Source organism: Corynebacterium sp. MSK032, assembly GCF_030232065.1.
GTDB lineage: Bacteria > Actinomycetota > Actinomycetes > Mycobacteriales > Mycobacteriaceae > Corynebacterium > Corynebacterium jeikeium_D.
Genome location: NZ_JASPJR010000010.1, coordinates 57,672 through 114,322, shown reverse-complemented (window position 1 = coordinate 114,322; position 56,651 = coordinate 57,672). Strand labels below are relative to the sequence as shown.

The 56,651-nt window shown below is 60.3% G+C and carries 51 protein-coding genes (2 of these 51 cut by a window edge); 30 read left to right on the top strand and 21 right to left on the bottom strand.

What is annotated here, in order from left to right; translation table 11 throughout:
• Positions 1–239 carry the beginning of an App1 family protein phosphatidate phosphatase gene (locus QP995_RS07360; protein ID WP_070604523.1) on the bottom strand. It extends 775 nt beyond the left edge of the window, so 239 of the gene's 1,014 nt are visible here — the first part of the coding sequence; its start codon is at positions 237–239; its stop codon lies off the left edge, out of view.
• 93 nt (positions 240–332) lie between these two features.
• Between QP995_RS07360 and QP995_RS07355 the strand changes: the two genes are divergently transcribed.
• On the top strand, positions 333–659 hold the full coding sequence (locus tag QP995_RS07355) for a transglycosylase family protein (protein WP_005511827.1): 327 nt from the start codon (positions 333–335) through the stop codon (positions 657–659).
• Here the strand turns inward: QP995_RS07355 and QP995_RS07350 are convergent.
• Positions 656–1,885 carry an HNH endonuclease signature motif containing protein gene (locus QP995_RS07350; RefSeq protein ID WP_070652680.1) on the bottom strand — a complete coding sequence of 410 codons (1,230 nt, stop codon included), beginning with the start codon at positions 1,883–1,885 and terminating at the stop codon, positions 656–658. The two genes, QP995_RS07355 and QP995_RS07350, sit on opposite strands and share 4 nt — an antisense overlap.
• Positions 1,886–2,182: 297 nt before the next feature.
• On the opposite strand from QP995_RS07350, the gene QP995_RS10875 reads away from it, so the two are divergent.
• Positions 2,183–2,326: a GNAT family N-acetyltransferase gene (locus QP995_RS10875; protein WP_350309317.1), complete on the top strand. Its 144-nt coding sequence runs from the start codon at positions 2,183–2,185 to the stop codon at positions 2,324–2,326.
• On the top strand, positions 2,305–2,544 hold the full coding sequence (locus QP995_RS07345; RefSeq protein ID WP_306295160.1) for a GNAT family N-acetyltransferase: 240 nt from the start codon (positions 2,305–2,307) through the stop codon (positions 2,542–2,544). Before QP995_RS10875 ends, QP995_RS07345 begins: the two co-directional genes overlap by 22 nt.
• Here the strand turns inward: QP995_RS07345 and QP995_RS07340 are convergent.
• Entirely contained in the window at positions 2,501–3,418 is a 918-nt protein-coding gene (locus tag QP995_RS07340) for an FAD-dependent oxidoreductase (protein ID WP_070429081.1), read from the bottom strand. The two genes, QP995_RS07345 and QP995_RS07340, sit on opposite strands and share 44 nt — an antisense overlap.
• Before the next feature lie 54 nt (positions 3,419–3,472).
• Between QP995_RS07340 and QP995_RS07335 the strand changes: the two genes are divergently transcribed.
• On the top strand, positions 3,473–4,471 hold the full coding sequence (locus tag QP995_RS07335; protein ID WP_070602192.1) for an LLM class oxidoreductase: 999 nt from the start codon (positions 3,473–3,475) through the stop codon (positions 4,469–4,471).
• Here the strand turns inward: QP995_RS07335 and QP995_RS07330 are convergent.
• Positions 4,455–5,492 carry an aldo/keto reductase gene (locus tag QP995_RS07330; protein WP_070604516.1) on the bottom strand — a complete coding sequence of 346 codons (1,038 nt, stop codon included), beginning with the start codon at positions 5,490–5,492 and terminating at the stop codon, positions 4,455–4,457. The two genes, QP995_RS07335 and QP995_RS07330, sit on opposite strands and share 17 nt — an antisense overlap.
• Positions 5,493–5,637: 145 nt before the next feature.
• On the opposite strand from QP995_RS07330, the gene QP995_RS07325 reads away from it, so the two are divergent.
• The 3 genes from QP995_RS07325 to QP995_RS07315 all read left to right on the top strand — a co-directional run bounded on the left by QP995_RS07325 (position 5,638) and on the right by QP995_RS07315 (position 7,975).
• Positions 5,638–6,966, top strand: a complete 1,329-nt coding sequence (locus QP995_RS07325; RefSeq protein WP_284853067.1) for a PepSY-associated TM helix domain-containing protein — start codon at positions 5,638–5,640, stop codon at positions 6,964–6,966.
• A 79-nt stretch (positions 6,967–7,045) separates the two neighbouring features.
• On the top strand, positions 7,046–7,531 hold the full coding sequence (locus QP995_RS07320) for a hypothetical protein (protein WP_284853066.1): 486 nt from the start codon (positions 7,046–7,048) through the stop codon (positions 7,529–7,531).
• 108 nt (positions 7,532–7,639) lie between these two features.
• Positions 7,640–7,975, top strand: a complete 336-nt coding sequence (locus QP995_RS07315; RefSeq protein ID WP_049172565.1) for a YciI family protein — start codon at positions 7,640–7,642, stop codon at positions 7,973–7,975.
• Position 7,976: 1 nt separating this feature from the next.
• Here the strand turns inward: QP995_RS07315 and QP995_RS07310 are convergent, their stop codons facing one another.
• Together QP995_RS07310 and QP995_RS07305 are read right to left on the bottom strand one after the other, a co-directional pair.
• Positions 7,977–8,828, bottom strand: coding sequence for an SDR family NAD(P)-dependent oxidoreductase (locus tag QP995_RS07310; RefSeq protein ID WP_070767668.1), 852 nt, complete (start codon positions 8,826–8,828; stop codon positions 7,977–7,979).
• On the bottom strand, positions 8,825–10,042 hold the full coding sequence (locus QP995_RS07305) for a saccharopine dehydrogenase family protein (protein ID WP_070595870.1): 1,218 nt from the start codon (positions 10,040–10,042) through the stop codon (positions 8,825–8,827). The genes QP995_RS07310 and QP995_RS07305 overlap by 4 nt, the downstream gene beginning before the upstream one ends.
• 106 nt (positions 10,043–10,148) lie before the next feature.
• Here QP995_RS07305 and QP995_RS07300 point away from each other — a divergent pair, with 106 nt between their 5' ends.
• Together QP995_RS07300 and QP995_RS07295 are read left to right on the top strand one after the other, a co-directional pair.
• The gene (locus tag QP995_RS07300; RefSeq protein WP_070595869.1) at positions 10,149–11,357 is read left to right on the top strand and encodes an MFS transporter; all 1,209 of its coding nucleotides are present in this window, start codon (positions 10,149–10,151) and stop codon (positions 11,355–11,357) included.
• 200 nt (positions 11,358–11,557) lie between these two features.
• Positions 11,558–12,772, top strand: coding sequence for a Fic family protein (locus tag QP995_RS07295; RefSeq protein WP_070767698.1), 1,215 nt, complete (start codon positions 11,558–11,560; stop codon positions 12,770–12,772).
• Positions 12,773–12,786: 14 nt separating this feature from the next.
• On the opposite strand, the gene QP995_RS07290 is transcribed toward QP995_RS07295, so the two are convergent.
• Positions 12,787–13,173 (bottom strand): Rieske (2Fe-2S) protein, encoded by a 387-nt coding sequence (locus tag QP995_RS07290; protein WP_049172555.1) that lies wholly within the window; start codon positions 13,171–13,173, stop codon positions 12,787–12,789.
• A 30-nt stretch (positions 13,174–13,203) separates the two neighbouring features.
• On the bottom strand, positions 13,204–13,926 hold the full coding sequence (locus QP995_RS07285; RefSeq protein ID WP_049193390.1) for a YggS family pyridoxal phosphate-dependent enzyme: 723 nt from the start codon (positions 13,924–13,926) through the stop codon (positions 13,204–13,206).
• 84 nt (positions 13,927–14,010) lie between these two features.
• Between QP995_RS07285 and QP995_RS07280 the strand changes: the two genes are divergently transcribed.
• Positions 14,011–15,177 (top strand): glycosyltransferase 87 family protein, encoded by a 1,167-nt coding sequence (locus QP995_RS07280; RefSeq protein WP_224433604.1) that lies wholly within the window; start codon positions 14,011–14,013, stop codon positions 15,175–15,177.
• Positions 15,178–15,189: 12 nt separating this feature from the next.
• On the opposite strand, the gene QP995_RS07275 is transcribed toward QP995_RS07280, so the two are convergent.
• Positions 15,190–17,595 carry an ATP-dependent RNA helicase gene (locus QP995_RS07275; protein WP_284847177.1) on the bottom strand — a complete coding sequence of 802 codons (2,406 nt, stop codon included), beginning with the start codon at positions 17,593–17,595 and terminating at the stop codon, positions 15,190–15,192.
• A gap of 43 nt (positions 17,596–17,638) precedes the next feature.
• Between QP995_RS07275 and QP995_RS07270 the strand changes: the two genes are divergently transcribed.
• The 4 genes from QP995_RS07270 (at position 17,639) to QP995_RS07255 (ending at position 20,768) form a co-directional block, all read left to right on the top strand.
• Entirely contained in the window at positions 17,639–18,532 is an 894-nt protein-coding gene (locus QP995_RS07270; protein WP_258225543.1) for a cation diffusion facilitator family transporter, read from the top strand.
• A 109-nt stretch (positions 18,533–18,641) separates the two neighbouring features.
• Positions 18,642–19,589, top strand: coding sequence for an alpha/beta hydrolase family protein (locus tag QP995_RS07265; RefSeq protein WP_049189819.1), 948 nt, complete (start codon positions 18,642–18,644; stop codon positions 19,587–19,589).
• 12 nt (positions 19,590–19,601) lie between these two features.
• On the top strand, positions 19,602–20,102 hold the full coding sequence (locus QP995_RS07260) for a methylated-DNA--[protein]-cysteine S-methyltransferase (RefSeq protein ID WP_070767672.1): 501 nt from the start codon (positions 19,602–19,604) through the stop codon (positions 20,100–20,102).
• Between the two features lie 3 nt (positions 20,103–20,105).
• Positions 20,106–20,768 (top strand): nitroreductase family protein, encoded by a 663-nt coding sequence (locus tag QP995_RS07255; protein WP_284853065.1) that lies wholly within the window; start codon positions 20,106–20,108, stop codon positions 20,766–20,768.
• A gap of 11 nt (positions 20,769–20,779) precedes the next feature.
• Here QP995_RS07255 and QP995_RS07250 read toward each other — a convergent pair whose 3' ends face one another.
• Positions 20,780–22,840: an NADPH-dependent 2,4-dienoyl-CoA reductase gene (locus QP995_RS07250; protein ID WP_070866349.1), complete on the bottom strand. Its 2,061-nt coding sequence runs from the start codon at positions 22,838–22,840 to the stop codon at positions 20,780–20,782.
• A gap of 183 nt (positions 22,841–23,023) precedes the next feature.
• Here QP995_RS07250 and QP995_RS07245 point away from each other — a divergent pair, with 183 nt between their 5' ends.
• Positions 23,024–23,785, top strand: a complete 762-nt coding sequence (locus tag QP995_RS07245; protein ID WP_070566485.1) for an SDR family oxidoreductase — start codon at positions 23,024–23,026, stop codon at positions 23,783–23,785.
• 24 nt (positions 23,786–23,809) lie between these two features.
• Positions 23,810–24,541: an SDR family oxidoreductase gene (locus tag QP995_RS07240; protein WP_016421787.1), complete on the top strand. Its 732-nt coding sequence runs from the start codon at positions 23,810–23,812 to the stop codon at positions 24,539–24,541.
• Between the two features lie 82 nt (positions 24,542–24,623).
• Here the strand turns inward: QP995_RS07240 and QP995_RS07235 are convergent, their stop codons facing one another.
• Both QP995_RS07235 and QP995_RS07230 read right to left on the bottom strand, forming a co-directional pair.
• Entirely contained in the window at positions 24,624–26,321 is a 1,698-nt protein-coding gene (locus QP995_RS07235; RefSeq protein ID WP_101687974.1) for an AMP-binding protein, read from the bottom strand.
• A gap of 540 nt (positions 26,322–26,861) precedes the next feature.
• Positions 26,862–27,707 (bottom strand): HNH endonuclease family protein, encoded by an 846-nt coding sequence (locus QP995_RS07230; RefSeq protein WP_257877184.1) that lies wholly within the window; start codon positions 27,705–27,707, stop codon positions 26,862–26,864.
• A gap of 326 nt (positions 27,708–28,033) precedes the next feature.
• Here QP995_RS07230 and gltB point away from each other — a divergent pair, with 326 nt between their 5' ends.
• On the top strand, positions 28,034–32,656 hold the full coding sequence (gltB, locus tag QP995_RS07225) for a glutamate synthase large subunit (RefSeq protein ID WP_284853069.1): 4,623 nt from the start codon (positions 28,034–28,036) through the stop codon (positions 32,654–32,656).
• Positions 32,649–34,190 carry a glutamate synthase subunit beta gene (locus QP995_RS07220; protein ID WP_070547013.1) on the top strand — a complete coding sequence of 514 codons (1,542 nt, stop codon included), beginning with the start codon at positions 32,649–32,651 and terminating at the stop codon, positions 34,188–34,190. The genes gltB and QP995_RS07220 overlap by 8 nt, the downstream gene beginning before the upstream one ends.
• Before the next feature lie 8 nt (positions 34,191–34,198).
• On the opposite strand, the gene QP995_RS07215 is transcribed toward QP995_RS07220, so the two are convergent.
• Complete coding sequence (locus QP995_RS07215; RefSeq protein WP_070547015.1) at positions 34,199–36,766, bottom strand: multicopper oxidase domain-containing protein; 2,568 nt, start codon at positions 36,764–36,766, stop codon at positions 34,199–34,201.
• Positions 36,767–36,898: 132 nt separating this feature from the next.
• Positions 36,899–37,051, bottom strand: coding sequence for a hypothetical protein (locus tag QP995_RS07210; protein ID WP_155877870.1), 153 nt, complete (start codon positions 37,049–37,051; stop codon positions 36,899–36,901).
• A 366-nt stretch (positions 37,052–37,417) separates the two neighbouring features.
• Here QP995_RS07210 and QP995_RS07205 point away from each other — a divergent pair, with 366 nt between their 5' ends.
• Genes QP995_RS07205 through QP995_RS07180 form a run of 6 tightly spaced genes read left to right on the top strand, consistent with a single transcriptional unit; the run spans position 37,418 to position 45,165 of the window.
• Positions 37,418–39,304, top strand: coding sequence for a polysaccharide biosynthesis protein (locus QP995_RS07205; RefSeq protein WP_070547016.1), 1,887 nt, complete (start codon positions 37,418–37,420; stop codon positions 39,302–39,304).
• A gap of 9 nt (positions 39,305–39,313) precedes the next feature.
• Positions 39,314–40,558, top strand: a complete 1,245-nt coding sequence (locus QP995_RS07200; RefSeq protein WP_284853064.1) for a lipopolysaccharide biosynthesis protein — start codon at positions 39,314–39,316, stop codon at positions 40,556–40,558.
• Positions 40,559–40,561: 3 nt separating this feature from the next.
• Positions 40,562–41,752 (top strand): glycosyltransferase family 4 protein, encoded by a 1,191-nt coding sequence (locus tag QP995_RS07195; protein WP_070547019.1) that lies wholly within the window; start codon positions 40,562–40,564, stop codon positions 41,750–41,752.
• Complete coding sequence (locus QP995_RS07190; RefSeq protein ID WP_070547022.1) at positions 41,752–42,930, top strand: DegT/DnrJ/EryC1/StrS family aminotransferase; 1,179 nt, start codon at positions 41,752–41,754, stop codon at positions 42,928–42,930. The genes QP995_RS07195 and QP995_RS07190 overlap by 1 nt, the downstream gene beginning before the upstream one ends.
• The gene (locus QP995_RS07185) at positions 42,927–44,489 is read left to right on the top strand and encodes an O-antigen ligase family protein (protein WP_284853063.1); all 1,563 of its coding nucleotides are present in this window, start codon (positions 42,927–42,929) and stop codon (positions 44,487–44,489) included. Before QP995_RS07190 ends, QP995_RS07185 begins: the two co-directional genes overlap by 4 nt.
• Positions 44,490–44,499: 10 nt before the next feature.
• Positions 44,500–45,165, top strand: coding sequence for a sugar transferase (locus QP995_RS07180; protein WP_284853062.1), 666 nt, complete (start codon positions 44,500–44,502; stop codon positions 45,163–45,165).
• On the opposite strand, the gene QP995_RS07175 is transcribed toward QP995_RS07180, so the two are convergent.
• Positions 45,149–45,844, bottom strand: coding sequence for an acetyltransferase (locus QP995_RS07175; RefSeq protein ID WP_259803618.1), 696 nt, complete (start codon positions 45,842–45,844; stop codon positions 45,149–45,151). The two genes, QP995_RS07180 and QP995_RS07175, sit on opposite strands and share 17 nt — an antisense overlap.
• Before the next feature lie 58 nt (positions 45,845–45,902).
• Positions 45,903–46,430, bottom strand: coding sequence for an HPP family protein (locus tag QP995_RS07170; protein WP_049189801.1), 528 nt, complete (start codon positions 46,428–46,430; stop codon positions 45,903–45,905).
• Positions 46,431–46,593: 163 nt separating this feature from the next.
• Here QP995_RS07170 and QP995_RS07165 point away from each other — a divergent pair, with 163 nt between their 5' ends.
• Positions 46,594–46,887, top strand: a complete 294-nt coding sequence (locus QP995_RS07165; protein ID WP_005510922.1) for an RNA-binding S4 domain-containing protein — start codon at positions 46,594–46,596, stop codon at positions 46,885–46,887.
• A gap of 3 nt (positions 46,888–46,890) precedes the next feature.
• A complete protein-coding gene (locus QP995_RS07160) occupies positions 46,891–47,772 on the top strand; it encodes a VOC family protein (RefSeq protein WP_147719268.1) in 882 nt (293 codons plus the stop codon).
• Positions 47,773–47,821: 49 nt separating this feature from the next.
• On the opposite strand, the gene QP995_RS07155 is transcribed toward QP995_RS07160, so the two are convergent.
• The 3 genes from QP995_RS07155 to QP995_RS07145 all read right to left on the bottom strand — a co-directional run bounded on the left by QP995_RS07155 (position 47,822) and on the right by QP995_RS07145 (position 50,072).
• Positions 47,822–48,169: a PIN domain-containing protein gene (locus tag QP995_RS07155; protein ID WP_176719133.1), complete on the bottom strand. Its 348-nt coding sequence runs from the start codon at positions 48,167–48,169 to the stop codon at positions 47,822–47,824.
• A 119-nt stretch (positions 48,170–48,288) separates the two neighbouring features.
• Positions 48,289–49,473 (bottom strand): isocitrate/isopropylmalate dehydrogenase family protein, encoded by a 1,185-nt coding sequence (locus QP995_RS07150; RefSeq protein WP_259803612.1) that lies wholly within the window; start codon positions 49,471–49,473, stop codon positions 48,289–48,291.
• 44 nt (positions 49,474–49,517) lie between these two features.
• Positions 49,518–50,072 (bottom strand): neocarzinostatin apoprotein domain-containing protein, encoded by a 555-nt coding sequence (locus tag QP995_RS07145; RefSeq protein ID WP_016421806.1) that lies wholly within the window; start codon positions 50,070–50,072, stop codon positions 49,518–49,520.
• A 203-nt stretch (positions 50,073–50,275) separates the two neighbouring features.
• On the opposite strand from QP995_RS07145, the gene QP995_RS07140 reads away from it, so the two are divergent.
• Genes QP995_RS07140 through QP995_RS07125 form a run of 4 tightly spaced genes read left to right on the top strand, consistent with a single transcriptional unit; the run spans position 50,276 to position 53,943 of the window.
• Complete coding sequence (locus QP995_RS07140; RefSeq protein ID WP_016421807.1) at positions 50,276–51,349, top strand: heme/hemin ABC transporter substrate-binding protein; 1,074 nt, start codon at positions 50,276–50,278, stop codon at positions 51,347–51,349.
• An 11-nt stretch (positions 51,350–51,360) separates the two neighbouring features.
• Positions 51,361–52,440 carry a FecCD family ABC transporter permease gene (locus QP995_RS07135; RefSeq protein ID WP_147722180.1) on the top strand — a complete coding sequence of 360 codons (1,080 nt, stop codon included), beginning with the start codon at positions 51,361–51,363 and terminating at the stop codon, positions 52,438–52,440.
• Positions 52,440–53,264 (top strand): heme ABC transporter ATP-binding protein, encoded by an 825-nt coding sequence (locus QP995_RS07130; protein WP_049189796.1) that lies wholly within the window; start codon positions 52,440–52,442, stop codon positions 53,262–53,264. The genes QP995_RS07135 and QP995_RS07130 overlap by 1 nt, the downstream gene beginning before the upstream one ends.
• Positions 53,257–53,943, top strand: a complete 687-nt coding sequence (locus tag QP995_RS07125; RefSeq protein WP_070604742.1) for a biliverdin-producing heme oxygenase — start codon at positions 53,257–53,259, stop codon at positions 53,941–53,943. Before QP995_RS07130 ends, QP995_RS07125 begins: the two co-directional genes overlap by 8 nt.
• A 55-nt stretch (positions 53,944–53,998) precedes the next feature.
• On the opposite strand, the gene QP995_RS07120 is transcribed toward QP995_RS07125, so the two are convergent.
• Together QP995_RS07120 and QP995_RS07115 are read right to left on the bottom strand one after the other, a co-directional pair.
• A complete protein-coding gene (locus tag QP995_RS07120) occupies positions 53,999–54,472 on the bottom strand; it encodes a hypothetical protein (protein ID WP_242458691.1) in 474 nt (157 codons plus the stop codon).
• Positions 54,473–55,117: 645 nt separating this feature from the next.
• Positions 55,118–56,651: the 3' portion of a phospho-sugar mutase gene (locus QP995_RS07115; RefSeq protein WP_284853061.1), read on the bottom strand. 230 nt of this gene lie beyond the right edge of the window; the window shows 1,534 of its 1,764 coding nt (coding positions 231–1,764); its start codon lies beyond the right edge, outside the window — the gene reads right to left on this strand; it ends in the stop codon at positions 55,118–55,120.

Sequence of the window (56,651 nt, the reverse complement as noted above, 5' to 3'; positions counted from 1 at the left end):
GGAAAGTCCGCGAGTTCGACGGTAAAGAACTGCCAAAAACCGCGTTTTTTGTTTCGTTCTTCGTCTCGTTTTTTGGCCGGATCCTTCAGGAGGACACGGCCGAATACGCGAACGCGCTCTGCACTTCCGTACCCGGTGAAACCGATGATTTCCGGTTCCCAACCAGCGTTTTTGGAACGCTTGGCGGCCAGCGCGTTGATCCTTCTCTCGGTCTTGCGGACGACATCTGCCACGGACATACTTTCCAGGATACGGGTTGACAGGACGGGGGAGGGTGCGCGTAGGTTGGTCGCCCAAGAGAAAAGTCAACCCTTTAGGAGTGTTCTCTTTTTATGCGTTTTTCCGGTAAGTTCATCGCATCCGCCGCTGTGGCAGCAGGCATGATTGCTGCCCCGACCGCCGCCGCTAACGCTGCATCAGTCAGCGCCTGGGATCAGGTTGCGGCTTGTGAGTCCGGCGGAAATTGGCAGACCAATACCGGTAACGGCTACTACGGCGGACTGCAGTTCTCGCAGCAGACCTGGAGCGGCCACGGCGGTGACCAGTACGCACCGACGGCTGACCAGGCCACCAAGGAGCAGCAGATTGAGATTGGCGAGCGCGTGCTTGCCTCCCAGGGTGCTGGCGCATGGCCGAACTGCGGTGGTCCGCTGGGTTAATCCTCCCCATCATCAAAGACCAGATCTGGCACAGCCGCGAATGACAGCCACCACTTCATGTAGTGGTCATGGCGTGCTTTCGTCTTCTGGGTAGCGCGTTTGTCAAAAGTCTGTCGGCCGAACCCGGCTAATGGTCCGGCCGGGACGGTCGCCGCGGTAACGCCGTCGGCAGAGGACCACACCTCTGAGCCGTCCTCATAAGCGGTGATATCCCAGAGCTTGTGGGTTTTCAGGTTGTGGTGCTTCCTGCATAGGCAGTGCAGATTCTGCGTGTCGGTGGGGCCACCGGCTTCGGGGTCTTCCTGGTTGTACGGCGCGATATGGTCAATATCGCACTTATATGCTGGGACTTCGCAGCCGGGGAAGCGACATGTTCCATCGCGACCGTGGACGCGGGCGACCTGCGCTGGAGTTGGACGGTAACCATTGGTGGCGCTGTCTGCTGAGAGGCGGACATTCGTCACCTTTTGCATCCACTCCTCCGTGACCAGCGCGCCTAGCCAGCCGGCACCGTCCAGCCAGGCGTCATCACTGTGGGGCTCGCGGAAAACATTGAGCACAACTTCCGCATTGGTGCGCTGGTGGATGAGTTCCACAAATGCATCCGCCTGCGTCATTTCCTCATTCGCGCGGAAGACCGTTTCAATTGCGCACATGGCAAAATAGGCGCGGTCCGGCCGCAGGGTGAGAATGATTTGGGAGTAGCTGTCGGGACGTTCCACCAGAGTCACCGATTCCGTATCGGTGATGGTGGGAATTGTGCCGTCGGCACGAGCGCGGTCATCCAAATCCGCAGCAATATCACCAATTTTGGTGGTGAGCGTGCGAGGACCAATCATTGCTTGACGACGCTTCCGTGGCGTAACCAATGCCAGAATCTTCTTCTCTGCATCGGGTATTTGATCAGGCTCGATGCCGACTACGCCATGTGCAATGATGCCGAGTTGCCGCATGGATAATGCGCAGCTTTCCCGGGCATATTCCGCCAACTGTGGCATTTTCTCCAGCAACAGGCCAATGTCACAGATACGTAGTGCCTCACTGCGAGTGATTCCCAACCGAACGCTGATGCGAGCGGCATGGTTTTCAACGTCATCATCACCTGCAGGGCAGCAGGCTTTAATTAACTCAAGTTGGGCGCGGTTGGTAGCCCGCGCGAGTGCTGAGAGCTCATCTTCAGGATTTTCGTGAGCCCAATATGGTTCGGGTACTTGTTCGGACTTCATTGGATCCCCCTGGTGCTCCAATGGTTGTCGGTTTTCTTTCGAACTTACTTGCTATCTTACAGGCGCTTTTCTGGCTTGTAAAGAGAAATGAAAGAGAATTTTGAGGAGTTTTCGAAGATGGTTAGCCGACTATAAAGGCACCGTTTAGCTGGGCATTTGCAGGGCGTACGCTAGGTCCTGGTCCAAAAACATAAATAAAACACCCGTTCGAAAACGAAAGCTTGGTAATCTCGCTTTCATAAAAGCAGAGCGCAGATAAACAGCGCAGAAACAGCGCAGACAGCGGGGAGTAAAACCATGATCATCCGGCACGCAACGCGGGACGATGCCGCGGCAATCGCGGAGATCTACAACGAAGCCGTAATCAACACCGTCGCCATCTGGAACGATGACACCGTCAGTGCGGAGAATCGCATCGCATGGATGGAGGCGCACTGTTAAGCGCGACCATCGATGCTGCTCGTGAGGCGAGAAAGCACGTCTTGGTTGCGGCGATAGAAGGCAGCAACGAGGGGTCGATTGCGCTGCACAAAAAGTATGGCTTCCAGCGCGTTGGACTATTGCCGCAGGTGGGGGCGAAGAACGGGCGCTGGTTGGACATGCTGTTGATGCAGGTCATGCTGACAGACGGGCAGCCACCCGCTCGGCCGCGCGCTTAGCAAAGGGGCCAACACCCATGATCGTGGCGGCACCGGGGCCAACCCAGTCGCCGTAGCCGACGAACTCGATGAGGTCAGAGTCGATGCTGCGGAAAGGGTCGAGCGCTGGGCGGAAACCGGTGCACCAGATGAGGTGGTCCGCGTGGACGTCGTCAAGCGAAGAAAACATGGGTGTCCAGGTGAGTGCGCCGGAGTCGCGGGCTTTGCGGACGGGCGGTAGGGCAACGATGTCGCCAATGCTGTCGGTGGCGCCCTGGCGGTAGCGTTTGAACAGGACGCGGCCGTCGACGTCGTCGGGCATCCAGCGTGGTTCGTGGCGGGTGAACCAGGTGGTGTCGATGCCGGAAAGCACCAGTTCAGAGGCTATTTGGGCGCCGGAGTTCGCCGCGCCGACAACGGCAACGCGGGAGCCTTCGAATGGCTCGGGACCTGGGTAGTTGGCCGAATGCCACTGTTTCGCGGAGGTCGTGCCGGGGTAATACGGGACGAAGGGCCGGTTGCCGGTGGCGGCGATGAGCTGGCGGGATTCGAAGTCACCGGCATCGCTGGTGAGGTGGAAGGTGCCGTCGTGGGAGACGTCCGTGACGGCGACCGGGCGCTGAACGCGCAGTTCGTAGCGCTTTTCGTAGGAGCTGAGGTAGTCAATCACGTGGGAAGCGGGCGGGAAACCGTCATAATCGGGCATCTGGATGCCCGGAAGGTTGGAAAAGTCCGGGGTGGAAAAGAGCGTCAGTGAGGGCCAGACATTGCGCCAGGAGCCGCCGGGAGCGGGCTGATTGTCCAGAATGAGCGGATCAATGCCGCGTTTGTGCAAGTAATAGGCGGTAGCGAGGGCAGCTTGGCCGCCACCGACGATGATGACATCCTCAAGCATGTTTCCAGCTTAACGACGAGTGCCGCACCTCGAGCTGTACTACCGTGGAGCATCATGAGCTCGCTGTTTGATCTTTCGGACAAGCCTATCGACGAACTACCCGGTTACCAGCGCACATTCGCGCCGGGCCGACTCACGGTAGGGCTGAGTCTGCCCATCGAGCAGGACGCCGAAGCCGAGCCCAAGGACGCGCTGAGCAACCAGATTCGGCTGATTCAGAAAGTCGAACGCGCAGGCATCGCGGCGGTGTGGGCACGCGACATCCCGCTGCGCGTGGAAACATTCGGCGACGTCGGCCAGGTCTACGACCCCTGGATGTACCTCAGTTACATCGCCGCACACACCACCGATATCGCGCTCGGCACCGGTGCAGTCGTCGTGCCCTTCCAGCATCCGCTGGTGATGGCCAAGCGCGCTGCCACACTGGACAGGCTTTCCGATGGCCGTTTCCTCTTTGGCGTTGCCACCGGTGACCGACCCGAGGAGTTCCCCGCCTTTAACCAGGACAAAGGCAAGCGCGGTGAGCGTTTCCGCGAGCATATCGAGGTCTATGAAAAAGCCCTCAGCACCAGCTACCGGCCTATCCGGTGGTCCGAGGGCAAGATGGGCGGATCCGATGTGGTGCCCAAGCCGCTGGCACGCCGAGTTCCGCTGTTGGCCACCGGCTCCTGTCAGCAGAGCCTGGAGTGGAAGGCCGCGCATACCGACGGTTGGTTCATGTACCACAAGGGTTTGGAGATGCAGAAGAAAAACATCGCCAACTGGCAGGAGGCGGTAGCGCAGGAGTGCGGTGAGGACGTGTTCAAACCATTCCTGGAATCACTGTGGATTGACCTGCATGAAGACCCCGACGCCCCCGCGCAGGGTGGCCACTTCGGGTACCGCCTTGGCCGCAACAAGCTAATTGAACTGCTGCAATCCCAGCGACAGCTCGGAATCAACCACGTCAGCATCAACTTCCGCACCTCGAAGCGGGATGCGGAAGAGCAGATTGATGAGCTGATTGAGTATGTGCTGCCGGCGCTCGATGAGCTCCCTACACAGACTCCGTAGCGCCCTGCCACTGATTAATCCCGCGGTCGACGGCCCACTTGTCGATCTCCGCGAGTTCTTCATCGCTAAACGGTGCAGCGTCCAGGGCGCCGAGGCTGTTCTTCAGCTGCTTCACCGAGGATGCACCGATCAGGGCTGAGGTCACTTCGTCACGGCGGAGCACCCACGAGATGGCCATCTGTGCCAGGGACTGGCCTCGTCGTGAAGCAATGGCGTTGAGCTCGCGGATGGCGGTGAGCGTGTCGTCGTTGAGGAACCCCGAGTTCATCTTGTGTGCCCCGAGACGCGAGGACTCCGGCACGCCATCCAAGTAGCGGTCGGTGAGAAGCCCCTGCGCAAGCGCGGAAAAGGCGATGACGCCCATGCCTTCGTCGGCGCAGGTTGCCAGCAGCTCGTCCTCGATCCAGCGGTTGAACATGGAGTAGCTCGGCTGGTGAATGGTCAGCGGTGTGCCCAGCTCACGGGCGATTTTCTGCGCGCGGCGAGTGAGCTCGGGGGAGTAGGAGCTCACGCCGACGTAGAGCGCGCGACCCGACCGGACGAGGAAATCGAGGGCGGCGACGGTTTCCTCGATAGGCGTATCCGGGTCGGGGCGGTGGTGGTAGAAAATGTCCACATAATCCAGGCCCATGCGCTTCAGCGAGGCATCGCAGCTGGCCACGAGGTACTTCCGCGAGCCGCCGAAGCCGTAGGGACCATCCTGCATGTACCAACCGGCTTTGGAGGAAATGATCATTTCATCGCGGTAAGGAGCGAAATCCTTGGCCATGATGCGACCGAAATTCGCCTCCGCAGAGCCCTGCGGTGGGCCGTAATTGTTGGCGAGGTCGAAGTGCGTGACGCCGTGGTCGAACGCGGTGCGCAGGATTTCACGCTGCGTCTCGAGCGGTCGGTCATCACCAAAGTTATGCCAAAGTCCCAGCGTAATGGCTGGAAGCTTCAGCCCCGTGCTGCCGGAGCGGTTGTACGGCATTGTCTCATAGCGGTTGTCATCGGCGTGGTACACGTCTGGATAAGCCATGTCTACGAGGGTACGCGTGCTTAACGACGGGTAGTTGTGCACAAGGTGGCCGACAACGAGGTGCGTGGCCGAATGGCTACCCCTGGAAGTAATAAAAGTGAGCTTGCTGGGGAACAACTGGGGCAGTTCGTCCGACTAATAAGGCATGACTTCAATAGCCACAGGCGATGCCGCTGGAACGCCAGCCGCAAACCCCGTCGCACAGACTCAGAAAAATGGTGGGCCACGAGCATTACTGCACCGAATCCATGTCGTTGCAGGCATCCTCGTTGCGCCACTACTTGTTATTGCAGCTATCACAGGCGTGGCGTATGCCCTCGCCCCGAGCATAGAAAAGGTGGTTTACCACGAAGAGCTAACCGCAACATCAAGCCTTCCCGCACAACCGCTGAAAAAGCAGGTTGAGGTCGCGCAGCGCGTGCACCCTGACCTGCCGGTGACCGCAGTGCAGGTCCCGGAAAAGCCGGGGCAGACAACGCGAGTCATGTTCAATGACGAGCAGCTGAAGTCGGAGTCCTACCGACATGCGGTGTTCGTTGACCCAGGCGACTTGAGCATCAAGGGTGACCTGGTGCAATACGGTTCCTCGGCGGCGCTGCCACTGCGGGCCTGGATTTCGGAAGGGCACCGCAGGCTCTGGATTGATAGCAACTTTGGTCGCCTCTACTCCGAGACGGCAGCATCCTGGATGGGCGCACTGGCTATTGGTGGCCTCTGGCTCTGGTGGGATCGTTCGCGTCGCAAGCGGACACAGGGAACGAGTAAGAGGGCGCATCATATGCGTCGTCACGCGAATGTTGGCGTGGCGGTTAGCGTTGGACTTCTGTTCCTGACTGTCACCGGCCTGACGTGGTCGTGGGTGGCTGGAACGGGCATCGCAAAGCTGCGCGAGACGATGGACTGGTACGCGCCGAAGCCAGCCATAACTGCGACTGCGCCAGCGAATTATGACTGGTCAGAGGCAGATAGTGTTATGAACCTCGCACGTGCCGAGGGGCTGGCCGGGAAAGTCGAACTGACACCACCGGAAGCTGGCACCGTGTGGATGGCCAAGGAAGCCCGCGAGGAATGGCGGATGGGCATTGAGACCGTCACCGTTGACGGCTCGACCGGAGCGATGGTCGATCGGATTCACTTTGCGGACTGGCCGCTGCCGGCGAAGCTGACCGAATGGCTGATTAACGCGCACATGGGCATCCTGTTCGGGTGGGTGAATCAGCTGGTCCTGGCACTGATTGGTGTCGCTCTGTTGGCGATGATTGTGCGCGGGTACGCCATGTGGTTTGGGCGCGGTCGAGGTGGTCGCCCGGGCAGGCTCCCGGCGCCGACGCGATGGCGCGACATTCGCCCGGGTGTTGCAGCAGCTGTTGTGGCGCTGCTGATTGCCTACTCGGTGGTTGCACCACTGTTTGGTGTGACTCTCGTTGGCTTCGTGATCGTTGATTGGGTCTGGCGGAAGCTGCGGAGAGGTTAGTGTAGGTTCTGTCGCCTTCGGGTTCCCTGTACCTAACGGCGTGGTAAGACCCATGAAAAACACTCAGGAGGGTAAACGCATGACAAGGTATTGGGATCACAGCGGCAGTATCTACAAAGACGACGGCCAGGAAGACTGGTGCGTTTACAATCCGTCTTTGCGTGATTGGGAGCGCACCCCGCGCGCTAAGGAAGCCTACGACCAGGCAGGACAAGACTCGTTCGACCCCATCACCGAGCAGCAGGCACTCGCTGAGATCGCAGAGCAGCAGGAACAGCATGACGAAAGGGTGAAGAGCAAAATCAAGGAACTGCGCGCGAGAATGAAATCGGTCGGTGCGCAGACCAGGCAAGCCACCGAACAGCCGTACCCAACCTTTACTGAGCAATCCGCCGCATACCGTGAGGGCGCGCAGGCCTACAACGAGGGCAAATCTTGGCGCGATAACCCGCATGCCCCCGAGTCAGGTCTAGCCGCCCCGTGGCGCATGGGCTTCAATACCCGCAAGCAGCAGGTAGCGGAGATCAGGGCACAGCGAGCCGCCGCTGCGCGGCAGGAAAACTAGGCCCTGGCCGCAAAAACGCTCAGCCAAAGCTCTAAAATTCCCACAAATTCCCGGTTCCAGCCCCGCGCAATCTGTTACACTTAGCAAAACGAAACTCAGGAGCTTGGTGTGCAGTACTTTTTCACGGTCCATGGCCGCAGAGATATCAACGCGTATGACTCTGATGAGGAAATGCACGCTGCCTTTGAACGGATTGGACGCTTCAATCAGAAGCTTCAGGACGAAGGCCACTGGGTTATGTCCGGCGGGCTGGTTCCACCGGAGGATGCCATGACGGTGCTGCCGGATGGTTCGCACAGCGATTTGCCGTACTACAACGCGATGACGTTCCCGTCAGCTTTTTGGATTGTCCAAGTCGCAGACGAGCAAGAGGCCATCAATCTAGCCCACGAAGCCGCGGAGGCGTGCGCGCAGGCAGTCGAAATGCGCGCCATCGCCGATTAACTCACCGCAGCCCGTGCACCCGGCGCATGATGGTCAACATCGCTTGCGTCGGGATTCGCCGCATGAAGGGCACTGCAACGCTTGCCGACGACCCCCGCGCCACCAGAGCCAAAGGTCGCTCGGCGGTCACCTCGCGCATAACCACCTCAGCAATCTCCGAAGCGGGAATGCCATCTTCCTCATTGGCGTTCAACTTCGTCAGCATGCGGTGGACATCAGCAGCGTAAACGGAGCCCTCATCGCCATACGTCGTCCGACGTGTAGAAATCCCCGTGTTGATGGCACCCGGTTCGACAACCGTCACCCCAATACCGAACTGCGCGACTTCACCGCGCAACGAAAGCCCAAAGCCGCGGATAGCGGCCTTCGTCGCCACATAGGAAGAACGGTAGGACAGCGGCAACCCGCCGAGCATCGAGCCAACCAGCACAATTCGGCCACGACCGGCCTCGCGCATGCCAGGCAGCAGCTGCTGTAACAGCTCCACCTGCCCCAGAACATTGACTTGGAAGAGACGCTCAAGCGCCTCGCGGGGTAGCTCCTCGAAAGCGCCCGACTGGCTCTCACCGGCGTTGGCGACGACGACGTCGTAAGGCCCGTGGGCGACCACAGCAGCGATGTCGTCGGCGCTGGACATGTCGAGTGCCACCATCTGCACGCCCTCGGGGTGCGGCGCCTCGGCGCCCCTGCGGGACGTGCCAACGACCTCGAAACCGTCCTTGACTAGTGCCTCCGCGCATGCCCAACCGATGCCGGAGGAAGCGCCGGTCACTAACGCACGGCCGCCACCTACACTCGGCAGTTTCGGTCCGCGGGTGAGATTCGCAAAAGCACCGGTCAGGCCATCAGTCATCGAGCCTGCACCGCCTCAATGGTCATGCCGCCCGCGCGGAGACGGCGGGACAGGGCGTCGCCAAGCGCGACAGTAGGAGTGAGCACGCCGGTAGCGTCCGGCAGATCGTCGTGGACGAGTGCGAGGGCGGCGCTGGAAATCATAATCGCGGTGCCTGCGTACCCCGGGTCTTCCTCGAGAGACACCTTGGAACGCCAGTGAATGCCGGAGGTATCGACAGTGTAGGCCTCGATGGTGAAGCGACCCTCGGCCTGTTCTTCAGCGCTCGGGCCCTCACCCGGCTTCGGCAGCTTCTTATCAATGAGCTTGGCCGTCGGCCCGAACGCCATCGCCGCCAGCGCCAACCTGCAGACAGCCGCAAAAATATTTGCGCGGACGAAAGCCCTCGGGCCACGGCCGACATTGAGTAGCTCGCGGTAGCGGAAGGAATCACCGTAATCCGCCAGCATCGCCGAGCGCTGAACAATTCGGGTGTTGAACGGCGACATGAAGAAGGGCGCTCGCCAGTGGCGGCGGAAGCGCGCCGGGCGCAGGTCGACGCCGAACTTACCCTGGTCGGGACCCGGCTCAGCCAGGGCGTACTGATCGGCGATGATGCGACGCAGCTTGGGGTCCTTCTTGGCCTGTGCAAGCTGGACGCGGACCGAATCGATAGTGCCGCCGGAGACACCGCCCTTGACGTGCTTGAACAGCAGGGTTGTTTCACCGAGCTTGGTGTGGGCCGCCTCGTGGAGCTCGCGGACAGCGACGTCGGAAGGAATCGAGTCGAAGCCGCAGGAGTGAACAATCTTCGCTCCGGTCTGCTGTGCCACCTCGTGGTTATTCGCGATGGAGTCGTGGACGAACAGCACCTCGCCACACAGGTCGACGTAGTGAGTACCGGCCTTGGCGCACTCGGCCACCAGAGTGCGGCCGTACTTCGCGTACGGTCCCACAACGGTCAGCACCACCTTTGTGCTGGCCGCAAGCTGAGCCACCGCTTGCTGGTCGGCGGCATCCGCAACAATGACCGGCCAGTCCGATACGCCTGCGTTCTCCGCGACGTCGGCAAGCTTCTGGGCGTTCCTGCCTGCGAGCGCCACCTTCGTCTGACCGGCGTGTTTAGCCAGATAGTCCACAATCAAGCGGCCCACGAAACCCGTGGCACCGTAGACGACGATGTCGTACTCGCGGTCGTGATTGCGACTCTGTGGCTGTGCGGAAGAAGTAGTCATGCCTACGAAACTAATAAAACGAAAGCGATACCGCGGGCGAATTAAAAAGGTTTTCTGAATCCGGGTACTCAGCGAGAGGTTTGGAGGGAGGGTTAACGTAGGACAAGTGACTAGCGCTAACGAAAACCCCGAACAGATCGAAGGACTACGGCCAGAAGATCCCGGATTCCGTCGCGCGCTTATTGCTGTGCTTTTCGCTGGCCTGGCATCGTTCCAAGCGCTCTACGCAACGCAGGCGCTACTGCCCACGCTTTCCGACGAGCTATCGGTCGACCCCGCCACCGCCGCGCTGACGGTATCCGCCACCACCGGTGGCTTGGCCTGTGCGATTATCCCGGTGTCCATTTTGTCGGAGCGCTTTGGGCGCAGGCGCGTCATCGTCATCAGCGCATTTGTGGCAACGCTACTGGGGCTCGTGGTGTCAATTGCGCCGGGCATCGGTTCGATGATTGCGCTGCGCCTGTTGCAGGGCATTGTCATTGCCGGTGTGCCCGCAGTGGCTATGGCGTATGTCAGTGAGGAAGTCCACGCCGACCATGTCAGTCGCGTGATGGGGCTGTATATCTCGGGCACGACGGTCGGTGGCCTGCTCGGCCGTATTATTCCGTCCATTGTGCTGGAGTTCGCCTCCTGGCGGGTGGCGATTGCGGTCTCGGCGACGGTGGCGTTTGTTTTCGCCATTCTGACCTGGTACTTCCTGCCGCAACAGCGTAGGTTCCAGCCGAAGCAGCTGTCGTTTGCAGGGGAGGGGCAGGCCATAGCGCGGCACTTGCGCGACCCGCGCATTCTCGCGCTGTGCGCCCTGGCGTTCCTGTTTATGGGGTCGTTTGTCTCTCTGTACAACTACCTGGGCTTCCGACTGGGCGATAAGTTCGGGCTCTCCCCGGCACTGGCAGGGTTCGTATTTATTCTCTACCTGTCGGGCACGTGGTCGTCGGCACGCGCGGGCGTGTGGGCGAAGACGGTGAGCCGCCGTCGCCTCATCGCCATTGCGACTCTGGCCGCGTGCGTGGGCCTGGGGCTGGCGCTGCTGCCGTGGCTGCCCGCATTGGTTGTGGGCGTACTTGTATTCACGGCATCGTTCTTCGTGGCGCACTCACTGTCCTCGTCCGGCGTGGGGCTGGTGGCGCAGCGCGACCGCGCCGAGGCGTCATCGATGTACCTGTTCAGCTACTACGCGGGCTCATCGATTGTCGGTTGGGTCTCCGGCATGGTGTTCAGCCACTTCGAGTGGGCAGGGCTGATTCCGTGGCTGGTGGCGCTGTCCTTCATCGCTGGTGCGTGTGCTGTGGCGGGGTTGAAGCCGCGGCGGTAAGGGTAACGCGGTAGGGGGAAAATCGCCAGCAAGGTACATTTAGACACCAAGAAACGAACCCTTAATGTAAAAAACGGTGATTTTTTACATTAAGGGTTCGTTTTTAGGGCACTATATGTAGAAAGCATCATGTAAAAAGCATTGGAAACAGAAGGGGGAGACTCGCCGTGAAGCACTATCCGCTTAAGAGGATCTTCCACATGTCTGCACACGATGCGGAACAGGCAGTGGAGAGCGAGTACCAGTCACGCAAAGACTCCCCGTCGACGATTCAGTGGCACTTTCCGCTGGGGCAGTGGCCACTCTTTTGCTGCATCACAAGCGATCTCGCAGCCAGGGTTGAAAAGATTCTGTCTCTAGAGCTGCAGATTTCACAGTTGTGGAATCGTCTGCCAGGTGCCGCGCGGACTCACTATCTCTTCAATCTGCTCCTGGCCGAGGTGGTAGCCACCAATGAGATTGAGGGGATTCACTCCACACGGCGAGAAGTCGCCGAGGCGTTGGACAACACTTCGGGAACCCAGCACAAGCGCTTTCATGAGTTCAGTCAGCTCTATTTCCGGCTGGCAAACGATGAGCGGATTGAGTTTCCGACAACGCTCACAGGGATCCGGCAGCAATACGATCAACTTCTCGGCGATGAAATTGGCGCCGAGGATGAGTTAGACGGTGAACTCTTTAGAGCATCAACGGTCACAATTACCGATGGGCAGCGACAGATTCATCGCGGTGTTGAAAGTGAAGCTGCCATTCACCAACTTCTCAATGAGTTCCTGGAAACGGTGAATTCCTCAGAGGACAATCGGCTTATTCGAATCCTGGCAAGCCATTTCATGTTCGAGTTCGTTCACCCGTTTTATGACGGCAATGGTCGGATGGGGCGTTTTCTGCTGTCAGTGGCTTTGCGGGAGAGACTCTCACCTGCCACAGCGCTGACTATTTCTCGCCAACTCGCTGAGGATAAAGCGAAGTATTACAAGGCTTTTACCACTACGGAAGACCCAATGAACCGGGGCGAAGTCACGTTCTTCGTCGAGGTGATGGCTGATGTCATTCTGAATGCTCAGCAGTATTTGCTGGAAGAGCTGCAGATGAAGTCCCACCAGTGCGAGAAGCTTGAACAGCGGGTAGCTGAGCTAACCAACTCGCCCGAGCAGGCACTGTCCGTGTCGCTGACAGACAACGAAATCGGGACGCTGTTTGTCCTGGCACAGGTTCGGTTGTTCGGACCTGATTATGGAATCAAGCTCGAACACGTCGCCGACACCATCGGCAAGGAGAAGCGGACAGCGCGAAAGTATCTCGCCGAGTTAGAGGCTCAAGGACTGGCAACGCCGACGAGCCGTCGCCCGCTGCGATTCCAGCTAGCGCCGGCTGGCGTAGACCTTCTAGGCCTTGAACCCACCGAACACTAATCTGCTTCCGGAACCTACTTCTGGCCCACAATCAGCTCAGTGCCTTCAGCTGAAAGCGATGCCTGACCAGCGGGCTTACGCGACGGACCAGAAACAACCTCACCAGTAGCAATATCAAAGTGTGAGTTGTGGTTCGGGCAAATCATCACACCATTGCTGACCTCGGTGATACGACCATTCTGGTGCGGGCAGGAACTGGAGAAAGCGGCGAACTTGCCTTCCTCCGGCTGCGTGACGACGTAATTGCCGATCACCACACCGCCGCCAACCGGAATGTCGGCAGCGTCAACCTTTTCCACCGCAGACTTTGGTGCACAAGCGGCTACGAGTGCGCCAGCTGCAGTGGCGGCAGTTCCCAGGAGGAAACGACGACGGGAGCACGGGGAGACATCAGAACTCATGGCATTGAGATTACCTCTATTTCGCGACCTTTATTTCTGATAGGAGCGCTCACCGAAGATGGCGCGTCCCACACGGACGGTGGTCGCCCCCTCGGCGATGGCTTCGCGGTAGTCGCCGGACATACCCATTGACAGTTCGTTGAGGCTGACACCGTCCGGCAAATCCCCGAGCAGACTGTCCCGCAGCTCCCGCAGCTCCGCGAAGGTCTCGCGCACATTCGGATCATTCTGGGCCGCGATGGTCATAAACCCGCGCAGACGCAGGTTCGGGTATTCGCCATCGGGGCCAAACATGCGGACAAACTCCGCCGCGTGACTCGGCGCCAGACCCGACTTCTGCGGCTCGCGGGAGGCATTGACCTGAATCAACACATCGAGCTTGCGCTCGGAATCGGCCAAGCGACGCTGCAGCGCCCCGGCCACCTTCGGGCGATCCAGCGCCTGAAACTCATCAGCACAGCTGACTAAGTGGCCGGCCTTATTCGTCTGCAGTGGGCCAATGATGGCCATATGCGGTGCCTTGTCGCCGAAGGCCTCCCGGAATGCCTCCGCCTTGGCCACCGCTTCTTGGACGCGGTTTTCCGCCAGGCCAGCGCAGCCGGCTGCTGCGAGCTCCGGCCAGGATTCCACCAGGGCGTCGACAGGCACAGTCTTGCTGACTGGCAGCAGGCGGACCTCGGAGGGCTGGCGCCCAGCTCGTCGGCAAGCGTCGTCAATCTCGGAGCGAACCTTGCGATAGTTTTCCACGAACATACCTCCCACTCTAAGGCCTGAGTAGGAAGAACTGTGCGGTAGTGTCGAATCATGCTCATGGACAGACTCTCGACGCTTTCCGTCATGCAGAGACGGATCTTGGCAATTGTATTTGGGCTGGTGTCGCTGGTCGTTGTCATCGACTTCATCTATCTTGCGGCAACTGCCTACATGATGGACCTCGAGGTCTTCCAAGACGCCGGCTGGGCACTACGACGAGACCAGGATCTCTACTCACCAGAGTTTCCCACCAGATCGGGTTTCCGCTTCATCTACCCACCGTTTGCGGCGCTGCTGTTTTACCCGCTGACCTGGGCGGGGCCGGTGACCCTGCAGATCATCTGGACGTTCGCCACGCTGGCGGCGGTGTGGGCGATGCTGTGGATGGTCTTCACTCGTCTCGGCTCTGAGCGTCCGAAGCTGATGGCTACCTGCGTGCTCGGTGTTGTGATGCTGCTCGACCCGCTGCGCGCCAACGTGCTCTTCGGGCAGATCAACGTCTTCCTCGCGCTGCTGGTGGTCTCCGATGTGCTGGGCTTTTTGCCCAAGAAACTGCGTGGACTGGGCGTGGGTATCGCGGCGGGAATTAAGATCACCCCCGCGGCATATGCGCTGGTGTTCCTCATGCGCCGTGACTTTGCGGCCGTGGCCAAGAGCTTCTGCTGGTTCCTGGTGACCGTCGCTATTGGTTTCGCCGTGCGCTTTAAGGAGTCCATCTACTTCTGGACCGATGAGTTCTTCGCCGGCAACCGCGGTGGCGCCCCGACCTATGAGGCCAACCAGGCGTTCAGTGGTCTGCTCGCCCGCGCCGGGGTGGAGGGTACCGCGCTCGATATTGGCATCTACGGTTTCTTCCTCATCGGTGCCATCGCTGCTGCTTTCGTGGCGTGGATCTACCACCGCAACGGCTATGATGTCGCAGCCCTTGGTTTCGTTGCGCTGGCGGTCAGCTTCGCCGGGCCATACGCGGTCAGCCACCACTGGTCGATCGTCATGGTCTTCGTGCCGCTGGTGCTCTTCGTCCGCGAGATCGGGCACATTATTGTCGGTGTCCTGTTCATGATCGCCCACTGGTGGGCACCGTACGAGGTGTTCGTGGGCAATGACTTCGGCCACGCTGCCAATGTGGGGCAGTGGTTCTACGGCAACATGCAGGGAATCATGGGCGGCGTGCTCTTCTTCACCTGCCTGGGCTACGCAATCTACCTCTGGCGCAAGCCCAGTCGCGTGCGGGCACAGGCAGCTGCTTAACGACGGGCTTGCTTAACGACGACGCTTCGTTCTCGCAGTAGCCTGCTCCTCCCACGGGTTCTCCGGCCACGGGTGCTTGGGGTAACGGCCCCGCATCTCGGAGCGAACCTGTGCGTAGGCGCCATTCCAGAAACTTTCCAAGTCCTGAGTGACCGCGAGTGGTCGCTGAGCCGGTGACAGCAAATGCATTGTCACCGGCTTTTCCAATACCTGCGGGGTCTCCGCCAGGCCGAAGCACTCCTGCAACTTCACGGCGAGCACAATCTTTGCCTCAGGGTTCGTGGGGTCCTCCGGGTACTCCAGGCGAATCTTCGAACCGGAGGGGACCTCCAGGCGTTCGGGCACCAGCCGGTCGAAGTCCGTGGCCTCCGGCCAGGGCAGCAGGCGGCGGAGGTGCTCGGCATCTAGCTTGGGAGGGGTCGGGCGGTCCAGCTCGCCAGCAAAGAGGAGCTCGGCCTGGGCCGCGAGCCCTGCGGGGGAGACATCCGGCCATGGGGCACCGCGATGAGTGTGGAGAAAGGCCATGCGGCGGCGGAGTTGTTCGGTGTCGCGGTCGAGGTTGGGGGCGGCGTCGGCAAGCCAGGCGGAGTTGGCAGCAATGCACTGCTCAGGTGTTGGGGAGACCTGGCGGGAGGACAGCTCGATGGCGCCGAGCAGGTCACGCTCGCGGGCGCGAACGCGGCCCTGTTCGACGCGCGCCGTGGTCTCCGTGCGGGCGAGGTGGCCGGCGGCGAGCATGGCGATTTCCAGGTCGATCGCCTCGCCGTCGCGAATCAGTGCGCGGCCGTGTGAGAGCCGCGAGATGTCGGCGGCCGCGATCCATTCGTGGCCGTGTAGGTCAGAACCGCGGGCGAGTTCCGCTGCGGTGCCGCCGGTGAAAAGGTACTCGTCGGAATTCGCACTGCGGCGTCGCCCGATGAAATCCGGCCAGGCCAGGGCCGTGACCAGCGCGGGGATGTCCGAGGGCAGCAGGTTGGCGGGGGCCTCAGTATCCAGCTCAATGCGGCGCACCTGCTTGGCCAAGCCGCGGGCATCGGTGAGTTTCTCCACCGCGCGTGCGACCGCGCCCGCGTGCTCCGGCATCATGTCCGTAGCCGTCAGCAGCGCGCGTCCCATACGCGGATGCACCGGCAGGGTAGCCAAGGTGCGGCCGAGTTCCGTGATGTCACCGGCCTCATCAACAGCGCCCAGGCCAGCGAGAATGCGGTTTGCAGCCTCGGCGTGGTGGGGTGGTGGGTTGTCGAGAAGCTTCAGTCCCTGCATCCCAGGCGTGCCCCACGCGGCGGCGTCGAGGAGCGCTTGGGTCAGGTCGGCGACCTCGATTTCCGGCGCGGGCCAGGCGGGCAAGGACGCGAATTCCGACTGGGAGACGCAGCGCACCACGATGCCCGGGCCCTCACGTCCCGCTCGGCCTGCGCGCTGGTTCGCCGAGGACTGTGCACACGAGCTGGTGACCAGGCCGGAGAAGCCACGCGCAATGTCGAGCCGCGGTCCGCGTGCGAGGCAGGCGTCGACAACGGCGCGCACGCCCGGCACAGTCACGGATGATTCCGCAATCGCGGTGGACACAATTACGCGTCTACCATCCGCTTGCCGACGGAACACGCGGTCCTGCTCCTCGGAGCTCTGCTGGCCGTGCAGCGTCAGCACCGCCACCTCCGAGGAATCCGCGATATAGCCTGCGCAGCGTTCCACCTCGCGGATGCCAGGGAGGAAAACCAGCACATCACCGGCGGCTTCTTCCGCGAGTGTGCTGGCCTGGGCGGCAACGTGCTGCAGGAAGTCGTCGGTCACACCGCGTGCATCCAGCCGCTGCGGAAAGGGCGCGTAGCGGATGTCCAGCGGAAAGATCTCCGCCTCCGCCGCCACAATGGGGGCCGGGGTGGAGCCGCCGAGCAAGGCCGCGAACTTCGGCGCGTCCACCGTTGCCGACATAGCGACAATGCGCAGGTCATCGCGGATATCCCGCAAGTCGCGCACCATCGCCAACACCAGGTCGGTGTCCAAGCCGCGCTCGTGCACCTCGTCGATGAGCACCGCGCTGGCGTCCACGTCGCCGTCGCGCAGCAGTCGGCGCAGCAGCACACCGGGAGTGACAAACTCCACGCGGGTGGCGCGGGAAACTTTTGCGTCGCCACGCACCGAGTAGCCAACTTCCTCACCGAGCTTGGTGCCCGACAGCTGCGCCAACCGCCGCGCCGCCGAGCGCACCGCCACGCGCCGGGGAGCCGTGACCACAATGCGGCCGCCCAGGGTGTTGGCCACCGCCGGTGGAACCAAAGTGGTCTTGCCGGTACCCGGTGGGGCCTGGACTACTACGTCGTGGTCGCGCACGGCGTCGGCAAGCGAGGCGAGCTGCGACGCGAACGGCAGGCCTGCAGAAATGTTCTGCAAATTGAACTGGAAATCGGTGCTCATAGAACTGGTAGTAACTCCGGAAGGGCGGGTAAAGTGCCCGCATATGCAGGACTTATCTCGTTTTGGTTGGCTTTCAGTGGGGGCGGCGGTCGTCACCATCGCGCTGAAGTTTTGGGGCTACACTCTGACCGGATCGGTGGGCCTGCTTTCCGACGCGACGGAGTCGATTGTCAATCTGGTTGCGGCAGTTGTCGCAATTATTGTGCTCAAGGTTATCGCGCGGCCCGCGGACCGCGATCATGAGTTCGGCCATTCCAAGGCAGAGTACTTCTCGGCCGGGCTGGAAGGTGCCATGATCTTCGTGGCGGCGGCGGCCATTATTTATGTCTCCATCGAGCGGTTGGTGAACCCGCAGCCGATTGAGCAGATTGGCCTGGGCCTCGTCGTGACCGTAATTGCCTCGGTGATCAATGGTGCGGTGGCGCTGATTCTGCTTAAGGCCGGGCGCCAACACAACTCCCTGGCGCTGACCGCCGACGGCAAGCATCTTATGACCGACGTGTGGACCTCCGCCGGAGTGCTCGTAGGTGTGGCGCTGGTGTGGGTTACCGGCCTGTGGTGGCTCGACCCGATCATCGCGCTGGCCGTGGCCGTAAACATCCTGGTCACCGGCTACAAGCTGCTGCGCGATTCCGGTAACGGCCTGATGGACAAGGCCATGGAGGGCGACGACCGCGTGGCGGTGGATGAGATTTTGGCCTCGCACCGTGACCGGAGTCGTGGCATTGACGTCCACGAAATCCGCACTCGCGAGTCGGGGCATCAGAAGTTCATTGAGTTCCATGTGCTGGTGCCGGGCGCGTGGAGCGTGGAGCGCGGTCACGATGTGCTTACCGCGATGGAAGGTGAGCTGCGGGAGCGTTTTCCCGGTGTGCATATCTCCTCGCATCTGGAGCCAATTGAGGACGAACGCGCCTATGGGGATGTGCAGTTGTAACGCGTGTGAGGCAAATTCCACGAAAGCGCTGAAAGTGATGAGCCTTACACTTTAAGATTGTGTATACAAAATCATGCACTGTTTAAGTCCACTCGAAGGAACTGCATAAATGACCTCCGAAGCCTCAACCACTTCCACTGGGGATAGCCGTTTTTCCGCGAAGAGCCCGAAGTTGCCGGAGCCGTGCCCTCGGCAGGACATCATTATTCCGGCAAATGACCGCGTCCTGCTGCGCGGAACCATGTTCCGCCCGAAGGAGAACCCAGAGAACATTCCCAACGGCATCATCACCGTTCACTCCGGTACCGGTGTGCCGCAGGGTTTCTACCACCGTTTCGCTGAGACCGTGGCAGAAAAGGGCTACGGCGTTATCACCTATGACTACCGCGGAATTGGCCAGTCCGCTCTGAAGACTGACCAGAACAATGAAGACATCCGGATGTCGGACTGGATCACCAAGGATATTCCGGGTGTGATCGAGTGGGCCAAGGAGACCTACCCGGACGTGCCGCACTTCGCTGTCGGCCACGCGGTTGGTGGTCACGGCATCGTCTACGCCGGCTCCGAGGGCACCTATGACGCAGCGGCGTTGGTCAACTGCCGCGGTATGCGTATTTCCAAGGTGCCGTCCGTGGCGGGCAAGGTCCGCGCATTCTTCATCTTCAATATTCTCGGCCCGATTAGCGGTTTCATCACTGGCCACATTCCGGCGTCGGCGTGGCGTCTAGCTGTTGAGCCGCCGAACGGTGTCATGCGTCAGTGGGCTCGTTGGGCTCGCAAGGAAGGCTACTTCTTCGACGATTCCGAGTTCGACTTCGCTAACCGCTTCTCCAAGGCTCCGCAGCCGTTCCTGTCCATCCGCGTTCCGGATGATTACTGGACTGAGGAGTCCTCGGCAGACCTGATCACCAATGTGATGAGCTCTGCTGAAAAGATTGAAAAGCGCCAGGCTCAGCCGGCTGGTGGCAAGGGCGTGGGCTACGGTGGTTACTTCCGCTCCGGTCACGAGAAGGAGTGGGACGAGCTGTTGGCCTGGTTCCAGGCCAACAAGGGCTAAGTAGGAGGTTTTATGGCGATTTCCCAGGTAGAAACGCCTTTCGGCGCGCTTGGAATCGCCACCTCCGCTCGCGGGGTCGTCGAAGTCAATCTCTTAGGTCCCGTGCTTGACGACGACCCCAGCGCCGCCGACCCCGAAGCGCAGGCGGTGGCGGAACAGGCAGCGCAGCAGTTCCGCGAGTACTTTGCCGGGCAGCGCCGCGAGTTTGCGCTGCCGCTGGACTGCGACATATTCACCCAGGATTCTTTCCGCGCTCGTGCGCTGACCGCACTGCGCGACGTGCCGTATGGCCAGGTTGTGACCTACGGTGAGCTCGCTGAAATGGCCGGGTCACCCCGTGCCGCCAGAGCTGCCGGATCGGCCTGTGCCACCAATCCGCTGGGCATTCTGATTCCCTGTCACCGCGTGGTGCCCGCCAGTGGGGGAGCGGGGTCTTTCGGATCCTATGCCGGCGGCCGCGAAATGAAGCGCTGGCTGCTCGAACTCGAAGGTTGGCAAACAGTTATTCTTTAATGCATGACTTCGCATTCTCCGCGCGACCAGTTCGCCACCGAATTTGAGAACATCATCCGCAACCGCCGTGCCACGCGCGTTTACGCTGACGAACCGCTTGACGACGCTGACGTGCGCCGCCTCCTGGAGCTATCTCTGGAAGCTCCCAGCGCCTTTAACATTCAGTCCCGCGCGATTGTGCGCATCAAGGACCCTGAGGTGCGCAAGCAGGTAGTGGAAGCTGCCGGTGGCCAGAAGCAGGTTGCCAATGCGCCGCTGCTGCTCGCCTTCATTGGTGAGCCGACCGGCTGGAAGCGCGGTATTCCGCGCCTGGTTGAGGCCAACAAGGCCACTGGCCTGTGGGACGAAGTCGCCGCTGCTGAGCGGGAGGCCTCGATGACCTCCTTCCATGAGGCCCGCGAGGAAAAGGGGCTCTCCCGCGAGTTCGCAATCCGCGACGCCATGATTGCCGCTTCTTTCGCTATGGTCACTGCCAGCGCCTTTGGTTGGGCTAGCTCCCCGATGACGGGCTTTAGCGAGCAGAAGGTCAAGGAAGCTATCGGTGCCGGTGACACCGATGTGGCAGTAGCGCTGTTGCTGGCCATCGGTGTCCCGGGTGAGTTCCCGGCTCACCCGGGCCGTTTCGAGTTCGAGCAGCGCGCCTACACCGACCGCTACGAGGCGTAGTAGCCCTAGCCCTACAGCGCGAGCGCTACCTCAACGGCCTGGCGGATGGCACGCTTTGCGTCCAGCTCAGCGGCCACGTCCGCGCCGCCGATGATGGTGACATTGGAGTTATCGCCGGTGACGCTCTCGCGATCCTTTCCGCCCAGGCAGTCCAGATTGGATACCTGACCAGTACAGACAATCACGTTGTCAACCGCGATGACCTGTGGCTTTTCATCGATGGTGATGTGTAGGCCCTCGTCATCGATACGGTTGTAGGTGACGCCGGTGTACTGCTTGACACCGGCCTTCTTGATCTCCGCACGGTGAACCCAACCAGTGGTCTTGCCCAGGCCCTTACCGATGCGGGAGGTCTTGCGCTGCAGCAGGTGCACCTCGCGCTCAACCTCAAACTCCTCAGCCGCGCCAGAGACCGTGCCCGGCTTGGTCAGGCCCGCGCGGAACTCCGCAGGGTCACCGACGCCCCAGGCGTCCTTCCAGGCTTCGATGGTCTGGTTCGGCTTGCGAGTGAGGTATTCACACACGTCCACACCGATACCGCCAGCACCGATGACGGCCACCTTGTTGCCAGCCTGCTTCGCACCCGAGAGCAGTTCGTCGTAACGAATGACCTTCTCGTGGTCGATACCGGCAATGCCCGGGATACGCGGGGTGACACCCGTGGCCACAATCACGTGGTCAAACTTGGCCTTGAGCTCGTCGACGTCGGCACGCGTGTTCAGGTGAACCGGAACTTCGAGCACCTCCAGGCGACGGGAGAAGTACTTCAGCGTCTCGCCATAGTCCTCCTTGCCCGGAATCTTTGCGGCGAGGTTGAACTGGCCACCAATCTGGTCGGCGGCTTCGAAGATCTCCGGGTGGTGACCGCGCTGAGCTGCGGCTTCCGCGAAAGCGAGTCCGGCCACACCAGCGCCGATGACGGCGACGCGCTTGGCCTTGTCCTTCGCAACCGGCACGGATACCAGCTCGGTTTCGTAAGCTGCCTTCGGGTTGACCAAACAGGTGGAGCGCTTGGCCGCGAAGGTGTGGTCCAAGCAGGCCTGGTTACAGGCGATACAGGTGTTGATCTGGTCAGCTCGACCGTCGCCCGCCTTGATGGCGAAGTCTGGGTCAGCCAGCAGTGGGCGGGCCATGGAAATCAGGTCCGCATTGCCGTCAGCGAGGATCTTCTCCGCAACCTCGGGGCGGTTGATTCGGTTGGAGGCTGCCACCGGGACGTCGACAAGCGAACGGAGACGACCCGTCAGATTCGTGAATGCGGCGCGCGGCACGGACGTAACGATGGTGGGGACGCGTGCTTCGTGCCAGCCGATACCGGTGTTGAAGACATCGACGCCAGCCTCGACCAGACGCTGCGCGAGTTCAGTGGTCTCGGACCAGGTCTGGCCGTCTTCCACCAGGTCAAGCAGCGAAATGCGGTACTGCAGTAGGAAGTCCTCGCCCACTTCGGCGCGAATGCGGCGGACAATTTCGATGGGCAGGCGCATGCGAGCCTCGGCGCTGCCACCCCAGTTGTCCGAGCGGTGGTTGGTGCGCTCGGCCAGGAACTGGTTGAGCAGGTAACCCTCGGAACCCATAACCTCGATGCCGTCGTAACCGGCGCGCTTTGCGAGCTTCGCGGCGCGGACATAAGCGCCGATAGTGCGTGAGACATCAAAGCCGGTGAGGCGGTGAGCCTTAAACGGGCTAATCGGCGACTGACCGGTATTGGCGGAGCGAGCCAGCGGGCTGTAGCTGTAACGACCGGCGTGCAGCACCTGCAGCACGATGTGGCTGCCGTGGGAGTGCACGAGGTCAGTAACGCGGCGGTGATTGTCCGCCATGCGCTTCGACGCCATCATCGAACCGGCCGGAGTCAGCCAACCCTCGATGTTGGGAGCATAACCGCCGGTGACGATGAGCCCCACGCCACCTTCGGCGCGCCGACCCAGGTAGGCAGCCAGCTTGGGGATATCACGGGTGCGATCTTCCAGGCCGGAGTGCATTGATCCCATGATGATGCGATTGCGCAGAGTTAGAGGACCGACGTCGAGAGGGGAGAGAAGATGTGGGAAGTGAGGCTGGTCAGACATGCAACCAGTATCGCGGTTTTAGCGGCTGTGTATGAGGTGAATCGGAAAAATTCCGGCACAGTTTTATATACGTTTCACGTGGAACATCAGGTGTAAAGCACACGCAGTCTTCGGCGCAGGAGGGTGTCGTATGACTACAGTCGGGGATATTAGTAGACGCATGTAGCAAGGAGTTGAGCCCCCATGACCTCTGAAACTTCAACTAATGGCAAGAAAGTAGCTGTAGTTACCGGTGCTTCTTCTGGTATTGGTGCAGCCACTGCCAAGCAGTTCGCAGCTGAAGGTTTCCGCGTTGTGCTGGGAGCCCGCCGCGAGGACAAGCTCGAGGCTGTCGCGGAGGAGATTCGCGCTGCCGGTGGTGAAGCGACGGTCTACAAGGTTGACGTCACCTCCGACGCCGATGTGGCGGCGCTGGCTAAGGCCGAACCGCGCGTCGACGTGCTGGTTAACAACGCCGGTGGCGCCTGGGGCATGGAATCGGTTGAAGGCGCTGTCGAGGAAAAGTGGCGCTGGATGTACGAGGTCAACGTGCTGGGCACCCTGCGCGTCACTCGCGCACTGCTGTCCGCATTGAAGTCCATCAGCGGCATTGTGCTCACCGTCGGCTCGATTGCCGGCCGTCAGGTCTACACCGGCGGTGCCGGCTACAACGCGGCCAAGCACGCTGAGCGCGCGCTGGTGGAAGTCCTGCGTCAAGAGGTTGCTGCCGATGGCGTGCGCGTCACCGAAATCGATCCGGGGCGCGTCCACACCGACTTCTCACTCGTGCGTTTCGACGGCGACGAGACCAAGGCCGCAGCGGTCTACGATGGCGTTGAGTCGCTGACCGCCGATGATGTTGCCGACATCATCGTGTTCGCGGCCACCCGTCCGAAGCGCGTCAACATTGACTTCCTGCAGGTGACCCCCATCGACCAGGTGGGCGGCGCGAAGCCGAAGAAGTAAACCGACTACATAGAGGAGCCGTACATGAGCATCGATATTGCCGCTGACACCAAGATTGCCCTGGTCACGGGTGCAAGCCGTGGTATTGGCCTGGCGGTCGCCAAGGATCTCTCCCGTGACCACCATGTCATTGTGGGCGCTACCAGTGCTGAGTCTGCCGAGAAGGTGGCGTCGCAGTTGCCGTCGGCAAGCGTATTCGTTGCTGATCTGGGTGATACCGACGCCGTAAACGCGGAAGTGGCAAAGCTGTTGGAGGCGCTCGGTGGGCGCGGGCTGGATGTGCTCGTGCACTCGGCGGGCGTGTACGTCGATGGGGACGTGGCGGAGGTTTCGCGTGCGGACTGGTCGCGGATTATGGACATCAACGTCGTCGCCGTTGCCGACCTGACCCGCCAGCTGCTGCCGGCGCTGCGCAAGGCGGAGGGTACGCTGGTGACCATCAACTCGGGCTCGGGATTCCGCGCTTCAGCTGGTACTTCGCCGTATGCGGCGTCGAAGTTCGCACTGCGGGCCTTCACCGATGCGCTGCGCGAGGAAGAGCGTGGCGCGGTACGAGTCAGCTCCGTGCACCCCGGGCGCGTCGATACCGATATGCAGGTTCAGCTGCAGTCGAATTGGCACCGCGATGATGCGGATTGGCGTTACGACGGCACGAAGTTCATGCGGCCTGAATCGATCGCAGCCGCGGTACGTCTGGCCGTTGATACCGGAGCGGATGCCAACGTGGATGAAATCCAGGTGCGCCCGCGCGGATAGCCGTGTAAAAGGTAGCGGAAATAAGCAAAAAGTGTGCCCACCAGGCGGATAGCCGGTGGGCACACTTTCGTGTGCAGGCTTCTTACTGAGCGTCCAGATTCAGGCGCTCGTGCATTGCCTTGACCTCGCGCGGGACAACCTTGCCGATGGCGTTGCGCGGCAGGGAGTCGACGAAGAAGACGCGGTCCGGAGTGGAGTGCTCGGCCAGAGTTTCGCGGACGTACTCGCGCAGCATGTCCTCGGTGAGGTTCTTGCCGGCCTCATTGTCCTCGCGGACAACGTAGAGGAACAGGTCAGCGAAAATCTCGTCGTTTTCGTTGCTGCCGTGGCAGAAGACATCGGCGATGCCCGGCACCGGGCCCAGAATTTCTTCGACCTCGCGTGGGAAGACGTTCTCGCCGCCCTTGATCACCATGTCGTCGGAGCGACCACAGATGTACAGGTAGCCGTCCTGGTCGATACGGCCGAGGTCACCAATCTGGAACAGGCCATCGACGGTGGTGAACTTGTCCTTCTTGTTCAGGTAACCGATGAAGGAGAGCTCCTGAGCGGTGTGGATCATGCCAACCTCACCCGGCTCGACTTCCTTGCCGTCGTCACCCAGGATGCGAACCTTGGCGCCAATTGCCGGGCGACCTGCGGAGTCCGGGCGGGCTGCGAGGTCCGCGCCGGATGCGATGGAGCACAGGCCGGCCTCGGTGGAGCCGTAGAAGTTACAGATAACCGGACCGAAGCGGTGAGTCAGCGCGGAGACGAGCCAGCCCGGGATGGCGTTACCAGAGGAGACGATGAAGCGGAACGGGCCAATCTTGCGGTTCGGCTCCTCATCCAGAACATCCTTGATCTGGCGCAGGAAGAAGGCTGCGGAAATCATGCCGTTACAGCCGTACTGTTCACACTGGTCAACAGCCTTCTTCGGGTCGAAGACACGCATGGTGACAATGGTGGAGCCGGTAGCCATGCCAATCAGCACATTTGCCCAGCCCCAGGCGTGGAACATGGATGCGGACTGGTGAATGACCATGTTGCGGCGCCACGGAATACGCTCGGCGATTGCACCCACAGTTGCCGGTGTCTTCGGCTCATTGCGCAGGACACCCTTCGGGATGCCGGTGGTGCCGGAGGACATGATGATGATGCGTCCCTGTTCCGGCTTCGGATCTAACTTGGCGTTCGAGGTACGGCCTTCTTCAATGAGGTCTTCCATGAACAGGAAGTTCTTGCCCGCGTTCTTGCGGGTCTCCGGCTTGGTCACGGAGGTAATAACGACGGTGACATCGTCGAGGTCTTCCGGCAGGTTGCCCAGGAACTCGTCATCGACGAACAGGAACTTGGCCTTATTCTGGTCAACGACGCCGCGAATCTGAGTCGGGCCGGAGCCGATGTTCATCAGCATAATTTCGGAGCCGATGAAGCCCTTGATAGCCATCGGCAGAATAATGCCGCGGCCGTTACGTGCGATAACACCGAAGCTGGACTTCTGAGTCATGCCACGGTCCATCAAGGCACGAGCCAGGGCGTGGGCGTTGTCCAGCAGCTGAGAATAGGTCAGTTCGCCGTCATCATCGACAAGGGCGAGGCGATCCGGGTAGCGCAGCGCACCCATGGAAATCAGGCTGGCGACGGAGAACTTCAGGCGACGCAGGTAATCGAGGACCTTCGGCGCCGTCTTCGGAGTCATGTACAGGGCGCCGGTACGCAGGAGCGGTGGAATCGACTGGGCAAAAGCCTTGATTTGCAGCCCAAGTGGTACTTGCGGAGCCTTCATTTCAGCTGCCATGGGTGAGAATCCTCCAAGGTGATGGACAAGCGGCTAATAGCGCCAAGCGACTCTTCAGTCACATTGACACCATCAGTCACGATAGTGCGTTTTTGTAACAACCAGACTTTAACAAACCTGTGCCGCGTCAAAAAGTAGTTTCCACGAAGAAAAGTAAAAATACGCAGTCAGTGTGCGCAGTGCTTTACGACGGATACCTTTTTCGCGTACGGGCTAGAGGATACAGTGTTATCAAACGGTTATAAACCGACAGGAAGCAGTGAATATAACGAAATGATAACACTGTGGTAACGAATTCAATTCTGGTATTGACGTATATAACTCTATGAATCCAGGGGTTTTCGGTTGGTTTGTTTGAAAGGGGTGGGCCGTAAGTGAATGGCGGTCGCCCCCAGAAATTAGGGGCTAGGAATCTTCAGGAAAAATGAAATGCTCGCGACCGAGAGGGGAGGGAGGTTGCGAACACGTAGCTGAATAGGTGGCATATTCGCCGGCTTGAGCCTCGGTGTGTGGCATCGGTGAGCGCCGGAGGAAGTTGCCCTAATTCAGGGTTAGGGCGGCAAGTGCGGGCTCATCCTCTGGTGTGCAGGTAGAGAGCCAACGGTCGATGGCATCGTACTCCGCCTGCGTGACCCATAGGTGGTATTTCTGTTTTACCGCCACCTGGCGAGCGACATACTGGCAGCGAAATGGCTTATTGGCGGGCACCCAAGATGCGGCATCGCTATCCCGCTTCTGTTGATTGGCGGGGCCATCGACGGCCAAGAGGTTGAGGGGGTCATTGGCAAAGTCCTGCCGAACCTCGGGCGGGAGTTGCTGTGCCCCCTTTTGCCAGGCGTCGCTTAAGGCTACGACATGGTCGATTTGAACGGCAGAAGAGGTATCGCGGCCACGCTGGAACTCAATCATCGTGCCGGTATAGGGATCCAGTAACTGCCCTGAAAGCACGACGCAATCGTGGCTATTTGGTTTGTACTCCTTATTAATAAGGTCACGATTCAAAATATCGTTTCGCGTGTCACATCCGTTGTGCCCAAACTCGGCAGAGACGTCGTCACTCCAACGTTGTCCGAACTCATCGCGCGCATAGCCGGTTTTCGGTGCGCGCCCTTTTACCTCCAGCTGGTTGAGGGCGCTACGGATGCCGTCGATAGGCGATGTGCCGGGCGCTGGGGTGTCCGGGGCGTCCGGGGAGTGGGGCGCTTCAGGAATCTCGGGCGCGGGTTCCTCTGGCTCGGGCGTGAATGCGGGTGCCGGAGCCGGGCTGTACGACTGGCTCTCTGGAGTGGGGGCTGTGGGAGCCGTGCAGCCGCTGAGGATTGTCACTGCGCCGATAAGGAGGGCGAGGCCCTGCAGTGGCGAGCGGAAACGACGGTTGACGAGCATGGAGCTAACCATAGCGGTGGGAGCGGATTGGGTATGGAGGGAGGTTTGCTAAAGAATCGAACAATTGTGCGTAGTTAGCGGGGGTGGTAGCTCGATTAGGGGGTTATGGCGTTAAAGCGGGTAGTAAAAGCCCGGTTTTAGTCGAACGGGAAGGGTGTTCTAGCTCCTTCGGGGGTGGGTAAATATAGCTAATTCCCTAAATACGTATTGCAATACGCCTAGATGAAAGTGCATTGTTAAAACAGTTGGAAATATAGATAACCCGTGTCCCCCAATTGGCACATTGCACCTACAAGGGGAAAACAGCCATGACAGCTAAGACAGCCATGACTCTGACCGAAACAGCGACCACATTGCCTCGTGGTCCTCAGAGGGAAGGTCTCTACCACCCGTCGAACGAACATGATGCGTGTGGCGTGGCCTTTGTTGCCGACATTTACGGTCGCCAGACCCATGACATTGTCGAAAAGGGCATTCAGGCACTGGTCAACCTCGACCACCGCGGTGCCGCCGGCGCCGAGAAGACCACCGGCGACGGTGCCGGCATTCTCATTCAGGTTCCGGATGCCTACTACCGTGCTGAGCTGAGCAAGGAAGGCGTTATTTTGCCGCCGGCCGGAACCTACGCCACCGGTATTGCGTTCCTGCCGCAGTCGCGCATGGCCACCCTCGATGCCATCCGGGCTATTGAAGACATCTGCGCCGAAGAGGGCATCGAGATCTTGGCATGGCGCGATGTGCCGATTAACGCTGACGGGCTTGGCCAGATGGCTCGCCAGGCTATGCCGGTGCTGCGTCAGCTCTTCGTTACCGCGAAGAACTACGAGGGTCGCCAGCTCAGCGATATCGATCTCGACCGCAAGATGTTCTTCCTGCGTAAGCGCTGCGAGCGTGAGCTGGGTGAACAGGGCGCCGGCGAGGGCTCTGGTGGCGACACTGTGTATTTCCCGTCGCTGTCCAGCCGCACGATCGTCTACAAGGGCATGCTGACTACTCCGCAGCTGAAGGATTTCTACCTTGACCTGCAGCAGAAGGAAGTCACTTCCACGCTCGCCATCGTGCACTCGCGCTTTTCCACGAACACCTTCCCGTCCTGGCCGCTGGCACATCCGTACCGCTACGTCGCTCACAATGGCGAAATCAACACCGTGCGCGGCAACGAAAATTGGATGCGCGCCCGCGAGTCGCTGATTCGCTCTGGCAAGCTGGGCAACATCGACCGCGCGCTGCCGGTGTGCGACCCCAACGGTTCTGACACTGCGCGTTTCGACGAGGCCCTGGAGTTACTGCATCTCGGTGGTCGTAGTCTCCCGCATGCGGTCATGATGATGGTTCCGCAGGCCTGGGAGCACGACGACAATCTCAGCCCGCAGGTTCGCGCGTTCTACGAGTACCACGCCTGCCTGATGGAGCCGTGGGACGGCCCCGCTGCCATCTGCTTTACCGACGGCCAGGTCATCGGTGCCACCCTGGATCGCAATGGTCTGCGCCCGGGGCGCATCTGGGTGACCGACGAGGGCCTGGTGGTGATGGCCTCCGAAGCTGGTGTCCTGGATATCCCGCCGGAGCAGATTGTGCAGCGCACGCGCGTGCAGCCGGGGCGCATGTTCCTGGTGGACATGAAGGCCGGTCGCATTATTGAGGACAAGGAGATTAAGTCCACGCTGGCCGCCACCGGGCCATACGAGGAATGGATCAAAGAGGGCCTGGTCGACATCACCGACCTGCCACGAGAGCGCTACCAGTACATGCCGCATGCCCGCGCGGTGTTACGACAGCGCGTCTTCGGCATCACCGAAGAAGACGTTGACCTCATCATCCGCCCGATGGCACTCACCGGCGCGGAGGGCCTGGGTTCGATGGGCTCAGACACGCCGATTGCGGCACTGTCCAACCGCCCTCGCATGCTGTTCGACTTCTTCTCGCAGCGGTTCGCGCAGGTTACCAACCCGCCGTTGGACTCGCTGCGCGAAAAGTCCATCACCAGCATGAATACGTTGCTGGGTGCAGAGACCAACATCCTGGAGCCCACCGCCGATGCCGCCCGTCGCATCCGGCTTGAGCATCCAATCCTGGACAACCACGACTTTGTCACCCTGTGCCAGGCGGGCAAGAACGAGGAGTACTCCGAGTTCCGTGCCGAGGTCATCTCTGGCCTGTACCCGGTCGCCCGCGGTGGCCGTGGCCTGCGCAACGCTATCCGTCGTGTTCGCCGTGAGGTCTCTGAGGCCATTGACCGTGGTGCCCGACTGATTGTGCTGTCTGACCGTGAGTCCAACGAGCGCTTTGCCCCCATCCCGTCGCTGCTGCTGACCTCCGCGGTCCACCACCACCTGGTGGAGGAGCGCACTCGCACGCGCGCCAGCCTCATCATTGAGGCTGGCGACGCCCGCGAGGTGCACCACATGGCCATGCTGCTGGGCTTTGGCGCCGATGCCATTAACCCGTACATGGCTTTCGAAACCATCGATGAGCTGCGCATGAAGGACCAGCTCGGAGCTCTGACGTTGGATCAGGCCTGCTCGAACTACTGCAAGGCTGCCTCCAAGGGCGTGCTGAAGGTCATGTCCAAGATGGGTATCGCCTCACTGCAGTCCTACCGTGGCGCTCAGCTGGCCGACACCGTCGGTCTGTCGCAGGAGTTCCTGGACGAGTACTTCACCGGCGCTGTTTCTCCGCTGGAAGGTATTGGTCTCGACGAGGTCGCAGAAGATGTTGCCGCGCGCCACCGCAGCGCATTCCTGCCGCGCCCGGAAGAGCAGGCACACCGCGAGCTGGATCTCGGGGGCGAGTACAAGTGGCGTCGCGAAGGCGAGTACCACCTGTTCAACCCGGAGACCATCTACACGCTGCAGCATGCCACCCGCACTGGTCAGTACGCGGTCTTCCGCGACTACACCAACAAGGTCGATGCGCAGACCAAGCAGCTGGCAACTCTGCGCGGCATGCTCGAGTTCGCCTCGGACCGCGAGCCAATCGACATTGAAGAGGTCGAACCGGTCTCGAGCATCGTCAAGCGTTTCTCCACCGGCGCAATGAGCTATGGCTCCATCTCTGCGGAGGCACACGAGACGCTGGCCATCGCTATGAATCGCCTGGGTGCGATGTCCAACTCCGGCGAGGGCGGCGAGGACCCAGACCGTTTCGAAATGGAGGCCAACGGCGACTGGAAACGCTCTGCCATCAAGCAGGTCGCATCGGGCCGCTTCGGTGTGACCAGCCACTACCTGTCCAACTGCACCGACATCCAGATCAAGATGGCCCAGGGTGCAAAGCCCGGCGAGGGTGGCCAGTTGCCACCGAACAAGGTCTACCCGTGGATCGCGGAGGTCCGCATCACCACCCCGGGCGTGGGGCTAATCTCGCCGCCACCGCACCACGACATCTACTCAATCGAGGATCTGGCACAGCTCATCTACGACCTCAAGAACGCCAATCCGCGCGCCCGCATTCACGTCAAGCTCGTCTCCGAGCAGGGCGTGGGTACCGTCGCCGCTGGTGTCTCGAAGGCGCATGCCGACGTCGTGCTGATCTCCGGCCACGATGGCGGCACTGGTGCCTCGCCACTGACCAGCCTCAAGCACGCCGGCGGTCCGTGGGAGCTGGGGCTCGCTGAAACCCAGCAGACCCTGATGCTCAACGGGCTGCGCGACCGCATCCGCGTGCAGTGCGATGGCCAGCTCAAGACCGGTCGTGATGTCGTGGTCGCGATGTTGCTGGGTGCTGAGGAGTTTGGTTTTGCTACCGCTCCGCTGGTGGTTGAGGGCTGCGTCATGATGCGCGTCTGCCACCTGGACACCTGTCCAGTTGGTATTGCCACCCAGAATCCGAAGTTGCGGAGCAAGTTCACCGGCCGTGCCGAGCACGTGGTCAACTTCTTCACCTTCATCGCCCAGCAGGTCCGTGAATACCTCGCTGAGCTGGGTTTCCGCACCATCGATGAAGCGGTCGGACATGCCGAGTGCCTGCGTCCGCGCAAGGATCTCGACAACCTTCCGCGCGTCGCAAAGCTTGACCTGGAGCGAATCCTGCACGTTGCCGAAAGCCCCTTCTTTGCGGACCAGGATTCCTACTGCACGAAGGCGCAGGACCACGGCCTTGAGGGCGCGTTGGATGAGCGCCTCATCGACGAAGCGCAGCCCGCGCTGCGTACGGCGCGCGCGAATGGGCTGGCGCCGACACCGGTATCGCTGCACCACGCCATCAGCAATGTGAACCGTTCCGTGGGCACGCGCCTGGGGTATGAAGTCACCAAAGTCGCAGGTAAGCAGGGGCTTGCCGACGACTCCATCGTCGTCAACCTGCTCGGTTCCGCCGGTAACTCGCTGGGTGCGTTCCTGCCGGCCGGTGTGACCATCAAGCTGGAGGGCGATGCCAACGACTTCGTCGGCAAGGGCCTGTGCGGTGGCAAGATTGTGGTTCGACCTTCACGTTCGGCCCCGCCGACCGCGGATGTGGCTACCGACACCATTGCCGGCAATGTCATTGGTTTTGGTGCCACCAGCGGTGAGATCTTCGTCCGCGGCACTGTCGGTGAGCGCTTCTGCGTGCGTAACTCCGGTGCTACGGCCGTGGTCGAGGGCATCGGTAACCACGGTTGCGAGTACATGACCGGTGGCCGCGTCGTAGTGGCGGGCCCGGTCGGTCACAACTTCGGCGCCGGTATGAGTGGCGGTATCGCTTACCTGCTGGATAACGAGGCGACGCGGGCGAACATCAACACCGAGCTGGTCGATATTGTGCCGCTCGATGATGAGGACATCAGCTGGTTGGAGGCCACGCTGTCGAAGCACCGCAAGCTCACGGGTTCTAAGACTCGGTTCCCGGCTGCACAGTTCATCAAAATCATGCCGCGTGATTACGCCCGAATTCTCGACGTAGTCGCGAAGGCAAAGGACAACGACGCTGACATCAACGAAGCAATCATGGAGGCAGTAACCAATGGCTGATCCGAAGGGGTTCATGAAATTCCAGCGCGAAGAGCCTGCTCATCGCCCGGTTCCGCTGCGTCTGATGGACTGGAAAGAGGTCTATGAGGAGGCTAGCAACGAGCAGGTGCAACAGCAGGCGACCCGCTGTATGGACTGTGGTGTGCCGTTTTGTCACTCGGCCTGCCCGCTGGGCAACATCATTCCGGAGTGGAATGACCTGGTTCGTCAGAACCGCTGGCACGAGGCTTTCGAGCGCTTGCACGCCACCAACAACTTCCCGGAGTGGACGGGCCGCCTGTGCCCGGCACCGTGTGAGGGCGGTTGTGTGCTCGGCATCAATGATGATGCCGTGACCATTAAGAACATCGAGCTGGCCATCGTTGAACGCGGCTTCGATGAGGGCTGGGTGCAGCCGATTGTGCCGACTTTCGACACCGGCCAACACATCGCTGTCATCGGCTCCGGGCCGGCGGGCCTTGCTGCAGCACAGCAGCTGACTCGCGCCGGGCATGATGTCACGGTCTTCGAGCGCGACGACAAGATTGGTGGTCTGATGCGCTACGGCGTGCCGGACTACAAGATGGAGCAGCGTTTCCTCGACCGTCGTCTCGAGCAGATGGAAATCGAGGGCACTGAGTTCCGCACCAACATCTCACCGACGGCTGCTGACCTGGCCGAATTCGATGCAGTGGTCCTAGCTACCGGCGCGTCACTGGCCCGCGACCTGCCTGTCGATGGCCGTGATTTGGAGGGTATTCACCAGGCTATGGAGTACCTGCCGGGTGCCAACCGCGTTGCCGCAGGCGAGCTCGACACCCCGCCGATTGATGCGAAGGGCAAGAAGGTCGTTGTCATTGGCGGCGGTGACACCGGCATTGACTGCTTCGGTACCGCGCTGCGCCAGGGAGCGGCGTCCGTCACGCAGTTCGATATTCGCCCGCGTGCGCCGAAGTCCCGTGCGGCGTCGACTCCGTGGCCGATGTATCCGCTGGTCTGGCGTGTGGCGACTGCCCACGAAGAGGGCGAGTACACCATCACCGGTTCCGAACCACCAGAGGTTACCGAGGCACTCGGCTTCAACGCTCGCGTCACCGGCGAGACCCTGGGCAAGCGCGTCTTCAACGTCAACACCGTCTCCTTCCACGGCGAGGACGGTCACGTGACCGGCCTGTCCGCCAACGAGGTCGAGGTCATCGATGGCAAGCGTGTGCCCATGGAGGATACGGATTTCGAGCTCGACGCCGACCTAGTTCTCATCGCGCTGGGCTTCTCCGGTCCGGAGCGCGGCGGTCTGCCCCATGAACTGGGGATTCAGTTCAACGATCGCGGTGTGATGATGCGTGACGACGACTACCTCGCCGTGCGCAGCGACATCGAGCAGAACTTCGACGGTCCGGTGTTCGTGGCCGGTGACAATGGCCGCGGGGCCAGCCTGATTGTGTGGGCTATCGCCGAAGGTCGCGCCTGCGCCGAGGCCGTGGACCAGTACTTGATGGGCGAGTCCAATCTGCCGCGCGCTGTCGAGCCGGAGGATGCTCCAATTAAGTTGTAAACCCTGGTTTAGTTCACCACTATGTTGCCGCGTGCCCCCATTTCGGCATGCACCATCTGGTGGTCGACAAAGCGGTACGTGCCAGGCTCTGGGAATTCGGCCTCAACATAACCACCCTGCGCGGCACCGAGGTCAAGGGCTTGGGCACCGCCCACGCCGTCGTCAAGCAAAAGCGCGCCCTCCTTGTACACGCGATGGAACTGCGTGCCGACGATATGGAAGCTCGTGCCCTTGTTGGGGCCGGCGGCAAGTACCCAGAAACGTACCGTCTCACCTGCGCGAATGCGAATTGGGTGGGTGAGATACTGGTCGGGGTAGCCGTTGAACTTGTAGATATCGGGGTCCTCGGCCATGGTCTTGTCGGCGTCGGGGCCGTCCTCGCCCCAGTAGCTTTCCGACTGCACCAGAAGAACCTCGTGGTCAACATCAGTGAGATTCGGTGGGTCGATGATGACGGCACCGTGCATACCGGCAGCGATGTGCATGGACATGGGCATGGTTGCGCAGTGGTACATCCAGATGCCCGCGCGGTCAGCACGGAAGCGGTACTCAAGCTTCTCACCAGGGGCGATGTCGCGCATTGGCTCGTCCGGCGAAACAATGCCGGCGTGAAAGTCGATGGAGTGACTCATGGTGCCGTCATTAATGAGCGTGACGACGAACTCGTCGCCCACCTTGCCGCGCAAAGTTGGCCCCAGCGGTTTGCCGTTGAATACCCAATGCTGCTGCTCGACGCCAGGGGCAGCGTAGCCGGTGAATTCGCTGGCCCGCAGCGTGACGTGGTGAACCGTGGCGTCCTCGGCGGGCTCTAACATCGGGTTGATGGTGGGGGAGTCCGGACCGGGCTGTTCGCCGACATTCCCGAGTGCGCCTGGCGTTGCGTGGTCGGAGTGGCCGCTGTTCCCGGTGCGGTGTGAATGATTCGAGCCACCTGCATTGACCGTGAGCGTCATGCCCATCTGGCGGTGACCAGCAATGGTGCACCAGCCGTCAATGTCACCGGGAACAACCGGCACTTCAATGGTGGCGGAGTTGCCAGGGGCGACACGTCCGGTGTCCTCGCCGGTGGCCAAGCGCAGATCGTGGACCTGGGAATCAGCGTTGACCATGGTGATGACCAGTCGGTCGCCGGGGTTCGCCTCTATAACGTTCGGGGTATAGGTCATATCGTTGGCAGTAACCGTCACCTCGACGGTATCTCCGGTGGACGCAACATCACCGGTGGTTTCAATGCTTCCTGTACCGCCACCGCCACCGCTCAGCGCAACGCCGACGGTTACTACCAGGCCCAATACAGCCAGAGCAGCGGTCGTTTGAGCACCGAGTCGACGTGCAGTTGCATGCAGTTCGACCGGTTTCGGCGGTGCTTCCTTGTTCGCCCGTGCCTTCTGACTCTCTTTTAACGCACCAATCTGAGCCTTCGCGGCACGGCCGACAAGTGGCAGATAAGACACCAAGGCAAGGGAGACCATTGCGGAGACCGCCACTTTGGTCCAGGAAGGCAGCGGCATTAGCCACAGTGCCAGACCAATATTGATGGTTGACCAGCGGAATGCGCCCGCGCGGTCAAGTTCCTTCATACCGGCAGAGACTGGGCCAGCACCTCCGCCGATGGTGGCGGGCAAGAGTTGGCTCATCATGCCGATAAGCAACTGGGCGCCGAAACCGATTACCAGCGGCAGCGTGAGGGATGAGATTACGAAGCCGTCGTCAAGCGCCTTGACTGTGGCGACTGCGAGTGTGCCGATTAGCCAGACGACTGCAGCTGCAGCAGACAACGCCGGGTAGCTGAGGCGGTCGCGCGGGTCTTTAGCGACAGTCATGACGTTGTGTGCCCACGGGATGGCGGCTATGACCCAGCCGATAGTGATAATGCCAAGGCCGACGGAGTCCAACCAGTTGAAGCTGGTCAGTGCACCGATCGCAGTAATTGCGATACCTATGAGCTGTACTGCTAGTGCCAGCTTCGGGCGGGAATGCGGCGACATCCGGGTTCGCCACAGCGCTGGGAACATGGTGATGAGCGTGCCGCAGGCCGCGAGCCCGAGGAAGCCAATGAGGTTGACGGTTTCGTGTGCCAGTAGGAGGTCGTCGTGAAGCGCTTTGCCCTTAGGAGATGCGAGGATGGCGCCGAGTGCAGCGCCGATGGGCAGTAGGCATGCCGACGCGACGTAGTGTGCAACGGAGATGGCGAATGGCCGATCGCGCTTCGCTACCAGGTCGCGTCCGAGGGAAAACGCATGCCATGCGACGGCGACGCCGACGACCGTCGCGCCGGTGGTGGTCACTGGCCACCAGTCACCGAGCTTGCCGACGACCGTCGCGACAATACCTACGTTGAGCAGGTAAATATTTGCCAACTGAATCTTCCGATTGCCAACGGGCACGTCGATTTTCAGTAGCTTTTCGGTGAAGTGGCGGCCCCAGATGAGGATGGAGTTGGTGACGGCGCCGAGGGTAAAGAGATGCACCAACAGCCAACGGCCATCGGCGACGAAAGGGTGAATGAGTGCTGCCACAATGATGGAGGCGAACCACCAGCGCACTGGCATACCGGCCTTGCGATGCCAGGACATGCGGCGCTTCTTGCCAGGCTTAGTAGGCGGTTTGGTTGTGGGGGATTGGGGTTCTGGTGTGGCGTGCGACGACATATATCAATAATACGCATACTGGGTGCGCATTTAATATGGGCGCATGTAAGAGTGCTTTTATTTGGTCGGGTCTTCGCCGTTTTTGTGGGCCTGCCAGAACTGTGTGGTCTTCTGTGTCTGACCCATCCGGTTTTGAATCAGCATCAGGGTAGTAAGGAAGGGCTTCCGGGTGATGAAAGCGCGTGCCCGACGCGTTGATGATGTGCTCACGGGGAAGTGTAACCCTTTTGTCAAAAACGATTGTTTGAGTATTCACGCAAATACTTCCTTGAATAAACATCTCAATAAAGAGGTGATCGTGCATTAATTGCAATCGTCAGGAAGTGGTTACGTTAGAAGCTAGTTTGTACAGCTAGTTAGATGAATGTAAACAGATTGAAGCTTCAGTAAACAGTTGGTGAAACGTTGTTTTACCAGGGAGAATGATGAGTGGTAAAGGTGGCTTTTTGGCTACCCGAACGATGGGGTAGCCCTTTGTAGTAGGGGGCTGTAAATGTAGTTCATATCGCATAGTATGCCAAGCCTGTGGAACGCATTGTGCGTAAGAAAATTTAACCAGCAGTAAAAGGCATAAGAATGTTTATCCGAGACTGGAAGCAGCTCGCCTGGTGCGTATTTGACGTACTCGCCTGGCTGATTGCGCTGTCCGCCGCTAACGGAATCGTCCGCGGTGAATTGGTATCTTTCTCTGAAATATCAGGCACTAATTTTTTGGTTGTCGCTGTCGCCGTGGCCGTCATCGTCCTGCTCGGCCTGCTGCTCGGGGAGTACACCAACCCGCAACGCGTATGGCCCGGCAGTCGAACTGAAGATATTGTTCTGCTGAGCATCAGCATGGGCGGTGCTACCGCAGCCACTGGCTTGGCTCAAATCCTGAAGACCTTCCCGGAAATTGCGTGGTACGTTCCGTTCGCCGGTGGCTGTGTCGCAACTTTGGCAAGTATCTATACCCGAACTCTCGCTCGCTGGATTACCAACAACTTTGGCTCCCGTCAGACGGATGACCGCTTGATCGTTCTCGGTGCAGGCCGTCGAGCCAAGTTCTTTATTAACAGCCTTACGGATTCCGGTATCTCCCGTGAGAACCGCTTCCACTTGGTTGGAATCGTCGATCCCAAAGAAAGCCGCGAGAACCATATTTCTCGTATCCATGGTCTCCGCGTGATTCGTGGAATTGATCAGCTGGGTGAGCTCGCATCGCGCACTTCGGCGCAGTCGGTCATCATTGCTACTGATGAGCCACTGTCCACTGAGTGCATCAACGTCCTCAACCACATTTGTGAGGAATCGTCCCTGCGCCTGCTCATTCTGCCGCCGGTGGAGGAGTATTCGCGCCACCGTGGTGCTGTCGCTACCTCGCAGGTGCGCGAAATTAACATCGCCGACCTCATTGGCCGTCAGCCTCTGCACCTGGATGAATCCAAGGTCGCTTCCATAATCCGCGGTAAGAAGGTGCTGGTCACCGGCGCTGGAGGTTCTATCGGTTCCGAAATCTGCCGACAGGTTCACCGCTTTGAGCCGGCAGAACTGATTATGCTGGATCGCGATGAGGGCGGCTTGCATGCCACGCAGCTGTCGCTGACGGGTTCGGCGCTTCTCGACGGCTCCGATACCGTCCTGGCTGATATCCGTGACGCGGAAATGCTGACGCAAATCTTCACCGAGCGCAAGCCCGATGTTGTCTACCATGCTGCAGCTCTCAAGCACCTGCCGCTGCTGGAGAGCTACCCTGCAGAAGCAGTTCAAACCAATGTCATCGGAACTCAGAACGTCCTGGATGCAGCGGCTGGGGCCAACGTTTCAACCGTTATTAATATTTCCACGGACAAGGCTGCGAACCCGGCCTCGATTCTGGGTGAATCCAAGCGCGCTGCGGAACGTCTGACTGCGCACATGGGGAAAACTCACGAAGGTGTCTGGGCATCTGTCCGCTTCGGTAACGTGTTTGGCTCGCGCGGTTCAGTCATTACGACTTTCCAGCGTCAGATTGAAGAGGGCGGCCCGGTGACGGTGACGCATCCTGACGTTCAGCGCTACTTCATGACCATTCCGGAGGCATCGCAGCTGGTGCTGCAGGCTACCGTTATTGCAGAGTCCGGTGAGACTCTGGTGCTGGAGATGGGTAAGCCGGTCAAGATTGCTGAGCTGGCGGAGAACTTGATCAGGCTCCATGACGCAGACGTAGAGATTGTCTACACGGGCCTTCGCGAAGGTGAGAAAATCTCCGAAGACTTGGTTGATGACCGCGAGGTTCCCAAGATCGGTGATCGTCATCCGCTAATCACTGAGGTACGTGTTGAGCCGGAACGGCTGAATTCGCGGATTCTCCCGTGCACACATAATCACGATGCTGCACGTCGTTGGCTTGCAGAGCACGGTGGGGCGCAAAGCAGTATTGAGGCGCATCCCACCGGTGCACAATCACTTGCAACCGTTAGTGCGAAAGCAAAAAAGTTAGGATGACTCCCCACCGTGACAACTACCAGCTCCTCTAACTCCGGGCAGCTGGCGCAAAGAGTTCGAACAGTTGCGACGATTTCGGCAGCTTCAGCGCTCGCCGCAGTCGTCGCCTTTGTGGTCAGTATTCTTTCCGCGCGAGTGCTGGGGCCCGCTGGTCGAGGCGAGGTCGCTACCGTTTTGCAGTTCGCCTATATTGTGGCGCCATTCGTCGGCTTTGGGGCCGATCGGCTTTTGCTGCGCCGCGATGATTACGACCACGGTCTCATTCCGAGTGGTTACGCCATGACCGTGGTCGCTCTGATTGCCTGCGCCATCGCAGGAGTCGTCTACGGACCGTGGACGGCAATGGCCGGCATTGTCGCCTTGGTTACCGTGTCATTTTCCATGGTTCGTGCGATGGCCATCAGCCGCCATCGAGTGTCCTTCTTCGTCGCAGTATTCGTCGGCTTCCAGGGCTCAGTGCTGCTGATTAGCACTGCGCTGTATTTCGCTGGAGTCGAGGACTGGCGCTGGTGGACTGCGGCCTACATCTTCCCGGCGCTGCCCCTGGCAATCTGGTCGCTGGCGAAGTCACGCGAGCATACCGATTCCCGTGTCGGCGGAGTGGTAGAGACGGCTCGTACAAATGCCCCGTTCATCGCATCGGGTCTCGGACCGCTGACGACCACACGCTTGGGGCGCGTTTTACTGCCGGCGCTGGCCTCGCCGGCGTCGTTAGGCCTTTTCGTGGTCGTGGCGACGGCGACAGAGCCGCTGTACTGGGTCGCGCAGTCAGTCGCCGATCAGCGCACCAGCGACCAGAGGGGTCGCGAACTCACCCCGTCTCGTGTGCTCCGACACCTTGGCATAGTCACTGCAGCGTACGGCGCGCTTGGTGCGCTCGGTGGTATGGCACTCTACTTCCTCATCGTGCCGGTATTCGGCCATGAGTTTGAGCCTGCTCGGGAGTTGGTGCTGCCACTGACTATCGCGGCCGTGGTGCTCGGCTGCTACCGACACCTGTGCGGTGAAATTCTCGGCAGCGACAATCCCCGTCGAATTGGCCGAGTGGAGCTCATTTCCGCCGTTATCGCTGTCATTTGTTACCCGATTGGCATTCTTCTCGGAGACGCCCTCGGTCTCGCGTGGACCAGCGCAGTTGTCTACTTTGCAGCAGCCGTTGTTGCCGCAGTGGCGTTGATGCAGCCGAGCAGAGGCCCGAAAAATCCATCAACCACCAACGAAGAACTTCCCGTCGACGTAATCGAGGAAAGCTAAACAATGCGAATCACTTATATCCACCAGCACTTTGTTCTCCCCGGTGAGCCGGGTGGTTCCCGACCCTACGAGTTTGCCCGCCGAATGGCCGCTGCAGGCCACGAGGTGACAATGATCTGTGGTCGCGATGAGGCCATGGATAAAACGGTCGATGGCATCCACGTGCGTCGTTTAGCGATTCCGTACCGCAATGAAATGTCGAAGCGCGAGCGCATCGTCAGTTTCTTCAACTTCCTGGTGCGCGCCTCCGCGGTTGCTGCCCGTGTGCCTGCCGACGTGATTTACGCGTCCTCGACTCCGCTGACTGTGGCGGTTCCGGGAATTGTGGCGAAGTTTACCCAGCGTGCGCCGTTGGTGGCGGAGATCCGTGACCTGTGGCCAGAGGTGCCAATCAAGTTGGGCTACCTCAATAATCCGGTGGCGATTTTCCTGGCCAAGCAACTGGAGAAGGCATTTTATGCGGCATCGAGCGAGGTCGTGGCGCTGTCGCCGTCGATGGCCGATGGCGTCAAAGAGGTAGCTCCGAAGAAGTGCGTGACTGTCATTCCGAATGCGTCGGACTTTGAGCGTTTTGATGTCCCGGTCGAGCAGCGTGCAGCTTTCCGTAAGGAGCAGGGCTGGGGCGATGACGTGGTGGCGGTCTACGCTGGTGGTTTTGGCATGTCCTACCAGCTGGAGTGGCTTGTGGATTTGGCGGCGCAGCTGCGTCGTGATGGCGTGGAGAATGTGCGCTTTGTCCTGCTGGGGCAGGGAAGCGACTCGGATGCGTTGTACCAGCGCGCTGAGAACGCTGGCCTCGATGCCGATGCGATGTTCCTCGGCCGTCAGCCGAAGGAAGATGTCGCCAAGTACGTGTCTGCCGCCGATATCGCGCTATCGCCGCTGCGTGATGACCCCTGCCTGGAGGGCAATTCCCTGAACAAGGTCTTCGATGCCATGGCCGCATCGCGTCCGGTGGTGTTCAACCACGGTGGCTGGCTGGAGGAAGCCGCAACCGAGCACGATGCCGGCTGGCGTCTCTCGCGCGATATTCCGACTGCGGCCAAGCGATTCGCTGAGATCATCTCCGACCGCGATGAGATGCGCGCAGCGGGACAGCGAAACCGCGAACTGGGTGAGAAGCGTTTTGCTCGTGACAGCCTGTACAACCAGCTCATCGAGGTACTCAACCGCGTTCGAAAGGTTCAGAAGTAATGACTAACGCCGACACTAACAAGCCCAATGAGCGGATCTTTCTTTCGCTCGCGACAGTCACCGAAGCAGAAGAACAGGCCGTCGTTCGTGCACTCCACTCTGGTTGGGTGGCTCCGTTGGGTCCCGAGGTAGACGCGTTTGAAGCGGAGATTGCCAAGCGCTGCGGTGTTGAGCACGCGCTCGCGCTGTCGTCTGGAACTGCTGGCCTGCACTTGGCGCTGCTCGCGCTGGGGATTGGTGAAGGTGACTACATTCCGGTTTCCACCATGACCTTCGCGGCCACGACCAACGCCATTGCTTACGTTGGTGCTACGCCGGTGTTCGTCGATGCCGCAGAGGACGGAAACATCGACCCTGAGCTGCTGCTCGGCACCGTCGATGAGCTGCTTGCCGAGGGCAAGAGCGTTCCCGCCGTGATGATTGTGGACCTCTTTGGCCGCTGCGCCGATTACCCGGCCTTCGCGCCACGCCTGGAAGAACTCGGCATCGCGCTCATCGAGGACGCCGCCGAGGCGCTCGGTGCCAGCGTCCATGGTCAGCCGGCCGGCAGTTTCGGCCGTGCCGCCGCGCTGTCTTTCAACGGCAACAAAATCATGACCACCTCCGGCGGTGGCATGCTGCTGTCCGATGATGCCGATCTCATCGCCCGCGCGCGCTACCTCTCCACGCAGGCGCGTCAGCCCGTCGCTTGGTACGAGCACACCGAAATCGGCTACAACTACCGCCTGTCCAATCTGCTCGCCGCACTGGGGCGGGCGCAGCACTCGCGTCTGGACGACATGATCGCTCGCCGCCGCCAGATTCGCGATGCGTACATCGATTTGCTCGCCTCGCTTGACGACGATGCCCCTGGTAAAGGTACCCGCTTGCTCTCTGACTCCGACGAGCGTTTCACCGAGAACTGCTGGCTGACCTCAATTGTGCTGCCACAGGAGGCCGTCGATAAGGGCGTCCTGAGCCCAGACAGCGTGATTGCAGCACTGGGTGAGGCCAACATTGAGGCTCGTCACCTGTGGAAGCCCATGCACCTACAGCCGGTGTATGAAGGCGCGCGAGCGACCATCAACGGCACCGCTGAGAATCTTTTCTCCCGCGGCATTACTCTTCCTAGTGGTCCGGCGCTGGACGATGACGACGTCGCGCGGGTGATAGGTGTTTTGAAGGAAGTGCTGGGATGACTCCTACAGAGGTAGCTGGAGAAACTGTAAAACAGCGAAAACCAATACTGCAGTCGCTGTTTATTGTGGTGGCCGCAGGAATGTTTGCTGGTGTCCTCTACGTTGGCGACACGACGATGAAGGACGTCTCTTCGGCGCTTCCTGATCTCTCTCTTGCATTGCCGATTTTGGTGGTTGTTGCAATCCTTACCGCCTTCGGCACCCCAGAAGCGCAGCGCCAGAGTTGGCTGAATGCGATGAAAGGCGCTGGCAATGTAAAGCAGTGGCCGATGGCCGTGTGGGCATTAGTGGCTTTCTATGCCTGGTTGTTCTGGATGATGCTGTCCGGACTGTGGGCCCCCGAAGCTGCCGAAGTTGCTCCTGTCGTTACTGCGTTGATAACGCTTGGGCTCATCGCCACGATGTCAGCAATACTGTTCTATTTGCATCCTCAGGCACTGGTATGGCTGTGGTTAGCAGTAGTCATTTGCTCGCTTATTTTTCTCTACGGTGGCATTACTGGTCCGAAATATGTCGGGCGCATGACGGCGTTCGGCGGTGGACCGAATGTCTTTGCCCGTTTCATGCTGTACGGCATCGCGGCAGCTGTGTTTTTCATGCTGTGGCGTAAGTTCATGTGGGCAGTTCTCTTGTTTGCTGCACCATTTGCTTACGGTCTCGTTGCGTCGGGAAGCCGCGGTGTACTGGTTGCTACCACCGTGGTAGTCCTCTTTACCGCAATAGCTGTGTTTTTTCACTGGGGTTGGAAGTGGGCGACTGTTTTTTACGTCGCAGTCGCCGCAGCGGTCGCGTATGGATACTCGCGGTTCATCGCAGGTACCGAGATTGAAGAATACTTTAAGACGCGCTTTATCCAGTTGACCTTCGAAAAAGAACATGATTCCGGACGCGGTTATCTCCATGATGAAGCTTTCCGAATCATGGGTGAACACCGCATCTTTGGTGGAGGCCTGCATAGCTTCGTTGTGCTGTCGACACCGAGGTCTTCACGTCCACTGGAGCATCCGCACAATATCTTCTACACAGTCGGGTCTGAAGCGGGTGTCATAGGTATCGGCCTGTTTGTGATTGTGCTGGTTGTGCTGGCAATCGCCTGTCGCCACCTATTCAAGTTTCTTCAAGCTGGTCTGACCGCAGCTGTGGCGTTAGCGGTTCTTGTGGCACAGGTTTTTTCCGGCTACTACTACGATTCCCGTTCGCTATGGCTATTTGGCTTTGCAGCAGCATTTACAATGCTGAGCCTACGGCGCAAGGACGCAGCATCGGCAGAACCAGAGCTGGATGAGCAGCCGCAACCAGAACCCGCAGCCGAGCCCGAACCAGTCATGGTCACCGATACCGCGGGGCCGGTTGTGCCGGAGCCGGAGCCAGCGGTGGCCGTCGTCAAGCAAAGTGCGCCTGACAACAAGAATGACAACAGGAAGCTGCGCGTTGCGGCAGCGTCGTTTGCCGCGGCCGGTGTAGTGGGTGCGGTTGGTTGGCTGGTCAGGAACCGTTCCAATGCGGAAGTCGATGCGCGTGCCGCGGAGTTCTTGCGCGAAATGTTCAACGAAAAGTAGGAGATGACCAATGGATTCACTGAGCATCCGCGCGCAACGGGTAATTAAGCGTGGCGTCGACATCGCGGCATCTGCAGCAGGCTTGATTGTGCTGTCGCCAGTTATGGGCGCTACGGCTCTGGCAGTGCGACTTTCCATGGGAAAGCCAGTCCTATTCCGCCAGGAACGCCCGGGCCAGGATGGTGAGCCGTTTAATATCCTCAAGTTCCGGACGATGCACCACGTCAATCCGGCAAAGGGGCTTGTCGACGATGCGTCCCGCCTCACCGAGGTGGGAAAATTCCTTCGGTCCACAAGCTTGGATGAGCTCCCGGAGCTCTTTAACGTTCTGCGTGGCGATATGAGCCTCGTTGGCCCGCGTCCGCTGCGAATGAAGTACCTAGAGCGCTATTCGCCGCGCCAAGCACGCCGCCATGAGGTGCCACCGGGAATTACGGGGCTTGCCCAGGTGTCGGGCCGCAATGGCATCACCTGGGAAGAGCGTTTCGAGTACGACGTGCAGTATGTGGACAATTGGTCGCTACTGCTCGATGCGAAGATTCTTCTCGACACAATCTTGGTGGTGCTCAAGCGCGAAGGCATCTCAGAAGAGGGGCAAGCGACCATGACAGAGTTCACTGGGTCGTCAGACAAGGATTCGCCGGATAAGAGCGTCTCGGCTAACGCAGGTTCTTAATCACACTTGCAGGAACACCGGCGACAACGGTGTAGTCATCGACGTCTCTAGTAACTGCGGCTCCGGATCCGATGTACGCTCCCTCGCCGACGGTGAGGCCGGGGTTGATTACGGAGTTGGCGCCTAGGGTGCAGGCTTCGCCAAGCGTGACAAAGCCCGACACGGCATTGAGCGGGAAGATTGTGCAGTAGTCTCGCAGCACTGCATCGTGGCCGATTGTGACATTCATATTGATTTGGGCGTGCTTGCCTACCTCAATATTGCAGGTCAAGCGTGCCCCGGGGCAGATGACCGTGCCCTCTCCGAGCGAGACCAGCGCGCCAATGCTGGTGTCTGGGTGGACCAGAGTCGCAGGCACGAGCCCTTCGGCATCTGCGCGTTGCGCAATCGAACGTCGAGCTGCGCCGCTACCGATTGCGACTGTGTAATAAACCCCCTCGGGCAAGTCCGCGAGGATTTCGGTTTTGCCCAAGAGTTGCACGCCCATTTTGTGGAAAAAGGTCATATCTGGGGTGCCATCATCAATAATGCCTAGGATTTCCCACTGCGGTGGTAGGCCGTTGGCTGCTGCGTAGTCGTTGATGTCCTTGATGAAGCTGACCACGTTTCGCCCAAAACCACCAGCGCCGACGATGACAATTTTTTCGGTCGTCGTGTTGTTAATCCACTGCTTTGGCATGAGTGTCATTATCCCACTGATAGCCGTATTTAGCCGGAGTGCGTGACTGCGAATTCACCTACCACCAGTAGGTGGGATACCGAAGGCCGCGCAGTCGATTTGCGAGGATGCCAAGCATCACGATCATGATCGACGAAGCGAAAATGAAGCCTATGAAGCGGAAATCGTTGGCAAGCCCATGACCGTGTGGCATCAGCACAGTGACCATAGCGGTAGCGGTGGCAGGGGAGTGCGCCGCGCGAGCAAGAAGCATGAGCGCGAAGGCGACGCCGGCGGCAACCGCTGCAGCAATGATGGTCGAACCCAACATGTGCAGAATTGCGATGCCAGTCGTGCAGCCGATGAGGTGTCCGACCACGACATTTCGTGGCTGAGCCAGAGGCAAGTTGGGCGCACCGACAATAAGCGCCATGGCAGCGCCAATAGGAGGCAGAAATAGCAGGTCAGAGACAGAAGTTGAGATGAGTGCCAGGGTCATCAGCGGCAGGCTCACGGCTACCGAGGCGGCGATAACATGGCGTAGCGGAGGGCGAGGTGGCGCTTCGCTGGCGATCCGGGGCCACTTCGGAGACCGTGAATTAGACATGAGAACGATGTTAGGGTGTGCTGCCTCATCTGCGTCGCGGTTCGAGGTTTTTATTGAAATAGAAGTTTAAATGGGGTGGCTCCCAGGTCTCCCAAGCCTCCAAAGCCGAACCAGACCCGAACCAACCCCGACCATTTTCACCGGGTATGACACACTTAAGGACATGGAGCCTATCGATGTCGCAATCCGGGATGAGTCCATCCGTCTCGGGCAATTCCTGAAGTTGGCAAACCTGGTGGAAACGGGCGGTCTGGCCAAGGAACTCATTGCCGAGGGCCAGGTCAGCGTGAACGGTGAGGTCGACACCCGCCGTGGCAAGGTGCTGCGTCCAGGGGACGTCGTCTCTGTTGCCGGTATGTCGGCACGCGTGGCCACCGCCGATGAAGTCGATGATGACTACTTTGATGAGGCCACCGCCGACGATGACTTTGATCCTGAAAAGTGGAGGAACTTGTAACTCATGCCCGCATTTCCCGCCGAATTTGGCATGCCCCTGCGCGTAGATCTGCTCTCCGCCGCACCGCGTAAGACCGAGCGCTTCTACCGCGGCGTTCTCGGGTGGGCTTATCGCAATACCGCGCCAATCCATGAGGATGCCCGCGAGGCATCCGCTGGTCGCCGCGTTGCCATGCTGTCCGGAATGCCGGTGTCGGTGCTGCTTGAGGCCGATAAGGACGCTGAGGATGCCTTCGTCAACCAGTGGCGCGTGAATTTCCATGTCGACTCCGCCGCTGGTGCCGTCGAGAAGGCGCGTGAGCTCGGCGCCGAGGTCTTCCAGGAACCGACCCCGCTTGTCGACGGATCCACGATGGCTGTCGTTTCCGACCCCGCCGGTGGCCTCATCGGGCTACTGGAACAGCCGGGTGAGCAGGCCTTCATCGCAGCGGGCGAGCCCGGCACACCAGTGTGGTTCGAGCTGGTCGCAGGCCCGGAGGAGACCTTCGAGCAGGTCGCGGACTTCTACCGCAACTTCTTTGGCTGGGAAATCGCAGTGCGCAACAAGAACGAGCACGGCACTTTCGCAGTTGCGATGGAAGACGGGGCGCCGTTCGCTGGCTTGGTAGCCAGCTCGGTTGCTGCACAGACCGATGCGGCAGATAAGAGCTTCGTTGGCTGGCTGGCCTACCTTGGCGTGGAGAACATCGACACCGCTGTCGCCAAGGCTGAGGAACTGGGCGGTTCCGTGCTCGTTGCCCCGCAGGCCACCGAGTTCGGCCCGCTGGCAACCGTGCAGGATCCGTGTGGTGCGGCAGTTGTGCTCTGCGAGGTGCCGCTGCCACCGGAGGAGGACATCCGCGAGTCCGACCCGCTGGAAGGCATTGACCTCAGCCAGTTCCAGTAGGGGCTAGAGCTCTTCTTCGTCGTCCTCAGGGTCCTGTTTTCCGGTGTAGTTAACGTGTAAAGGATCGTCTTCGTTTTTTAGCCAATGCAGCGAAGAAGTCATTGGTCCAGGTAAAAAGTTCACTTTTACCAAGGTTGACTTGCTGCTGGAGCAATGGGTGATAAACAACCCGCTGTGACGGTGGGCAGTCGTAGTAAAAGATTCGGTACAGTCCAGCGCGCGATTCACGTATATGGCGATGGCAGTACTTGACCAGTTCATCAGCGCGATCTTCTGCGGTCTTATGACCAAACAGTGTTGCCGCACGTTTGCGGTAAAAGCCACCATCAACAAGCACTGCTGTAGTGATCTCGCGTAAAGGCACAGCTCGCGCAGCACTATATCTGTTTCTACTCATATTTCTTGGCCCTCCCCCTATGAGTAATCCCAGTCATCGGCGCTCTCCTTATCGGCGGAGGGTCAACGGCTGGGATTGATAGCAACCACTTTAATTGCGCTTCGTAATCGAGTCAATGCCTACAACCCCAGCTCCGCCCTCACTGCAGCCACAAACTCGCTGGTAGTCGCGGTTCCGCCGAGGTCTGGCGTCGGTGCGGTGCGCGTGACGGCGTAGACGGCCTCGCGCAGCTTGGCTGCGGGCGCAAGTTCCGAGGTCGGATGCCCAAGGTGCTCCGCGCACATTGCCGCAGAGAGCAAAAACGCAGCCGGGTTGGCGATGCCGCGCCCGGCAATGTCCGGTGCCGAACCGTGCACCGGCTCGAAAACCGCAAAGTCGTCGCCAACATTCGCCGACGCCGCCAGCCCCAGCCCGCCAATCAGTCCTGCGCCGATGTCACTGAGGATGTCGCCGATGAGGTTCTCCGCGATGATGACATCAAAGCGCGCCGGGTCGGTCACCAGCTGCATTGCCACGGCATCCGCATTGGCAAAATCGAATGCAACCTGCGGATACTCCTCCGCCACCTCTTCAACTGCCCCGCGAATCACACGCGCAGAGTCCCGCAGGATATTCGGCTTGTCCGCCACCGTCACCGTCGGCGTGGCCTCCGAATCGGGGTTTGCCGCCTGGCGCGCGAGAGCCAACTTGGCCGCCTGTCGCGCAAGGCGGTGCCACGCAAAGGACGTCGTCACGCGCAAAGAAATCGCAACGTCGCCACGCTTATCGACGGCGCGAGCCACCGTCGAGTCCTCCGCCACCTCTGCCCACAGGTGGTGGTGCGGGGAGTCGGTCGGGGTGTCGTAAGGCGGGAGGAGATAGTCGTGACTGTAGAGACCCTCGGTGTTTTCGCGGACGATGGTGAAGTCGGCAGCCGCGCCGGGCAGGGTGACCGGGCGGATGTTGGCGAAGAGGTCGAGGCGCTGGCGCAGCTGGAGAACAGGGGAGCGGTAGGTCAGGCCGGTATCGCGCAGATGCGGTGCTAGTTCTTCCTCAGCCTCGCGAGCGGGCTTGGAGGTAATCGCCGCGAGCAGAGCGGCGTCGCTGCGTCCGAGTGTTTCCCAAGTTTCCTGCGGGACGGGATTGCCGTGCGCGCACCACTGGGACCAGCCAATTTGTGCCTCTGTCAGCTCCCAGTGCGGGAAGACATCGGCGATGAGTCCTCGGCAGGCATCGGTGATTTCAGGGCCGATGCCGTCGCCGGGCAGGAGTGTGATGCGGCGCGGTGCCGCTTCTAAAGCAGTCGCAGGCTGGTCGGTTTCCATGGCTCTTAGCCTAGGACTGCGACGCCTGCGCGTGTGCGGTTTGGCTACTTTGCGAAAGTAACCGGGATCTCGGTGATGTCCTCGAAGCCCTCGCTGTGGTCACCGAAGAGCTTCAGCACGCAGTCCTGCTGGGTGCAGTCCACGGCCTCGCCGGTGGGGACGACGCTGAGCTCGAAGTGTGCGGTGTTGTCGTCGGCGATGGTGGTGGTGCCGCCGGACTTCTTGGTAATCCACTGCTGCGACTGGGTGCCGGCACTGCGGTCACCGGTGCAGTCCGGGACGGGGTTGCCTGGAGCCTTCTCGGCGGCGCAGAGTGCGGCGTAGTAGCCGTAGTCGGGGTCGAGACCAGACAGGTCGACGGAGATGACATCGCCCTCGGAGAGGTCGTTGACCGGCTCGGCCTCCATGGTTACTTCGCCGGCGCTGGCGTCGGTGTCGGTTTCTTGATCTGCAGCCGAGCTGGTGGTTTCCGAGGCGTTGGCAGCATCCTGCGCGGCATCGGACGCGTCATCTGCGCCACAGGCGGCGAGAAGTGGAAGTGCGGCGACGGCCGGAATAGCCAGGAAAGCCGCGCGACGCTGGAGTGTACGAGTAGTCATAGGAGGTAACGTCCTTCCGAAAAACTGTAGAAATTACTATCTTTATTTAAGGGTAGGCTAACCTAGAACTAAAAGATAGCCTAAGATTCTTTGGGTGAGTAGAGCAAAGTCCTTTCTAAGCTCTTTGTTACTAGTGTTAGTCGTTATTTAGTCATTCTTTTTGTCGTCTATCTCCGTGCAGCGTCAGCTCACAGAGGGGGAATATGTTCACCGTGCCTGCCTGTCGCGTTCGCAGTCTTGCCGGAACACTGCTGAGTGTTGTCCTAGTCGCAGGACTAGTCGCCTGTGGTTCCGATGATGCCGCGAGGGAGGGGGCATCGTCGTCAAGCGCTGGCGTGACGACGGTTCCGCGCGCCGACAACATTTCCGCTCACGGTGCCGCGCATGCGAACCTGCCTTCGGAAAACCCCGAAGTGCTGCTGAAAGACCCGAAACCGGCGGCGGACAAGGACTACCAGCGTATTCTCACGCTTGACCGGGCGGGAGCACTCAGTCGTGCGGTCTACACGCTTGGCCTCGGAGACCGTCTGGTGGGGCGCGACTCCACCTCCGATTTCCCGGCGGTAAAGGATTTGCCGAACCTCACCATCGGCGGGCATGCAGTCAATGCTGAGTCGGTGATGAAGCTAAAGCCGGAGCTCATCATTACCGATGGCACGATTGGCCCTAGCCGTGTCTTCGACACGTTTGAAAAAGCGGGGATCACCGTCGTCCATGTGTCGGACGAGCGCACTCCCGAGACGATCAACACGCTTATCGACGAAGTCGCGGGCGCAGTCGGCCTGGCTGACCAAGTTGGCCCGGTGAAGGAGCACCTGGACAAGGAGCTGGCGGCTGCGACCGAGTACGCGCAGGCCAAGGCCGATGGCCGCAAGATGATGATTCTCTACGTGCGCGGAACCGGTGTGGCCATGATTGCGGGACCGGATTCTGGTGGGCGTTCTCTGATCACTCGTCTCGGCGGTGTCGATGCCGGTGAGGGCGTGGGTATTGAGGGTGCGTTCACGCCGATTACGCCAGAGTCGCTCATCGCTGCGGCTCCAGACACCATCCTGGTTATGTCTGGTGGCCTGGAGTCCGTCGGCGGGATTGAAGGCTTGAAGGAAATCCCGGGTATCGCACAGACCCCGGCGGGCCAGAATGAGTCCGTTGTGGACGTGCCCGATTCGCAGCTGCTGTCCTTTGACTCGCAGTCGCCGCGTGCGATTCGCGCCATTGCGGATGCTCTCTACGGTGGCGGTGCTGGTGATGGCGCTGACAAGACTGCGGGAAAGTGACTGGCTGAGCAATGCAGACAACCGCGAACAAAACTAGTCCGTTCAGACAGGTGGCCGTTTTCATTGGACTCGCCCTAGCGCTGGTGCTGGCAATAGGTTGGTCGGCCTCCTTGGGGCAGTTCGGCGCTACCATCGGCGAATCACTGAGCTCAATGGTGAGGCTAGTGTTCAATGGCGGTCTCGGTGACGCGCCAGAGCCCATCGACACCGTGCTGTGGCAAGTGCGACTGCCGCGCATCGCGCTGGCCTGCCTCGTTGGCGCGGGGCTCGCCCTCTCAGGTGTGGCGCTGCAAGCGGTGTTCGGCAACCCGCTTGCCGAACCCGGCCTCATCGGCGTTTCCTCCGGCGCCGCGGTCGGCGCTGCCACCGCCACAGTTTTGGGCACCGCCGCCGGGCTTTCCGGAGTGCTCGGCGGAGTGTTGAGTGTCTTCGCCAGCAGCTGGGCCATTGCGGTCTCAGCTTTTATTGGTGGCGCGGTAGCCACGGCTATTGTGGCCGCCAATGCGCACGGTGGCCGCGATATCGCTCGAATCATTCTGGTCGGTGTGGCTGTGAACTCCATCTGTGGTGGTCTGGTTTCGCTCCTGACATTCGTAGCCTCCACGGCTGCCCGCGACCGCATTGTGTTCTGGCAGATGGGCTCGTTTGCCAGTGCCACCTGGACGCAGGTTGTCATTATTACGTTGGTGACAGTTCCGGCCGTGATTGCCATGTGGGTCAGCTACCGCAAGCTGGACATTCTGAGTCTTGGTGAAGCGCAAGCCCGCCACCTGGGTATTAACGTCGTCACGCTGCGTCGCGCCATCATTTTTGGCACGTCCCTGGTCGTGGCGGCTGGAGTGGCATTTTCCGGCATCATCGTCTTCATCGGCCTGGTCGTGCCGCACGCTGCACGACTGCTGCTGGGACCAGCGCATCGCACGCTGATTCCCGCATGCATCCTCGGCGGCGCGCTGGCCACAACGCTGGCCGACCTCGCGGCCCGCACCATGATCACCGGTGCGGACCTGCCGCTGGGAATGCTCACCTCGATTGTCGGTGGCCCACTGTTCTTCTGGCTGCTCCTGCGTTCGAAGAGGGCGGTGCACTAATGGAAATTCACTCTGGCCTGGGTATTTCTGCCGAAAATGTCAGCATCACCCTGGGTGGTCACCGCATCCTCAACGATATTTCCGTGGTCGCCGAGCCCGGAAAAGTCACCGCGCTGGTCGGCCCGAATGGTGCTGGAAAGTCGACACTGCTCGCAGCGCTTTCTGGCGACCATGAGCTCAGCGGCGGCAACGTCCGGATTGGCGAGCACTCCATTGCCGAGCTCTCCATCGCCGACCTGGCCCGCTACCGCGCCGTCCTGGTACAGAGCCAAGAACTGTCCGTGCCATTCACCAGCCGTGAAGTCATCGACTTCGGACGCAACCCCTGGGGCTGCCCGAACGAGGAGCTGCTCGCGGAAGTGATCACTGAATGCGACGTCGCGCACCTCCTTGACCGGGAAGTCCCGACCCTCTCCGGCGGCGAGCGCGCCCGCGTCCACAGCGCCCGCGTGTTCTACCAGGACACTCCCGTCGTGCTTCTCGACGAACCGACCGCGGCCCTGGACCTCCACCACGCCGAAAAAATCATGGGAATGATGCGCGCCCGCGCGGCGGCGGGCAAAGCCGTGGTCGTGGTCCTGCACGATTTGTCCGCCGCAGCGGCGTATGCCGATCACGTTGTGGTGGTGGCGCAGGGGCGCGTCGTAAAGCAAGGCCCGCCTGCGGAAACCCTGGATGCACAGACCGTCAGCGAAGTCTACGGCATCGGTGTGGAAGTGCTTCAGGACTCCGCGGGCAACCCCGTGCTGGTGCCTCAGCGTGCGGGCCACAATCTCTCACCCCAGTCTCCGAACCTCGCAGAGAAAGAAGAAAATCATGGTTGAAAACACGATTAAAAAGGATGACAAGCTGGCTGCTCAGCCCTTGGCAGAGCGACTCAAAGTGGAGACTGCGGGTGTCCACAGTGAAGCGGAAAACTCCGACTTCATGTCGAGACTGCTGGCGGGTGAACTGGACGCGCAGGCGGCCATCGATTTAACTGGTCAGCTCTACTTTGTTTACGAAGCGTTGGAGCAGGCAGTGCGGTCCACTGCGGAGTCGCCGCAGGTCAGCGCGGTCTACGATGCGCAGCTGGAGCGCCTGGAGGCTCTGGAGGCCGACCTTGAGCATTTGGTGGGGCCTGGATGGCGGGAAAAGATCTCGCCTGTGGAGGCGACAAAGAACTACGTGGCCGAGCTTCGTGAAATCGAAAGCAACGGCAACGCCAACGCCGCATTGGCGCACCATTACGTTCGCTACTTGGGTGATCTTTCTGGTGGTCAGGTAATTGCGTCCATGCTGGCCAAGCACTACGGCATCGGTGCGGAGGGAACCCGATTCTATGACTTCTCCGCTATCGGAAAAATTAAGCCCTACCGCGACGGCTACCGACGGAGTCTGTCTGAGCTGGGCATTTCGGATGCCGATAAAGATGCCGTGGTCGACGAGGCGAAGAAGGCATTTCGTCTCAACCGAGCGATCTTCCATGACCTAGCTGGTGGTCTGGACGACGCAGTGGCGTAGGTTGCGGCGGAGGGCGCGGACTGGAGTGTTGCGACTGTGGCTGTGGGGGTGTGCATTAGCCGATGTACACCACTGCGTTACGGCCGCCCGTGCACTTGATGTTGCCGCCAGCAGGACGGCACCACATGTTGTAGGTCAGGCCAGTCGTTGGGCTGTAGGCCGTGATGGTGCCGGATTCCGCACCAGTGGAATTGCGGTAGCGGACGTAGGCGCTGTGTACATTTCGAACGAACGGATCGCTCGTTGAGGACGTGCCCTTCCATGCGCTGGAGAGGTTGCCGCCAGCCAGGCCCGATGAGCGAGACGAGCCCGAATTACCGGATGAGCCACTCGAATCTTGAACAACCACGGTCTCAGTCTGTGTGACCGGTGGGTTGGGCTGGCTCGAAGCATCGGCAGCGGCCTGTGTAGTGGCAGCCGTCTGTGTGTCGGCCGCAGTTACCGAGTCATCTTTACTCAGGGTGACATAAAGTACCGCGCCAACCAGGCCCAGCAGGACCACGACCAGCACTGAAATGAGCGCAATCATTGCGCCGGAAGTACCTGATCTTTGCTGCGGATACGCCGGGGCTGTGTAAGCGAAAGTTGGTGCCGGCTGCGCAGCGAATTGGGGCTGCGGCTGTGGTTGGGGTTGAGGTGCCTGGTTCGGGTACACGGGGCCGAAAGAACCGGTGGAAGGATTCGAATTGTAGTTGGGGTCTGAGCTGGGGAACTCGTTATGCGACATGCTGGACGTACCAATCACGAGGAGGAAGTGTTCCCCCTGTGATGAGCCCAACCCGCGTAGCGAATGGTGTTCCATCCCCTGGGGACACGGTTAACGGCTTTTATTGTATTACTGGGAAAACTGTAAAGCATGTTAGGAGACGCATGTTGTCCGCAAAATGCGGCAAGGACGGGTTTAGCTAGACCCGAAATGAGGTGGTGAGCTTCAAATGAGGTTGTGACCATCGAGAAACTGCCTAAGTTTATGTCAGTTTCGGCACTAATTTCTGCTTGTTTTTGTCATAAACCTAGTCAGTAACTTGTGAGCCGGCCCAAGACTCCGGGCTGCATATGTGAAACTGGGGCGCGCGTGAAACCCCACGGCCATTTTTCGGCCGTTTCGTTCATGCGCACCCCAGTTTGTTGCGAGGTGTAGCTGGTAGCTGCCTATTGGTTAGCTGTTTAGTCGCTACATCCCCAGGATTTCCTTGAGCTCGGCCTTAATCTGGTCGAGCCGCTCGGCCGCGGCCACGTGCGGAATCGCGGCCGAAGCGACCGGCAGCACGACTTCCAGGTAGCACTTCAGCTTCGGTTCCGTGCCGGAAGGCCGGGCAATGACGCGGTCGTTGGCCTCGGTGAGGATGAGAATGCCGTCGGTAGGCGGGATGTGATAGCTCTCGGCCTTGGCGTCGACCATGTCTAGGCCATCATTCATGTCCGTGACCTGCGTGACCTTCGAACCAGCCAGTTGTGCAGGCGGGTTGGCGCGCAGAGTGTCCATGCCCTTGGTGATCAGCGAGCGGTCCTCGACACGGAAGGTCAACGGTGCGGTCTTGTAGAGACCATGGGCACGGGCGACATCATCCAGAAGGTCCTGGATGCCAAGACCCTGGCCCTTCAGTCGCGCCACCGCGTCGGCGACACGCACCGCCGCAGATACGCCGTCCTTGTCTCGCACGACTGCCGGGTCAGTGCAGTAGCCAATGGCCTCCTCGTAGCCGAAGACGAGCCCGTCCACACCAGCAATCCACTTAAAGCCAGTCAGTGTAGCGCGATAATTCAGTCCGTGACCTGCGGCAATCTTGCCCAGCAGGCGTGAGGACACAATCGAGTTAGCCATCGTGGCCGGGAACTCTGCGCCCTCATCATTGCTCACGGTCGCAATCCCACGAGCCTCGGCATCCGCACCGATGACTTCACCTAGAAACGCACCGATGTCATCGCCGGAGAGCTGTCGCCAGCCACCGTCGACGCTGCTATCCGGAATAGCCACCGAGCAACGGTCCGCATCCGGGTCAGCCGCGATGATGACATCCGCGTCTTCGGCACGAGCCAGCTCAAACGCAAGATCCAAAGCACCGGCTTCCTCCGGGTTCGGGAACGATACCGTCGGGAACTCCGGATCTGGCGCGAACTGCTTCTCGACCACGCTGACATTCGAGAAACCTGCCGCGTTCAGCGTGCGCACGATGGTCTCGCCACCGACACCATGCATCGGGGTGAGAACAATCTTCGCTGCCTGCTTCTCTTCGCTTGACGACGTCGTTGCGAGCGCAGCCGCCCGTTTCACATAGGAATCAAGCAGTTCAGAACCCACCTGCTCGACGGCATCGAAGTCACGCGGGACCTCATCAGCTGGTGGTGCAGCGGCAATGGCGTCCGCAATTTGCTTGTCATGGGGCGCGATAATCTGGACGCCTCGGCGGGAATCAGACTCCACCGCGCGGCCACCGAGGTAAACCTTGTAACCGTTGTCCTTCGGCGGATTGTGGCTGGCTGTGACCATAATGCCGGCATCGGCATTGAGGTGGCGTACGGCAAAGGCGGTCACCGGTGTGGGCAGCTGCTGCGGCAGGGCCAGGGCCTTGCCACCGGCTGCGGCGACAACCGCGGCGGCATCGCGGTGAAAATCAGCGGAGCCGTGGCGGGCATCGCAACCAATGACCACGGTGAAGTCATCGCCGACAATGTTCTTCAGATGCGCAACCAGGCCAGCGGTGGCA

Bases quoted from the DNA above. Each gene is read 5' to 3' on its own strand.
- QP995_RS07175 (WP_259803618.1), bottom strand. From the start codon at position 45,844: ATGCCAAAGCAGTGGATTAACAACACGACGACCGAAAAAATTGTCATC.
- QP995_RS07290 (WP_049172555.1), bottom strand. From the start codon at position 13,173: ATGAGTTCTGATGTCTCCCCGTGCTCCCGTCGTCGTTTCCTCCTGGGA.
- QP995_RS07325 (WP_284853067.1), top strand. From the start codon at position 5,638: ATGACTTCAATAGCCACAGGCGATGCCGCTGGAACGCCAGCCGCAAAC.
- QP995_RS07320 (WP_284853066.1), top strand. From the start codon at position 7,046: ATGACAAGGTATTGGGATCACAGCGGCAGTATCTACAAAGACGACGGC.
- QP995_RS07220 (WP_070547013.1), top strand. From the start codon at position 32,649: ATGGCTGATCCGAAGGGGTTCATGAAATTCCAGCGCGAAGAGCCTGCT.
- QP995_RS07180 (WP_284853062.1), top strand. From the start codon at position 44,500: ATGGATTCACTGAGCATCCGCGCGCAACGGGTAATTAAGCGTGGCGTC.
- QP995_RS07275 (WP_284847177.1), bottom strand. From the start codon at position 17,595: ATGAGCACCGATTTCCAGTTCAATTTGCAGAACATTTCTGCAGGCCTG.
- QP995_RS07260 (WP_070767672.1), top strand. From the start codon at position 19,602: ATGGCGATTTCCCAGGTAGAAACGCCTTTCGGCGCGCTTGGAATCGCC.
- QP995_RS07295 (WP_070767698.1), top strand. From the start codon at position 11,558: ATGTCTGCACACGATGCGGAACAGGCAGTGGAGAGCGAGTACCAGTCA.
- QP995_RS07250 (WP_070866349.1), bottom strand. From the start codon at position 22,840: ATGTCTGACCAGCCTCACTTCCCACATCTTCTCTCCCCTCTCGACGTC.
- QP995_RS07235 (WP_101687974.1), bottom strand. From the start codon at position 26,321: ATGGCAGCTGAAATGAAGGCTCCGCAAGTACCACTTGGGCTGCAAATC.
- QP995_RS07335 (WP_070602192.1), top strand. From the start codon at position 3,473: ATGAGCTCGCTGTTTGATCTTTCGGACAAGCCTATCGACGAACTACCC.
- QP995_RS07280 (WP_224433604.1), top strand. From the start codon at position 14,011: ATGCAGAGACGGATCTTGGCAATTGTATTTGGGCTGGTGTCGCTGGTC.
- QP995_RS07310 (WP_070767668.1), bottom strand. From the start codon at position 8,828: ATGACTGATGGCCTGACCGGTGCTTTTGCGAATCTCACCCGCGGACCG.
- QP995_RS07245 (WP_070566485.1), top strand. From the start codon at position 23,024: ATGACCTCTGAAACTTCAACTAATGGCAAGAAAGTAGCTGTAGTTACC.
- QP995_RS07150 (WP_259803612.1), bottom strand. From the start codon at position 49,473: ATGGAAACCGACCAGCCTGCGACTGCTTTAGAAGCGGCACCGCGCCGC.
- QP995_RS07130 (WP_049189796.1), top strand. From the start codon at position 52,440: ATGGAAATTCACTCTGGCCTGGGTATTTCTGCCGAAAATGTCAGCATC.
- QP995_RS07140 (WP_016421807.1), top strand. From the start codon at position 50,276: ATGTTCACCGTGCCTGCCTGTCGCGTTCGCAGTCTTGCCGGAACACTG.
- QP995_RS07160 (WP_147719268.1), top strand. From the start codon at position 46,891: ATGCCCGCATTTCCCGCCGAATTTGGCATGCCCCTGCGCGTAGATCTG.
- QP995_RS07345 (WP_306295160.1), top strand. From the start codon at position 2,305: ATGGATGGAGGCGCACTGTTAAGCGCGACCATCGATGCTGCTCGTGAG.
- gltB (WP_284853069.1), top strand. From the start codon at position 28,034: ATGACTCTGACCGAAACAGCGACCACATTGCCTCGTGGTCCTCAGAGG.
- QP995_RS07195 (WP_070547019.1), top strand. From the start codon at position 40,562: ATGCGAATCACTTATATCCACCAGCACTTTGTTCTCCCCGGTGAGCCG.
- QP995_RS07145 (WP_016421806.1), bottom strand. From the start codon at position 50,072: ATGACTACTCGTACACTCCAGCGTCGCGCGGCTTTCCTGGCTATTCCG.
- QP995_RS07330 (WP_070604516.1), bottom strand. From the start codon at position 5,492: ATGGCTTATCCAGACGTGTACCACGCCGATGACAACCGCTATGAGACA.
- QP995_RS07135 (WP_147722180.1), top strand. From the start codon at position 51,361: ATGCAGACAACCGCGAACAAAACTAGTCCGTTCAGACAGGTGGCCGTT.
- QP995_RS07185 (WP_284853063.1), top strand. From the start codon at position 42,927: ATGACTCCTACAGAGGTAGCTGGAGAAACTGTAAAACAGCGAAAACCA.
- QP995_RS07350 (WP_070652680.1), bottom strand. From the start codon at position 1,885: ATGAAGTCCGAACAAGTACCCGAACCATATTGGGCTCACGAAAATCCT.
- QP995_RS07205 (WP_070547016.1), top strand. From the start codon at position 37,418: ATGTTTATCCGAGACTGGAAGCAGCTCGCCTGGTGCGTATTTGACGTA.
- QP995_RS07305 (WP_070595870.1), bottom strand. From the start codon at position 10,042: ATGACTACTTCTTCCGCACAGCCACAGAGTCGCAATCACGACCGCGAG.
- QP995_RS07155 (WP_176719133.1), bottom strand. From the start codon at position 48,169: ATGAGTAGAAACAGATATAGTGCTGCGCGAGCTGTGCCTTTACGCGAG.
- QP995_RS07170 (WP_049189801.1), bottom strand. From the start codon at position 46,430: ATGTCTAATTCACGGTCTCCGAAGTGGCCCCGGATCGCCAGCGAAGCG.
- QP995_RS07355 (WP_005511827.1), top strand. From the start codon at position 333: ATGCGTTTTTCCGGTAAGTTCATCGCATCCGCCGCTGTGGCAGCAGGC.
- QP995_RS07285 (WP_049193390.1), bottom strand. From the start codon at position 13,926: ATGTTCGTGGAAAACTATCGCAAGGTTCGCTCCGAGATTGACGACGCT.
- QP995_RS07340 (WP_070429081.1), bottom strand. From the start codon at position 3,418: ATGCTTGAGGATGTCATCATCGTCGGTGGCGGCCAAGCTGCCCTCGCT.
- QP995_RS07165 (WP_005510922.1), top strand. From the start codon at position 46,594: ATGGAGCCTATCGATGTCGCAATCCGGGATGAGTCCATCCGTCTCGGG.
- QP995_RS07265 (WP_049189819.1), top strand. From the start codon at position 18,642: ATGACCTCCGAAGCCTCAACCACTTCCACTGGGGATAGCCGTTTTTCC.
- QP995_RS07240 (WP_016421787.1), top strand. From the start codon at position 23,810: ATGAGCATCGATATTGCCGCTGACACCAAGATTGCCCTGGTCACGGGT.
- QP995_RS07230 (WP_257877184.1), bottom strand. From the start codon at position 27,707: ATGCTCGTCAACCGTCGTTTCCGCTCGCCACTGCAGGGCCTCGCCCTC.
- QP995_RS07270 (WP_258225543.1), top strand. From the start codon at position 17,639: ATGCAGGACTTATCTCGTTTTGGTTGGCTTTCAGTGGGGGCGGCGGTC.
- QP995_RS07190 (WP_070547022.1), top strand. From the start codon at position 41,752: ATGACTAACGCCGACACTAACAAGCCCAATGAGCGGATCTTTCTTTCG.
- QP995_RS07215 (WP_070547015.1), bottom strand. From the start codon at position 36,766: ATGTCCTGGCATCGCAAGGCCGGTATGCCAGTGCGCTGGTGGTTCGCC.
- QP995_RS07125 (WP_070604742.1), top strand. From the start codon at position 53,257: ATGGTTGAAAACACGATTAAAAAGGATGACAAGCTGGCTGCTCAGCCC.
- QP995_RS07255 (WP_284853065.1), top strand. From the start codon at position 20,106: ATGACTTCGCATTCTCCGCGCGACCAGTTCGCCACCGAATTTGAGAAC.
- QP995_RS07120 (WP_242458691.1), bottom strand. From the start codon at position 54,472: ATGATTGCGCTCATTTCAGTGCTGGTCGTGGTCCTGCTGGGCCTGGTT.
- QP995_RS10875 (WP_350309317.1), top strand. From the start codon at position 2,183: ATGATCATCCGGCACGCAACGCGGGACGATGCCGCGGCAATCGCGGAG.